Consider the following 57,011-nt stretch of genomic DNA (forward strand, 5'->3'; position numbering starts at 1 on the left):
CACATGGAAAAATACATTGCGCGGTTCAAGGCCCAGGCCACCAAGGCCCGCCAGGCACAAAGCCGGATCAAGGCGCTGGAGCGGATGGAAGAACTGTCTGCGGCGCACGTCGACTCCCCGTTCGACTTCGTGTTCCGCGAGTCGGCCAAGATCTCCAGCCCCCTGCTGGATCTGTCCGACGCACGCCTGGGCTACGGCGACAAGACCATCCTGGAGAAGGTCAAGTTGCAGCTGGCGCCGGGTGCGCGGATCGGTTTGCTCGGCCCGAACGGTGCGGGCAAGTCGACCCTGATCAAAAACCTTGCTGGTGAACTGGAGCCCCTGAGTGGCCGCCTGGTGCGGGGCGAGAACCTGGTGGTGGGGTACTTCGCCCAGCATCAACTGGACTCCCTGGACAGCAAGGCAAGCCCCTTGCTGCACCTGCAACGCCTGGCTCCGACCGAGCGTGAACAGACGCTGCGCGATTTCCTCGGCGGTTTCGACTTCCGCGGGGCGCGCATCGACGAACCGGTACTGAATTTCTCCGGTGGCGAGAAAGCCCGACTGGCCCTGGCACTGATTGCCTGGGAGCGACCGAACCTGTTGCTGCTCGATGAGCCGACCAACCACCTGGACCTGGAAATGCGCCTGGCACTGACCATGGCCCTGCAGGAGTTCAGCGGGGCAGTGGTGGTGGTTTCCCACGATCGACACCTGCTCAAGAGCACCACCGACGACTTCCTGCTGGTCGCCGATGGCCGGATCGAAACCTTCGATGGCGATCTGGATGACTACGCACGCTGGCTGGTCGATTACCGCCAGCGCAACGCGCCGGTCAGCACCACCCCGGTCAACGTCGACAAGACCGACAAGAAGGCCCAGCGCCAGGCCGCTGCGGCACTGCGACAGCAACTTGCGCCGCACAAGCGTGAGGCCGACAAGCTCGAGCGCGACCTGGGGACCCTGCATGAGCAATTGGCCAAGGTCGAAGCGGCCTTGGGCGACAGTGCCATCTACGACGCGGCGCGCAAGGACGAACTGCGCGATCTGCTGGCCCGGCAGGCCAGTCTGAAGTCCCGTGAGGCCGATCTTGAAGAAGCCTGGATGGCTGCCCTCGAGCTGTTGGAAAACATGCAGGCGGAGCTGGAGGCGCTGTCCTGATGGAGGCGCTCAAACAGCTGTTGCCGGTGGAGTGGATCGCGCCGTTCTGGCTGGGGTTGCAGATTCTGCTGATCCTGGTGGCGGCCTTTGTGGTGCAGCGGCTGGTAGCGCGTTGCCTGAGCCGCCTGAGCAAGCGTTATCCGCTGCCACCGGAATTGCTCGTGCCCGTACGCGGCGGTCTGCGCTGGCTGATCATGGGCAGTGCCTTGATTGTCGTGCTGGAGCGCCTCGGTGTTTCGGCCACGGTCCTCTGGACGGCCTTGTCAGGTTTTGTCGCGGTCGCCGCCGTGGCGTTCTTCGCCATGTGGAGCGTGCTCTCGAACCTGCTGTGCGCGGTACTGATCTTTACCGTGGGGCCGTTTCGCATCGGCGATGTAGTCGAGTTGGTGGATACGACCGACAAGCCCGGGGTCAAGGGCCGGGTGGTGGCCATCAACCTGCTCTTCACGACCCTGATCGAATTGCCCGAGGCCGGCGGCGCGCTGGTCCAGGTGCCCAATAGCCAGTTCTTCCAGAAGTCGGTACGACGCTGGAGAGGCAGCGATGTGTTGCCGCTGGTTTCCGAAGCGACGCACAAGCCTGGCTGATCCAGCATCCGCCATTGCATTGGTCTGAAAAAAAGCATGGTGATTTTTTCGCTGGCACACTAGGTTAGTGCTCTATGTCGAGTTTGGCCGAGGTGTGCAATGACGCTGGAAACGTGGCTGGCATTTTTTGCCGCTTGTTGGGTAATCAGTCTTTCCCCGGGGGCCGGCGCCATCGCGTCGATGTCCTGTGGTCTGCAGTACGGCTTCTGGCGCGGCTACTGGAACGCTCTTGGCCTGCAACTGGGCCTGGTGATGCAGATCGCGATCATCGCCGCCGGTGTCGGCGCGATCCTCGCAGCATCGGCGACTGCTTTCCAGGTGATCAAATGGTTCGGCGTGTTCTATCTGGTCTACCTGGCCATCAAGCAATGGCGCGCACTGCCCAGCGACATGAGCGACGAGTCGGCCGTGCGGCCAATCGGCAAGCCGTTGAGCCTGGTCTTCCGTGGTTTCCTGGTGAACGTCAGCAACCCCAAGGCGCTGGTGTTCATGCTCGCCGTGTTGCCGCAGTTCATTAACCCGCAGGCGCCGCTGCTGGCCCAATACCTGACCATCGGCGCGACCATGATCACGGTCGATCTGCTGGTCATGGCCGGTTATACCGGCCTGGCGGCGCGGGTGCTGCGGCTGTTGCGTACGCCAAAGCAACAGCAGCGAATGAACCGTACCTTTGCCGGGTTGTTCATCGGCGCGGCGACACTGCTGGCGACGATTCGGCGAACGCCGGTCTGAAAACGGGGCGGCTGTGCCGCCCATCGCTGGCAAGCCAGCTCCTACAGAAGCCTGTGGGGAACCATGTAGGAGCTGGCTTGCCAGCGATGAGGCCTGCCAGCCACCACAGAATTTTCCCGTTTTCAGCGCAAGATCTTCGGTGCTTCATCCGGTGGCAAGTTGTTTCTTGGCGCCGGATGGTCCCCCTGGAAATCTGACGCATCGCCGAGTTGCTCATCGAGCTGGCGCGCCACATCGATCCCGATTTCCCTGGAAACCTCACGGACCACGCGCGGGCGATTGAGCCTGACGCGAAGATCCTGCCCATTCACCAGCTTGGTGTCCTGGACTTCGCCCATGGCCGTAAAAGCCGAGGTGATCTCGAAGGTGCGGGTGTCGATCAGGCTGAAATCGGCAACCAGCGTCAGCCCGAGCACGGCCGAATGGGTGTCGGTGTGATCCAGGGCGGTGAGGTCCTGCTGGAAGTCGATGTCCGAGACGGTGCCGAACAGCACATAGTCGGCGCCTTCGAAGCTGCCATTGCGAATGCGCTCGATGACGTCGTAGACGTCTTCCTGTGACTTGGCCGTGTAGGGAGCACCCTGTACCAGCCGGAACATCCCGGACTTGAGGATCTCGCCCTTGATGTCACCGGTGAACTTGCGCAGCTCGCCTTGCTCGATGTAGCTGTCGCGGCTCTCCAGTTCGGCATAGCTCGATGAGCCGCTGGCCTGAAAGCCGCTGGCCTGGAAGTTGTTCTGGGCTGAAACGATGTGGATGTAACGCTCCACACGTTCCTGAAACGCGAGGTCCGTGACCGCGATTTTTGGAGCCGCCTGCGCACCGAATGCGCAGGCCAGGCCCAAGATTCCAATCCATGCACGCATTGCTTAGCGCTCCGTGGTCTTGCGGATCTCTTTTTCGTCCATCCACTCGGCCAGGCCGCTTTCCACGTCAATCAGTTGCAGGCTGAACTTGTAGAACACGTCCTTGTAATCGCTGCTGCGCTTGACGATCGAACTGATCGAACCTTCCAGGCGATATTTGGCCGCGATCATGTTGCCGGTCTTGTTCACCGTCGATTTCTTGTACAGGCCGCTCTGGTTCTGCAGTTTCAGCTGGTCAACCTGGCTCTGCATGTCGGTGTTGTCGCTGGCGAAACGGGCGGTACCGGATTTCATCAGCTGGGTTTTGATCGAGGTGGTGATCTCGCGTGTGTCGATGTACTCGCTGGTCTTGTTCTTCACGTCATAGACCTGCACTACCGGGCGACCTTGCAGGGTGCCGGACTGGGCCAGGGAGCGGGTCATGCTTTCGGCGATCATTTGCAGGTCGGTGGAGCCGAATTCGTTAGTAATCAACTCGACGGCCTTGCTGTCGCCGTAGTTGATGTTCTTGCCACCGAGCACGGGGGAGGTTGAAGCGCAGCCGCTGGCCAGGGCGGCGATGAGGGCCAGGAGGGAAAAGCGTGCAATCAACATGTTTGGGTTCTCTCGAGTGTGTCAATTGGGGCGAGACAGAGTGGCGATTACCGGGACTGGACTTCCAGGCGGAAGTCGGTCGCTTGGGGAACCGGGGCAATGGCTGGCAATACACTGGATTGCTCACCGTACAGGGTCAGCGTTTTCCAGCTTTCTTCGTCGGCCACCGGGAAGCCGTCGTTACCCAGCCAGGCAAAGCGATAGAACATCGACTGGTTCCTGCTGCTGTCGTTGTTCAAGGCCACCTTGACGGTGAGAAAACCATTCTCCCGAGCGACCCGAATCTGGCTGACTTCGATGTTCTTCAGTTTGCCCATGACCACCACTTTGCTTGCGGCGCTGTCCGGGGCTGGAGGGGTCGCGCAGCCGGCGAGCAGGGCCAGCGCCATGGCGCCGAGGATCTTGAAGCGCATAGGTATTCCTTAAGGTTGAGTGAGGCTGGCCACGGCCTGGGGGGTAGCGCTTGGCGGTACCTGAACCGCAGGGCCGCCGGCGAAGACCTGGTTACCGATCACGCGCAGGGCTACGACCTGATAGGGGCGGTCGATCCTGATCTTGACCTGGGTGCCACCCAGGTTTGAGGGCAGGCTCAACTGGTGCTCACCCTGCTTGATGCGCAGACGGACCACCTGGGTATCGTCCGGCAAGGTGCGCCAGGTACGGGTATCGGCCCCTTCGGTAATTGCTGAAGCCAGGCCGACGGCAAGGCCGGCCAGGGGATTGACGTCGTTGATCTGCTTTTGTGCGACACCCCGGGTGATCGCCCGCACGCTGGTGCGCAGGATGATGCCTGGCATGTCATCGCGCAGGGCGCGGCGAGACATGGCAGTGGTGCTGTTGAGCGCGGTCAGGTCCAGTGCCTTGCCGTCCAGGTGGATCTGGGCGAAGCGTGGGGTCGAGGTGTCTTCCTTGATGACCGGGAACGACAGCGGGGTGATAACCATGTTGCCGCTGATCAGCAGGGGCAGGGGAATGCGGATTGAGTCGCGGGCCGGTGCCAGGCCACTTTGCACCACGATCAGTACAACGCTGTCAGTGCTTTTGTCGGCAGGCTTGTCCAGGTCCAGCAATGCCTGCTCCAGCAGCGGTGTGTTGGGGCGCAGTTCGGCGGCCTTGCGATAGCCCGGCGCGGCCAGGCCTTTTTCGCCAAGGGCTTCGTACACGTAGCCTGAGAGGTAGTGGCTGAACGCGCTCTGATAGCTGTTTTTCAGGCCGACCACTTCCGGTGCATCGAGGCTTTCGACCGGGTAGCCCTTGAGGTCCTTGTACGCGGTCTGGACGCCTTGCTTCTGGGCTTCCTCTTCTCGCTTGAGGTATTCCTTGTCACGCAGTTCAGCGATGGTCGCTTCGCGTTCGTGGGTCTTCTTGATCTCGGTGCGGGCGCCGTCGAAATCGTTGAGCGCCAACATGTTCAGGGCCATCTGCGTGGTCAGCATGACTTTTTCGTAGTCATAGCCTTCATAGCGCCGCACCTTGTCGTTGACCAGGAAGCTGCCGAACTGCCGGATGTACTTTTCGGTGTCGAGCTTGACTGATTCCTCCCATTTGAAAACGACGGTGTCTGCCGCTCTCCAGGCACTCTGGCTACCGGCCAGGTCGCCCTTGGAGCGCAGCAGTTCGCCCTTTTCGAAGTAGTAGAGCAGGTCCTTGTCTGCACTACGGTTGTTCTTTTCCAGCAGCACCAAGGCGGCATCGACATTGCCGCTGGCCAACTGCTGGTTGGTTTCCTTCAATTCGGAATCGTAGCTGCGAAACGCTGCGCAGCCGGTCAACTGAACGATCGCGCAGATCGCCAGGACTGTAAGAGCACGGGATGCCATGGGAAATCTTCTTCATTGAACATGTCAGCCGATCGAGCGGGGCGGCCGGAGAACCCCTAGGCATCAGTAACCCTGACTGGTCTGCCAATTCCTTATGAACAGAAATGCTCCAATACCCTTTCGCGATATAAAGGGCGCGGCATTATAGATGGGTTGATGGCAAATTAGTGGCTTTTTGATTCTATTTGATGGTGGCGCTCGAGTGACTGTAAGATCCGGTTCACCCAGTGGGTAGATCACACGGCTTTGCACGGCAGGCCCAGGTGACGGCACTGCTGGCCATATCGATTCTCTACGGGCGAACTGAGGCGGAATTTGAAGCAAAGCGGGCAAGCAGGGATACTGGTTGCCCGTTTTTGTTTTTGGCTTTTGTTTTAGGGGAAGTGCCCACATGCGTGTCTGGATCGATGCCGATGCCTGTCCCAAGGCGGCCAAGGATCAGGTCGTCAAGTTCGCCTTGAAACGCCAGCTCGAAGTGATAATGGTGGCGGGGCAAAGCCAGATCAAGCCGGCATTTGCCTGCGTCAAACTGATCGTGGTGCCCAGCGGCCCGGATGCGGCAGACGATTATCTGGTTGAAAACGCCGTGCCGGGCGAGCTGGTGATCTGCAGCGACGTGCCATTGGCCGACCGCCTGGTGAAGAAGGGGGTGGCTGCACTCGACCCGCGGGGCCGCGAGTTCGATCAGCGCAACATGGGCGAACGCCTGGCCGTACGCAACCTGTTTACCGACTTGCGCGAACAAGGCCAGGTTGGAGGAGGGCAGGCGCCCTATGGCGACCGCGAGAAGCAGGCGTTCGCCAATTCGCTGGACCGGATACTGACGCGCCTGGCGCGTGAATTCCCGGCCTAGTTATTCCTGGGTCAGTTCGAGCACACGGTCGACCAGCTTGTTGATCCCGGCAGCCGCCTCACCAATGGACTTGGCCGTCATGTAGGCCGGGGTAGTGACCAGCTTGCGTTGGGTGTCTTCGACAATGTCGTGAACATCGCATTCTTCATGAGTGCCACCCATCTTGACGATGGCTGCACTGGTCGCGGGGTCGTTGCCGATGGTGCAGACCACGCCGGGGCCGTAGATCTTCGCTGCCAACGCCGGCGAAATGCAGATCAGGCCGACCGGCTTGCCGGCTTCGGCGAAGGCTTCGGCCAGTGCCAGCACATCCGGCTGGACGGTGCAGTGCGTACCTTCGATGGCGAAGTTGGAGAGGTTCTTGGCCGAACCGAAGCCCCCGGGCACGATCAAGGCGTCGAAGTCTTCGGCGTTGGCTTCGCGAATGTCCTTGATATTGCCACGTGCAATGCGTGCCGACTCGACCAGCACATTGCGTGTTTCGGGCATCTCTGCGCCGGTGGTGTGGTCGATCACGTGCAACTGGGCAATGTTGGGCGCAAAGCACTGGACCTGCGCTCCACGCTGGTCAAGGCGCAACAAGGTAATCACGCTTTCATGGATTTCCGCGCCGTCATAGACACCACAGCCCGAAAGAATCACTGCAACTTTTTTGGTCATGCCTGCTACTCCTGTGTCATGGCGTTAATGTCCGCTAATTTGGCATTTGCTGCCATAGGGTTTCAATGCGTTCGGGCCTAATCTTGTGAGGTCCGCACCAATATGGTTGCACCATGAATTTCATCCTGCTTGCCGTGCCGTTTTTCTTTGTGTTGATTGCGCTGGAGCTGCTTGCCGATCGTTGGCGGGGGATGCGCACCTACCGATTTGCCGACGCGATCAACCGCCTCAGTGCCGGGGTGCTCTCCACTACCAGTGGCTTGTTGACCAAGGGTGTCGGGCTGGTGACTTACGCCACCTGCTGTACCAATTCTGGGTGCATACCCGGCACATTCCCAAGCTGGGCTGGTTCGAATGGTTGTTCATCACGCCGTCCAATCATCGCGTCCACCATGCGCAGAACCCTCTCTACACTGATCACAATTACGGCGGGGTGTTCATTGTCTGGGATCGATTGTTCGGCACGTTTCAGGAAGAGGACGACCGTGAACCGGTCATTTTCGGCGTGACCACGCCGTTGGCGAGCTGGAATCCTTTATGGGCGAATGTGCAATTCTACGCTCAGCTGTGGGCCGATGCGCGGCGCACCGCGCGGCTGTGGGACAAGTTGCGGATCTGGTTCATGCCGACCGGCTGGCGTCCGGCGGATGTGGCGCAGCGGTACCCGACGCCCAGGCATGACTTGAGTCAGTTTCGCAAATTCGAAGTGCCGCTGGGTTGGCCTCAGCAAGTCTATGTGGCCTTGCAGTTCACCCTGTATGTCGCCGTGGGCAGTTATCTGATGGCCGAGGTGGAGCGCTTGCCAATGGCGGCGATGCTGGTGGGCTGGGCCTGGATGGCATTGGGTTTGTTCGTTCTCGGCGCGACGCTCGAGAACCGCCCATGGTCGCTGAAACTCGAGGTGACGCGATTGGCACTGAACATCCCGCTGATGGCGGTTGCCGGCATGGTCGGGTTGTGGCCGGTCACGGCGCTGGTCTGGGCGTGCGTGCTCGGTTACAGCCTGCTCAGCGCAATCGGTTTGTACTGCAGTCGCAGTCCGCTGACCCGGCTAGCCGACCTCTGAATCGTGGTGGTCGGCCTTGTGGGCATTTCGCGTATGACGAGCGATACGGGCGGCCTTGATCCGGCGCCATAGCCACAGGCAGCCACCCACCAGCAGCAGCCCGCCGAGCACCCAGAGCTCGTATTTCTTGACGTTGCCCAGTATGCCTTCAAGGAGCGCGCCGAAGTGATAGGCAGCGGCGCCCAGCGCTGAGGCCCAGATGGCAGCGCCAATACCGTTGAGCAGCAAGTAGCGCCTCGGCGGGTAGCCCGAAAGGCCGATGGCCACCGGCATGACTGTGCGCAAACCATAGACGAAACGAAAACTCAGCACCCAGATATCCGGATGCCGGCGTATATGCTCCAGCGCCCGGTCACCCATCATCTGCCAGCGCGGTTTGCGTGCCAGCAATTTGCGCCCGTGCTTGCGCCCCATGAAATACCACAGCTGATCGCCGGCATAGCTGCCGAAGAACGCGACGACAACCACCAGGTTGATGTCCATGTATCCGCGGAACGCAAGGAAGCCGGCAAGAACCAGGATGGTTTCGCCTTCGAAAAACGTACCAAGAAAAAGGGCTAAGTAGCCGAAATCCTGCAGGAATTGTTGGAGCATTTTCTGGATGCTGGCGAAATGAACGCGCAGCCTAACCCTTCGGGCGCTTTCGGGAAAGTGTCCAAATGTGTCTCGACGTGAACATTTCCTGCACAGACAATGGTGCGGCCACAAGTCGCAGGGTTGTTCACAGCGGTCATTCAACCGTCATAATGGCCGCTTATAACTGTCGCGCTCGCCCGCCCGCGCGGGCTCAGGAGTCTGCCGTGAGCTTCACCCCCGCTAACCGTTTGTTTCCTGCCACCCGCCTTCGTCGCAATCGTCGTGATGATTTTTCTCGTCGTCTGGTTCGTGAAAATGTACTGACGGTCGACGACCTGATCTTGCCGGTTTTTGTTCTGGACGGTGAAAATCGCCGCGAAACCATTGCTTCGATGCCAGGTGTCGAGCGCTTGAGCATCGACCTGTTGCTGCAGGAAGCCGAACAATGGGTAGCGTTGGGTATCCCGGCACTGGCGCTGTTTCCGGTTACCCCGCCTGAGAAGAAGTCGCTCGATGGCAGCGAAGCCTGGAACCCTGAGGGGATTGCCCAGCGTGCGACCCGCGCCCTGCGTGATCGCTTCCCGGAGCTGGGCGTGATCACCGATGTGGCCCTCGACCCGTTCACTACCCACGGCCAGGACGGCATTCTTGACGAAGACGGCTACGTCGAGAATGACATTACCGTCGATGCATTGGTGCGTCAGGCACTGTCCCATGCCGATGCCGGTGCCCAGGTGGTTGCCCCTTCGGACATGATGGACGGGCGGATTCAGGCCATCCGCGAAGCCCTTGAGCTGGCTGGCCACGTCAACGTGCGGATCATGGCCTATTCGGCCAAGTACGCCAGTGCCTACTACGGCCCGTTCCGTGATGCGGTCGGCTCGGCCCTGAACCTGGGCAAGGCGAACAAGGCGTCCTATCAAATGGACCCGGCCAACAGCAACGAAGCCCTTCATGAAGTGGCAGCCGACCTGTCCGAAGGCGCCGATATGGTCATGGTCAAGCCAGGCATGCCATATCTGGATATTCTTTGTCGGGTCAAGGATGAATTCAAGGTCCCGACTTTTGTCTATCAGGTCAGTGGTGAATACGCCATGCACATGGCCGCCATCCAGAATGGCTGGTTGAGTGAAGGCGTGATCCTCGAATCGCTCACCGCTTTTAAACGGGCGGGCGCCGACGGCATTCTCACTTATTTTGCCGTCCGCGCCGCTCAACTGATGAGAGGGCAGTAACGCCCTTCAGGAACGCTAGATGAATAACGAAGCACTTACCGAAGTAGCCTTGAAGGAAGCAGAGCCCGTGCTTGAGCAAGTGGTGGAAATGCTGCCGGTGATGGAGCTTGTCCTGCCCTTGCCCCCTGTGCCGGTCGTGGAAGCCCAGGTTATGGCACCTGCGGTAACCATTCCGAGCCTGGATGACAGCAGTCTGTATATCCATCGCGAGCTTTCGCAGCTGCAGTTCAATATCCGCGTGCTGGAGCAGGCGCTGGATGAGTCCTACCCGTTGCTGGAGCGGCTGAAGTTTTTGCTGATCTTCTCCAGCAACCTGGATGAATTCTTCGAAATTCGTGTAGCGGGCCTGAAGAAGCAGATTACGTTCGCCCGTGAGCAGGCCGGCGCTGACGGCCTGCAGCCGCATCAGGCGCTGGCGCGCATCAGCGAACTGGTGCACGGCCATGTCGATCGCCAATACGCGATCCTCAACGACATTTTGTTGCCGGAACTGGAGAAGCATCAGGTCCGCTTCATTCGCCGGCGCAACTGGACGTCCAAGCTCAAGATCTGGGTCCGTCGTTATTTCCGTGACGAAATCGCGCCAATCATCACGCCCATCGGCCTCGACCCGACGCACCCCTTCCCGCTGCTGGTGAACAAGAGCCTGAACTTCATCGTCGAGCTGGAAGGGATCGACGCCTTCGGCCGCGATTCGGGCCTGGCGATCATCCCTGCTCCGCGCTTGTTGCCGCGAGTCATCAAGGTACCGGAAGATGTCTGTGGTGCAGGCGATAACTATGTATTTTTGTCGTCGATGATCCACGCGCATGCCGATGACCTGTTCCAGGGCATGAAGGTCAAGGGCTGCTATCAGTTCCGCTTGACCCGTAACGCAGACCTTGCGGTGGACACCGAGGACGTTGAAGACCTGGCGCGGGCACTGCGCGGCGAGCTTTTCTCGCGCCGCTATGGCGATGCCGTGCGCCTGGAAGTCGCCGACACCTGTCCCAAGCATTTGTCCGATTACCTGCTCAAGCAGTTCAGCCTGAGCGAAACCGAGCTGTACCAGGTCAATGGTCCGGTCAACCTGACCCGGCTGTTCAGCATCACTGGCCTGGACAGTCATCCGGAGTTGCAATACACGCCGTTCACCCCGGCGATCCCCAAGCTGTTGCAGAACAGCGAGAATATTTTCAGCGTGATCAGCAAGCAGGACATCCTGCTACTGCACCCGTTCGAGTCCTTCACCCCGGTCGTCGACCTGCTGCGCCAAGCCGCCAAGGACCCGCATGTGTTGGCGGTACGCCAGACCCTTTACCGCAGTGGCGCCAACTCGGAAATCGTCGATGCGCTGGTCGATGCCGCGCGTAACGGCAAGGAAGTCACGGCGGTGATCGAGTTGCGCGCGCGATTCGATGAAGAGTCCAACCTGCAACTGGCCAGCCGCCTGCAGGCTGCCGGTGCGGTGGTGATCTACGGTGTGGTCGGGTTCAAGACCCACGCCAAGATGATGCTGATCCTGCGCCGCGAGGCCGGCGAGATCGTCCGCTATGCGCACCTGGGTACCGGTAACTACCATGCCGGCAACGCCCGCCTGTACACCGACTACAGCCTGCTGACCTCCGACGATGCCCTGTGCGAAGACGTCGGCAAGCTGTTCAGCCAGTTGATCGGCATGGGCAAGACCCTGCGCATGAAGAAACTCCTGCATGCGCCCTTCACCTTGAAGAAGGGCATGCTCGACATGATCGCGCGGGAAACCCAGTTCGCCCTCGAAGGCAAGCCGGCGCACATCATCGCCAAGTTCAACTCGCTGACCGATCCGAAGATCATCCGTGCGCTGTACAAGGCCAGCCAGTCCGGTGTGCGCATCGATCTGGTGGTGCGCGGCATGTGCTGCCTGCGCCCGGGGATTGCCGGGGTCTCGCACAACATCCAGGTGCGCTCGATCATCGGGCGCTTCCTGGAGCACACGCGGGTCTTCTATTTCCTCAACGGCGGCGAGGAGCAGATGTTCCTGTCCAGTGCCGACTGGATGGAGCGCAACCTCGACAAGCGTGTCGAGACCTGCTTCCCGGTCGAAGGGAAGAAGTTGATTCTGCGGGTGAAGAAGGAGTTGGAGGTTTACCTGAGCGACAACACCCACGCCTGGATCCTGCAGCCGGACGGCCGCTACATACGCAGCACGCCGACCGGCAACCAGAACCCGCGCAGTGCCCAGGCCACTCTGCTCGAGCGCCTGAGCCTCCCGGTCCTCAGCGTACGCTGAGGACGAAACCGACCCGGGTCAGCCACTCCGCTTCCAGCGCGAAGTCGGCCTGGGTCAGTTGGTTCTCCTCCAGCCAGCCGTCCGGAAACTCCACGTCGAGGCTATCGCCGTTGGCGTGCAGTTTTACCTGAGGCATCTGCTGGGTACCGCGAATGTGATGGAACAGGATCGCGAAGCGCAGCAACACGCACAGGCGGATCAGCTTGACGCCTTCATCGCCGAAATCGGCGAACCTGTCCTTGGGAATATTGCGACGGTGTCCGCGCACCAGCAGCGCGAGCATCAGCTGGTCCTCGCGTGAAAAACCGGCAAGATCCGAGTGCTCGATCAGGTAGGCGCCATGCTTATGGAATTGATAGTGGGCGATGTCCAGGCCCACTTCATGCACCTTCGCCGCCCAGCCGAGGAGTTCGCGCCAGATGCCATCATCCAGCTCCCAGTCTGTAGCGACCTGGTCGAAGGCGTGCAGGGCTTTGCGCTCCACCCGGTCCGCTTGGGCCACATCGACGTGATAACGCTCCATGAGCGAGTTCAGGGTGCGTTCGCGCACGTCTTCGTGGTGATGGCGGCCGAGCAGGTCATAAAGCACGCCCTCGCGCAGCGCGCCTTCACAGTGATCCATGCGCTGTAATTCCAGAGCATCGAATATGGCCTCCAGGATGGCCAGCCCGGCCGGGAAAATGGCCCGGCGGTCGGGCTTGATGCCCTCGAAATCGATTTTGTCGACGTCGCCCAGCTTGAACAGCTTGCGCTTGAGCCAGGCCAAACCGTCAGCGTTGACCTCGCCGCTGCCCTGGCCGCCAGCCTTGAGGGCCAGGCCAATGGCTCGAATGGTCCCGGAGGAGCCGATCGCTTCATCCCAGGTCAGCCGGTGCAGGGCATTTTCGATACTCATGATTTCCAGGCGCGCCGCCGTGTAAGCCTGGGCATAGCGGGCCGGAGTGATCTTGCCGTCGCGGAAGTAGCGTTGGGTATAGCTGACGCAGCCCATCTGCAGGCTTTCGCGCAGCAGCGGTTCGAAGCGCTGGCCAATAATGAATTCGGTACTGCCGCCGCCAATGTCGGCTACCAAGCGCTTGCCGGGGGTGTCGGCCAGGGTGTGGGAGACGCCCAGGTAGATCAGGCGAGCTTCCTCACGACCGGAGATGACTTCCACCGGGTGGCCAAGGATTTCCTCGGCACGGCTGATGAATTCGTTGCGGTTGCGCGCCTCGCGCAGGGCGTTGGTACCGACGATACGCACCGCGCCCAGGGGCAAGCCGTTGATCAACTGGGAGAAACGCTTGAGGCAATCGAGCCCGCGCTGCATGGACTCTTCGCTGAGCCTGCGCTCTTCATCGATGCCGGCGGCCAGTTGAACCTTTTCTCCGAGCCGCTCAAGAATGCGGATCTCGCTGTGGATGGCCTTCGCAAGGACCATGTGAAAACTGTTGGAGCCCAGGTCGATGGCAGCGATCAAGGAAAGATTCTTGGCTGAGTTTTGCGGCATGGTCAGAAGGTCTCGGTCGTTAACCGTAACATCGTGCCACGATCCACCCCTGACGCCAACGCGAAGCATTGCAAGTCATGATGTAGCGCAGGTTTGATGCTCCGGTCCAGGTGAGTGCGAACGGGAATCGCTTATTGCCGGATGCTCTCCGACAAAGCGTTCGATATGCAAATCCATGCACAACTATAGTTACACTCAATCATCCCCGGCTTCCTGTACGCAGTCAGGCCAGCTATGATGAGCGACGTTTTTTTGCTTACGACCACGGAGATTTTCCATGAGCAGCGAACTTATCAAGCACGTTACTGATGCTAGCTTCGAGCAAGATGTACTCAAGGCCGAGGGCGCTGTGCTGGTCGACTACTGGGCTGAATGGTGCGGCCCATGCAAGATGATTGCCCCTGTTCTGGACGAAATCGCCGAGACTTACAAGGGTAAACTGACCGTCGCCAAGCTGAACATCGACGAAAACCAGGAAACCCCGGCCAAGCACGGCGTGCGTGGTATCCCGACGCTGATGCTGTTCAAGAACGGCAACGTCGAGGCCACCAAGGTTGGTGCCTTGTCGAAGTCGCAGCTGGCGGCGTTCCTGGACGCCAACATCTGAGATTGAAAAATAGCCCCGCACCCAGCGGGGCTTTTCATTGGCGTATGACTAGACGCCAGAAATTGCAAGTGATACATTCGGCCTCGCACTGGTTTCTCCTGTGCCCCCTGCAAGCCGTCGCCGACGCACTCCTACTCGAATTAGTACGCGATCCTGTCGCCTTCTCTGCGGCGCGGCCTCATTAAGCCAAAAGCTTAATTTCTCCCTCCAAACATGATTACGTCATTCCCTTATGAACCTGACTGAACTCAAGCAAAAGCCGATTACCGATCTGCTCGAAATGGCCGAACAGATGGGCATAGAAAATATGGCCCGTTCGCGCAAGCAAGATGTGATTTTCTCCCTGTTGAAGAAGCATGCAAAAAGCGGCGAGGAAATCTCCGGTGATGGCGTGCTGGAGATTCTCCAGGACGGCTTCGGCTTCCTGCGTTCGGCTGACGCTTCCTACCTGGCCGGCCCGGACGACATCTATGTTTCCCCGAGCCAGATCCGTCGCTTCAACCTGCGTACCGGCGACACCATCGTCGGCAAGATTCGCCCGCCAAAAGAAGGCGAGCGGTATTTTGCCCTGTTGAAAGTCGACACGATCAACTTCGACCGTCCAGAAAACGCGAAGAACAAGATCCTGTTCGAAAACCTGACACCGCTGTTCCCGACCGTGCGCATGAAGATGGAAGCCGGCAACGGCTCCACCGAAGATCTCACCGGTCGTGTGATCGACCTGTGCGCTCCGATCGGTAAGGGTCAGCGCGGTCTGATCGTTGCTCCGCCGAAAGCGGGCAAGACCATCATGCTGCAGAACATCGCGTCGAACATCACGCGCAACAACCCTGAAGTTCATCTGATCGTGCTGCTGATCGACGAACGTCCGGAAGAAGTGACCGAAATGCAGCGCACCGTGCGCGGCGAAGTGGTCGCCTCCACCTTCGACGAGCCGCCAACCCGTCACGTACAGGTTGCCGAGATGGTGATCGAGAAGGCTAAGCGCCTGGTCGAGCACAAGAAGGATGTTGTTATCCTGCTTGACTCCATCACCCGTCTGGCTCGTGCCTACAACACTGTTATCCCGAGCTCCGGCAAGGTGCTGACCGGTGGTGTCGATGCTCACGCCCTGGAAAAACCGAAACGTTTCTTCGGCGCCGCGCGAAACATCGAAGAAGGCGGTTCGCTGACAATCATCGCCACCGCGCTGGTTGAAACCGGCTCGAAGATGGATGAAGTCATCTACGAAGAGTTCAAGGGCACCGGTAACATGGAGCTGCCCCTGGACCGCAAGATCGCTGAAAAGCGCGTCTTCCCGGCCATCAACATCAACCGTTCCGGTACGCGCCGTGAAGAGTTGCTGACTGCTGACGACGAACTGCAGCGCATGTGGATTCTGCGCAAGCTGCTGCACCCGATGGATGAAGTCGCTGCCATCGAGTTCCTGGTCGACAAGTTGAAGCAGACCAAGACCAACGATGAGTTCTTCCTGTCGATGAAACGCAAGTAAATCGAGGAAGGTCGCGAAAGCCGGGGAAACCCGGCTTTTTGCTATCTGAACATTCTCTATTCTGGCCAGGCGGGTTCGGCGCTACACTTTGCACCCCCCACCGGTACGGCCAACACGAGGCTCACGCATGCAGTATCGCGATTTGCGCGACTTTATCCGCGGCCTGGAAGAGCGCGGCGAACTCAAGCGCATCCAGATCCCGATATCCCCTGTTCTGGAAATGACCGAAGTCTGCGACCGCACCTTGCGCGCCAAAGGCCCGGCCCTGCTGTTCGAAAAGCCTGTGGGTCATGATATCCCGGTGCTCGGCAACCTGTTCGGCACTCCCGAGCGCGTGGCCCTGGGCATGGGTGCCGAAGCGGTCAGCGAGCTGCGTGAAATCGGCAAGCTGCTGGCCTTCCTGAAAGAGCCCGAGCCACCCAAGGGCCTCAAGGATGCCTGGTCGAAACTGCCGATCTTCAAGAAGATCATTTCCATGGCGCCGAAGGTCGTCAAGGATGCCCCGTGCCAGGAAGTCGTCATCGAGGGCGACGACGTCGACCTGGGCATGTTGCCGGTGCAGACCTGCTGGCCGGGCGATGTCGCGCCGCTGATCACCTGGGGCCTGACCGTCACCAAGGGCCCGAACAAGGACCGGCAGAACCTGGGCATCTACCGCCAGCAGGTCATCGGCCGCAACAAAGTCATCATGCGCTGGTTGAGCCACCGTGGCGGCGCGCTGGATTACCGTGAGTGGTGCGAGAAGCATCCCGGCCAGCCTTTCCCGGTGTCTGTGGCGCTCGGTGCGGACCCGGCGACCATTCTGGGCGCGGTGACACCCGTGCCGGACAGCCTTTCCGAATACGCCTTTGCCGGGCTGTTGCGCGGTAACCGCACCGAACTGGTCAAATGCCGGGGTAACGACCTGCAAGTGCCCTCCAGTGCTGAAATCGTGCTCGAAGGGGTGATTCACCCGGGCGAGATGGCCCCTGAAGGGCCTTATGGCGACCACACCGGCTATTACAACGAGGTCGACAGCTTCCCGGTCTTTACCGTCGAACGCATCACGCACCGGATCAAGCCGATCTACCACAGCACCTACACCGGGCGGCCACCGGACGAACCGGCGATTCTCGGTGTGGCGCTGAACGAAGTGTTCGTGCCTATCCTGCAAAAGCAGTTCCCGGAAATCACCGATTTCTACCTGCCGCCCGAAGGTTGCTCCTACCGCATGGCGGTAGTGACCATGAAAAAGCAGTATCCGGGGCACGCCAAGCGCGTCATGCTCGGTGTGTGGTCGTTTCTGCGACAGTTCATGTACACCAAGTTCGTTATCGTGACCGACGACGACATCAATGCACGGGACTGGAACGACGTTATCTGGGCGATCACCACGCGCATGGACCCCAAGCGCGATACGGTGATGATCGACAACACGCCGATCGACTACCTGGATTTCGCTTCGCCGATCTCGGGGCTGGGCTCGAAAATGGGCCTGGATGCGACGCACAAGTGGCCGGGTGAAACCACCCGTGAGTGGGGCCGGGTTATCGTCAAGGACGAGAACGTCACGCGCCGGATCGATGAACTCTGGAACCAGTTGGGAATAGATTGATGCGTGTAACCTTGCAGCCGTCCGGTGCTGTCCTGGAGATGTTGCCCGGCGAACGGATTCTGGAAGCGGCTCAGCGTCTGGGCTATGAGTGCCCGCAAAGTTGTCGCAATGGCAATTGCCATATCTGCGCTGCTTTGCTGGTCGATGGGCGAGTGCGCCAGGATGGTGAGGTTCGTGCGCAAGGCGAACTGTTCACGTGCATCGCCGAGCCGCTGGAGGACTGTACCGTGCTCTGGGATGGTGTGTTGGCCCTGGGCGAGCTCCCGGTGCGCAGCATGGCGTGCCAGCTGAGCGAGTGCGTCGAGCTGGGCGGGGATGTCTGGCGCGTGCGCCTGCGCGCGCCGGCAGGTAAACCCCCGCGCTATCACGCCGGGCAGTACCTTATGCTCGAGCGCGAAAATGGTGAGAAATCGGCATTCTCCCTGGCCTCGGCACCCCATGCGGGCCGCGAGCTGGAAATGCACGTGCTGGTGCGCGAAGCCAGTGCACAGAGCCTGATCGAACAACTGCAGCGCAATCGCATGGCCAGGGTGCAGCTGCCATTTGGCGATACGCACCTGGCCGAGTTGCCGGACGGCCCGCTGGTGTTGATCGCCGCAGGCACCGGTATGGCGCAGATGCACAGCTTGATCGAGCATTGCCGGGCCAAGGGCTTCAAGTACCCGGTGCATTTGTATTGGGGCGTACGACGCCCGGAAGACTTCTATCCGATCGAGCACTGGGAGCAGTGGCAGCAGCTGCCCAATCTTCATCTGCACAAGGTCGTCAGCGACCTGTGCGGCTGGGAAGGGCGCTGCGGGATGCTGCATGAAGCGGTCTGTGAGGACATCACGGATTTGTCCGCGGTGCATGTCTACGCCAGCGGCTCACCGGCAATGATTTACGCCACGCTCGACGCACTGGTCACGGCGGGCATGGATGCGCATCAAATGCGGGCGGATGTCTTCGCTTATGCACCACGCAATTAAGTTCGGGAACAAGGCGTACTGCAACAGTGCGCCGTTCTGGTTGGTGTTCCAATCAAGTGCTATGTAACCTGGATTTGATCTGTAGATTATAAGAGTGCACACAATCCGGTAACCCTCGCCAATAGTCGCAAAGGCTTGTTTTTTGAGGCTCACCTGCCGTACGGTAAGGGCGGAGAGTTTCTATTCGGTTAGAGTGCATTACTTCTGTAATTCACGGGGAATCCTGGCGACTGACATGTCGGCGATCGAAACTGCATATTTGAATGTGGCGTATCCACCGTCGCTCGACTTCGGGCCACAATTGACCCATGAGCAACTGCTTCACTCCGTTGAACGTACCATGCGCCTGCATAAAGGCGGGCCGGTCTGGTTGTTCGCCTATGGTTCGTTGATCTGGCGCCCGGAATGCTCGGCCGTTGAGCGCCGTCGCGCACGGGTGCATGGCTACCATCGCGGGCTTTATCTGTGGTCTCACGAGCATCGTGGCACTCCGGAGTGCCCCGGGCTGGTGTTTGGCCTGGACCGTGGTGGTTCCTGCAGTGGTTTCGCCTATCGCCTCCCGGACGAAACACTGGAAGATTCGTTGCTGGCGCTCTGGCAACGTGAAATGCCCTATCCCTCATATCGGCCACACTGGTTGAGTTGCCGTCTTGACGATGGCAGCAAGGTACAGGCGCTGGGGTTTGTGCTGGAACGGCATCTGCCCAGCTTTGCCGGCAACGTGCCTGATGAGCTATTGAGCCAAGTCCTGGCTAAGGCCAAAGGCCGCTCTGGCACCACTCGTGAGTATGTTGAACAGACGATTACCGCTCTGCGCAGCCACGCGATGCCGGATCTCAACCTTGAGGCACTGTTCAGGCGCTGTCATTCGGTTTCTGAATAGCTGCATGGACAGGCTTGGCCAGTCGTGTGGTTTAGTTGAATAGGATTTGGCTTGCAAGCCAATAGGAGGCTTCTGGCATAAGTTGTTCTCTTTGTCGAATTAACCTTTCTCTCCAAATTTCTGCTTCCCGATATTTGCGCGAATGAAACCGGGAGCTTATTGACTGGGGGAAGGGATGAAGCCATTTATACTTGCAGCTTGCTTGCTGCTGTTAGCGGGATGTGCTGAGCGACTGCCGTTGATTGAGCCGAAATACGTGGCGAGACCTCCCTACCCCGAAGAGCTCAGGTATGCGCGGATTTCGGGTCAGGTCAGAGTTAGCATGAAGGTTCGGTTCGATGGTTGGGTCGAACAAGTTGAAGTTCTTGAGAGCAGTCAGCCAGAATTTGCCGAAGCCGCTCGGACAGCCGGAGCTTTCTGGCAGTTCAAGCGTTGGTCTTTGACCTCGGGTAACCCGATTACAGTGGAGGTGATTGCGCCAATGATCTTCACTCTCGACTTTGAGGCCGTCTCGGCGGACGAGAAGATTGCCTTGGCCAGCAAAACCTGTGGTGATCTGGGCAAAGAAATTATCAATCATCGCAATGAGGATCCGACCCGCTCCTTGAGGCCGGTGCCAAGTTTTATCGCCACTCGAAAGCTGATTCGGGCGGGTGAATCAAATAGCGATGCATTTGACAACGCAGGCCTGTTGAGCCGAGTTGAACTTGGTGAGAGGTTCGAGTTGGCGCTACCTCTGCTGACCAAGCGCTGTATTGAGTCTCCTCAGTCGGCTTATGCGGACTTTCTTCCGGGAGATGTGCGTCGATTGTTGTACTAAGCAGTTTTGTGTTTGCGAAGTTATGCCATGCCGAGTCGTAATGTCGAAGCGCGGTTAAAGCGCTGCCAAAGGTCTGATAGCTACAAAGGCGCCAGATAGGACTCAGCCCACAGCTATATGGGAATCGTTCCCCTTAGCTTATTCGAAGTCGGACCTTAACATCTCTCGCTCACTCACTGGCACCGACCCAACATCAGCGGGGTGATCGCCGCAGATCGCGAGTATCGAGAATGAGACGATGTGTAGTCGCCTGTTTGACGCTGTTAACAGCCTCCGTTGTCGAGGCTGATTTTAAGATCGTACCCCTGCATATGCCGCTTCCCGATTATCCACGGGTTTTACGTCATCAGGCTCGTGATGGTGTTGTCAGGGCTGGGTTCACCATCCATAACGATGGCTCGGTGAGGGATGTCCAAATTGTTGTTGGTACGCATCCCGCTTTTAACTCTGAGGTTAGAGCCCGCATCGAAAGCTGGCGATTTACACCATGGCCATTGAGTGATGTAAATGTCGAGTCGGTGTCTTTCGATATGCCATTCGCCTTTCAATCCAGGCTCCGCAGGCCTGCGATGACGTCGAGTTCCAGTCGCCAGAAGTTGAGCTGCGGGGAGTTTTTAAAGAAACTGCAGTCGATACAACAGTCGGACTCACGCCCGTCGCTCGGGGAATGGGCGATGTATTTTCCTAAAACAGTTGAGGCGAACTATAAGTTTTTTCAGGGTGGTATTTCTTATAACGAACGGCAGCGAGTAATGGCGACTGATGAGGCGAAATTGCCTGCGCTTGTCGAGAGTTGTCAGAAAAGCCCAGCGTCTGACTATGTCGATTTTTTGAAATCATAGACCCGACAGCCAGTCGTCTCGGCAGGAGAACGTAGCAAAAAACCTGTATTTTCGGTCGATTTCGTATTGCTGAGGCAGTCCGAGCATTTCTGAACTGCGAAATTGCACGGACTTGAACACTCAATTGCATCGGACCTGAACACCCAGTTGCATTCGACTTGCACACCCAGTTGCATTCCCACTGAACAGCAGTTGCGCCACTTGCACACCAGGGGATTGGAAGCGGCCTGGGAGCCTATAGAAAGCGGGGCGGGAGCGTTTTTGTGAGTGATAAGCTAAAAGGAGTACCCTGACAGATGAGACCAATGGGTGGCTTACACTTATTCCAGCTCAGGGAGCCGTTTTTTCAAAACATGCCAATCGAATAAAGCAATCACACATGAAGTCGATAAAAAAACAACCACCCAACATTGTAAAAATATTTCTAGAAGACTCACGAACGGCACGTCGAAAGGTGATCCAGAGATACTTATAAGGGTCAGGAAGAGACTCGCATTATAAATTATGGAAAATAGCGTGGCCAATATTCCGGAACACAGAAAAGTAGTCTCCGCTTGCCCTCGATAATAAAGCCTCCTTGTCTTTTTACGATTACTGATGAGGGCCGCAGCCAGCGTACCGAGCACTGAGGCTAGGATAATATCAAACACATCGTATACCCCCACAAACATGATGGCAAACGTTTCCAGAATAACAAATATACTGATAAATTTTATGTCGTGGCGCATTGTTCATGTAACTCCTTTACTTTGACTAAATTAAATACAACCTCTGAGTCAACCAGCCTTCTGGATTCGAGATTTAGAAAGCGTACGTTGTGTTTACTGCCACGTCCTCACGACTCCGGTCGCCAATCCGGCCGCTCAGCATCGTAGCCCTGGGTTGGGTGCGCTGGCAGCGGATGCTCTTTCATCAGATTGGGAAAGCGAAGATCGGGGTCGGCTTCTAGTTGCTTGTACATACCACGATAAAGCTTGTGTTGAGCCTCATCAGGGGCGTACCACATGGCGTAACTCGGAGAACTCTCTTTGTCGAAGACCCCCTCCATTAACAAGGCAGCACCGTCATGCCCCTGCGAGACTGCAATCTGGTAGTAACGCAGGGCTACGGGGAAGTTATGGGCCACTATTTTGTAGTAGGCCGCCAACTCATAGTTAGCCTGGCCATAGCCTTGTTCGGCAGCGCAACGAGTGTATTGCAAACCCAGTTCATCTTGTTTCGCCACATAGATATACAGCTTGCCCAGTTCGGTCAGCGCCGGCGGGTTGCCCAGGCGTGCCGCCTTGTCGAGGAAGGTAAGTCCGTCAGTGGCCGGGTTTTTAACTCCCGCCCGGTTACCGATCATCGCGCCCATATTGTAGAAACCTTGCGGAATCCCCAAATCGATCATGCGCTGGTACAGGTCCAGGGTTTTCTGGGTGTCTTTTTCCACGCCGCCTGGCCAGCCGGTGCGGTACAGCGCGCCGAGGTTATGCATGGCCCTCCAGTGATCGCGCTCCACCGCTTTGCTGTACAACTCGACGATACGATCCCAGGGCCGCAAGGTGTCCGGCTTGGCCAGGCGGATGGCCTCGCGATACCAGGCATCGGCCTCCGCGTCGAGTGCTGGCAGGTGGTCTTTTTCATGGACGCAGATGAAGGCTTTGGGCTCGGCCATGGCGGGGCCTCCGAAGCTCAGAGATAGGACCAGCACACAGCACCCGAAGAGGCGCATCACCGTCAACGCAGGGCTGCTGGTCGCGGTCGACACCGTGGATATCACCCTCATAACTCCGGTCGCCAATCCGGTCGGTCGGCATCGTAGCCCTGGGTTGGGTGCGCGGGCAGCGGATGTTCTTTCATCAGATTGGGGAAACGAAGGTCAGGGTCGGCCTTGAGTTGATCGTAAAGTCTACTGTAAAGCTTGCGCTGCGCTTCGTCGGGGGCGTACCACATGGCCATATGGGGTGGAGTGTCTTTTTCGAATACCCCCTCAATTAACAAGGCTGCACCGCGATGCCCCTGCGAGACCGCAATCTGGTAGTAACGCAGGGCTACGGGGAAGTTATGGGCCACTATTTTGTAGTAGGCCGCCAACTCATAGTTAGCCTGGCCATAGCCTTGTTCGGCAGCGCAACGAGTGTATCGCAGGCCCAGTTCATCTTGTTTCGCCACATAGATATACAGCTTGCCCAGTTCGGTCAGCGCCGGCGGGTTGCCCAGGCGTGCCGCCTTGTCGAGAAAGGTCAGTCCATCGGTGGCGGGGTTATTAACCCCCGCGCGGTTACCGATCATCGCACCCATATTGTAGAAACCTTGGGGGATCCCCAGATCGATCATGCGCTGGTACAGGTCCAGGGTTTTCTGGGTGTCTTTTTCCACGCCGCCCGGCCAGCCGGTGCGGTACAGCGCGCCGAGGTTATGCATGGCCTTCCAGTGATCGCGCTCCACCGCTTTGCTGTACAACTCGACGATGCGATCCCAGGGCTGCAAGGTGTCCGGCTTCGCCAAACGCGCAGCCTCGCGGTACCAGGCATCGGCCTCCGCGTCGAGCGGTGGCAGGTGGTCTTTTTCATGGGAGCAGATGAAGGGTTTGGGCTCGGCCATGGCGGGGCCTCCGAAGCTTAGGGAAAGGATAAGTAGGCAACATCCGAAGAGGCGCATCAGTCCACCGTGAAGGCGGGGCTGTAGGGCGTGGTGACATCCCAGAAACGCAGCAGGTGTGAGCCCAATGGCTCTCCTGCATTTTGAGCTCGCCAGTTCTCGTCCATTTGTTCATTCCAGAATTCATAATTTTTTGCAGTGTCCTTCCGTAATTTCCCGGCATGCATCCCCCACAGTTTTTCCCGCAAGGGCTTGGCCAGGGTCGGATTGGGCTGAGCAATACCCAGTTCGCTGTCGCTGTGCATGCTGCGAATATTGATATTGGCGGAGCTGAGCAGCGTGTACACGTCGTCGACCAGCAGCAGCTTGGAATGCACGTAGATGTGCTTGTAATGGGCCTTGGCCGGAGGGGCACCCAGCGCGGCTTCGGCTTGCGGGGAAAGACGCTGTGGCGGTGGGCTGCCGGGCGCTGGATCGCTGGTAGCCAAGGTAGCGACCACCACCTTAAGACCTGGCAAGTCAGTCAGTTGATAGGGTTTTTCTTCCTCGCTGGTTTTACTCGCCAATTCCGGGATGTCTTTCGCGTCGAGGCCATCCATGCGTTTTTCCACTTCTGGGGTGACTCCCAGTTTTCGCAGTTCGGCGATTTTCGTTTCCAGACGCGCAACACGGTTGAGCTGACCGCGGCGCACAAAGGGATCGAGATGCAGGTCGTCGTTCAGCCGCTCAAGTTCTTCCTGATGTTCTCGCAGACTGTGCGCCAGGTCGCGCTGTACCTGGGGCATGAGCTGGTCCTGGCCCAACCCCTGGAGCATGGCGTAGGTCGTGGCCGATGCCGTCGACGAGTCTGGGGTATTGGTGACCACAAACAGATACAGGTCACCCGGAACTCCTCGGCTCTTACGGGCCTGACCAATCTTGGCCAGCCGCTTGGCAAAGTCGGGATAGCGGAAGTACTGGTTCTCCATGTAGACGTAGTCCGTGGCATTCCCGATCGCCTTGAGGTAGTGCTCCAGGATCGAGGTCTCGTCATCCTGAGGTTGGGTGCGGCAAATCTGCGCGACACTGTGTGCCCCGCACGTGGCCACCCGGGGCATCGGCAGTGCATTTCGTTCAGCCGCCAGAGAGGTAGGTGAGAACCAACGGTTGTACCAAACCTGTTCCAGGTCCCAGGCTTCGGCGAAGTTTTGGCTCAGGTCGGTGAGTACCGGCCCTTTAACGTGCATGGAGATGTCTTGCCAGGGGCCAAAGCCCGGATCGCGCCCGGCGGCGCGGTCATCGAACAGGTGAGCATCGGTATCCCAGTAGTTACGATGCATATTGTGGCCCATGACGAACGCGTTGGCGCTGACACTGCCGTAGTCGATCAGAACCATTTTCTGGTGATGGCTGGCAAACTGCGTCAGCAACAGCATTTGCCCCACGCTCAAATCGTCGATGCCTTCGGCTCGCAACAACTTGATGAGAATATCGATGCGTCCACGAACCAGGCGAACCTGATCACTATCCATCAGCTGTTGAGGCAACTGGGCGAAGTCGCGGGTCCGAAACTCGACGTTTTTCATTTGAGCGCTGCGCACCGACTTGAACCAGTCACGCGTGTAGATCTGTCCCCACGGGTCCTGCCGAGTGCCGCCGGAGCCGGATAAATGGTTGTAGCCTTGCGATTCATCCTGATTGAGGAAGCGTTCGATATCTGCGTTTTCCGCCTCCAACTGGACAATGCGAGCTTTCCTGCGGACGGCAAGATCGGGCGCATGATCCAGCATTTCCCCTTGCGGGGGACGTTGCTCCGAACGTAGCAATGCGCTCTTTAGAAAGTCGATTTCGTGCAGGTTATCCCTGCGCTGCTTGTCCAGCCGGAAGACCTCGTTATTGGCTGCCGTCCCGCCACCGATACCGGACCCCATGGCGCCGCCGCCAGAGCCACCAATGCCGGCACCGGGAGTGGTGTTTTCCTTCAGGGCGGCCAGCAAATTGCGCCAGACCAGCACCCTGACCTTTACCCCTTTGCCGCCCTTGGCGGCGAGCAGTTCACCAATGCGCAACCCGTCCGGTCGTTTGAAGCGCATCGCTGGGTCGAACCCCCAGGTGATGATGTCGACGCTCTGCTGGGCATTTTCGATCGCCTCATGGACCGCGCTAAACGCCGCTTGTCCATTCACCAGAGGTTCGATCGTCACCCCTGCGCGTGGCGGGAAATAACCCCCATTCGCAAACCAATCCAGGGTCAGATGAACAGTCCCTGACTGCCTGGAATCAACCGTGAGTGACTGTGGGCTGTAGAGGTCTTTCATGCGGATGTTTCCTCCTTATCTGCACTCGGCTGCCAAGCATCTGTCAGGTAAGCCTGCGCTGACGCCTTGGGCTGGTACTGTTCTCTTGATGCCTCATAGGTGCGAAAGCCCTGTTGAGCCAGGCGTTGATCCTGGCTCATCGTGAGTGGGCTATCGTCCAGCGTCATTTTGAAGTGATGCCCGTTGAGCAGTTCGACCGAATAGGACAGGGCACCGGGGACGGCTTCAAAAGCAACACGCCCGTTCGGCCCGGTCAGTCCTTGTTGAATCATCACGTCGTCTGCCAGGAGCCGGTAGGGTTCATTGTCATAGCCTGGTAGTCCGGGGAGAGGGCTGACCATCACGCTCAGCTGGTGGCTGGCGGGCGGCCCGGCTGGCGAACCGTTACCTTCAAGCCGTTCATTCGACGCTCCTGAGAGCAAGGGATTGGCTGCGATCAAGCCCCCGATGGCGGCAGGTAACAACGGATTGGCGGCAACCCCGGTCATGGGGGCGCCGCCCAATTGGATTTCCGTGCTGCTGAAGATGCCCGCGGCGCTGATGACGATATGGTGCCCGCCGGCCTTGAGCGTAATGCTGGCACCGGCATCGAGGATCAGATCGGTACCCGCCTGCAAATGGATCTGCTCACTGGCCTGGGCGACGAATTCCTGCCCCACCGTGAAGTGCAGGCTTTCGTCCACCGTCAGGCTGTCGCGGCCTTCGACCAGCGTGCCGCTGTTGCCCTTGACCGTGACCTGGCGCTCGTTACCGACGGTGAGGCGATAGTCGCGTTTGATCTGTTGCTCCAGATCGCGCTCGGCCTGGATAAAGATTTTCTCCTGGCCGGCACGGTCTTCGATCGACAGTTCGTTGAAGGCGCTGGTACCGGGGGTATGCGGGGTGCTGCGACTGCGAAACACGCTGCGGGTTTTGTGTTCCGGCAGTGGATAAGGCACCGGCTGTTCCACATGGTGCAGGCAGCCGGTGACCAGCGGCCGATCGGGATCGCCTTCCTGGAAGGTGACCAACACTTCCGTGCCGCCCCGCGGAATAGTGACCGCTCCGTAACGTTGACCGGCCCAACCGGAAGCCACCCGCAACCAGCAACTGCTCTGGTCGGTGTTTTTATCCGCGCGGTCCCAGTGGAACTGAACCTTGATCCGGCCATGCTCGTCGCAATGGATTTCCTGCCCCGCCGGACCGGTGACCTTGGCGGTCTGACTGCCGTGGATGGTTTGCTTGACGTGTTCTAGCGGGGGACGATAGGGCGTCTTGGCGGGGATCGCGGTGAAGGTGTTGCGATACCCCTGCTCGAAGCCATCGGCGGACTTGGGCTGGCTGCCAATCAGCTCTTCCAGGGCCTGGGGTTGTTTCCCTTCGTGCTTGATACACACCAACAGCCAACGGTCGTTCCAGTCCGCACGTGAGTGCTCGCTAAGTTCAAAGCGATGCCCGCTGCGCAGAGTCGGTTGATTACTCTGCCCCTCGGCCAGTTGGTAATCGCTGCGATGGCGCTCAAGACTACGATCCGCCAGAAAGTTTCCGCGCTTGGCGTTGTCGAAACCGCCGGGATACCGGTAATCCTCCAGGTCGGGATAGACCGTCGTCTTCTGGCCGTAGTCCAGTTTTGATCCGTATCCGAGGGTGACGTGGGGCTTTTCAAAGCTGTAATCGCGACGGGCCACTTCCGTGGTGCGCACGGCCAGGCGCACGGTAAAGTCCTGGATGGCCGGCCCATCGGCGACCATGCCCCGGCCATCGACATACGGTGTCGGCCGATCCAGTGCACGAAACACCGCATTGTCATCGCCGAAGATCAGCGTATGACCGTCTCGGCTGTGACGAAAATGAAAATGCAGCCCTTCCTCTTCGCAGAGGCGCTGAACAAAGTGCAGATCCGACTCGCCGTATTGCACGCAGTACTCACGTGCCGGATACAGGCCGAGGTTCAGCTCGAAGTAGGCATGCGCGCCCGTGACGATGTTGTGGCCATCCAGCACCTGGCTGATGATGTCCGGCACCGTCTTGTTCTGAAAAATGCGCTGGTTGTGGCTGTGGGCCAGGTAGGTCAGATGCGGCACCAATACCAGGGTGTAACGACTGAGTCGGCCCACGGGCGCACGTTGGCCAATCGAGTAGATCTGCCCGTGAATCCCTTCGGCCGGTAGCCAGGTGGATTCTGGGGTAAAACTCAGAAACGCCAGTTGGTGCAACAGCGATTGCAGATCCAGATCAGGCTGCTCGCTGACCAGCTCGACGGTGATCGCATATGGCTCATTGAGCGTCTCTTGGCCTGAGAAGGCGAGCACCTTGAAGTCATGCTGACGGCCAAAGATGGTCAGCTCAAATTGTGATTGATTAGTAGAGGCAAACATCCGCTATTCCTTTTTCGGAAAGTCACCGACCGGGGATTTCTCGGCCAGCGAGGAGTATCAAATAGCATTAAAGCTAGTGAAGGCACGGACATACTTGTTGTCTGAGTTGAAAGTTCTACAGGTCGGCCAAGTTTGACCACATAAGCGAGCGATCATTGTTCAATGTTTTCGATAGTGAACCGTACTCGCGCGAGCGATAATGAAAGTTCGGCATCAGAATACAAGGTGCAATGCTATCGTGAAAAGCCAAAGAAACGCACGAAATTGTTTCAACAGCTAACAAGCAAACCACCTCGAGCAATTATTTGCTCGAGACTAGGCGGAAAGCTGCTCGAGCCATTGCCCGACATGGCTTATGCCCTGCAGAAAAGTTCTTATCAGTATATCTGGTGCGTCGAGCCCGACACTTGGCGCAAAGCGAGCCAGTCATGAGGTGTCTAGGTTGCGAGCGCTTTGGTAGTCGGGATTATAAGTTTCAGAAAATTCCTACATACAAAATCATGCGCATGCGATCTAGTGGAAGATTTTTATAACACTCTGTTTTTATTATTTCCTGAATGCTTTGTTATCTACCATTTGATCATCACGATATTGCAGCTTTTAGGGTGTTATCGTCACACCAGCTAATGCAGCGCATATTGTCAGGCTTTGTTCCGAAAGCGTTGAGCGTCGATGTAATTCTAGTCGGTGGCCAGGCAGTACGGACATATGCCAGGCGCACATTGATGGTGACTGGTTGAGCTGCGTGATGGTATTGCCGCGCTATCACCATTGGCATCATGCCCGGCACAAGGAGCAAATCGACAAGAACTACGCGATCCACTTGCCCACGGATGGACGTGCTATGCGGTACGCTCAAGTTTCCGACGAAGGAGTCGCCGAGCTACTACCGGGTGTTTGGCATGCTGCTGCCAGATGGCATCCTTTACCCGTACCTCTTGAACAGTAAGCCGAAAATCGCTCACAAAGCCTACTGAGCCTGGCTTACAGGATGAGTTCGGTCGGTGGGAAGGCCTCACCATTCATGATCTGCTCCCAGCCCCACTCGCGTAGTCGTGCTGCGCGCCGGTAATTCTTGAGGATATCCTCTGGGATATCCAGTTCATCGTTGAGGTCGAACTGTGGGGCCATGGCGAACTGCACATCCATCCCGAAATCGCCTTTCAACAACCGCCGCATGATCTTGACCCGTTGCAGCCAGCTCAAGTTGCGCTTGTGGCCTTGGTCGGTCTGGTAGATCAGCAGATTGAGACGTGCGGACGCGTGCATAAAATCGTTTTCCGTCATCCACATCTTGAAATGCCGCTCAAGCCCAAGCGGCAGAATGTCTCGGATGAAAAAACCTAACAAAAATGCCCAGGCCATGCCTTGCCAGTCTTAACGCACCTGCACGACCACCTTGCCCACGGTCTTGCGTTGCCCCAGAGCATCAATCGCCTCGCCAGCGCGCTCCAGTGGATACATCTGCGACACCAACGGCTTCAATTTCCCTTCGCCATACCAGCCGAACAGTTCCTTGAAGTTCGCCGCATTGTCGGCCGGCTGGCGCTGGGCGAACGAGCCCCAGAACACCCCGATCACCGCCGCGCCCTTGAGCAGTGCCAGGTTTACCGGCAGTTCGGGAATGCGCCCGCTGGCGAAGCCGACCACCAGCAGGCGGCCGTTCCAGGCGATGGAGCGGATGGCCTGGTCGAACAGGTCGCCACCGACCGGATCGTAGATCACGTCCACGCCGTTGCCGTCGGTGAGGCGTTTGATTTCGTCCTTGAGGTTGGTCTCGCTATAGTTGATCAGCTCGTCGGCGCCGGCGGCCTTGGCCACGGCGAGTTTCTCGGCGCTGCTGGCGGCGGCGATCACTCGGGCGCCCATGGCCTTGCCGATTTCCACGGCGGCCAGGCCCACACCACCGGAGGCACCGAGTACCAGCAGGGTTTCGCCCGGTTGCAGCTGGCCGCGCTGTTTCAGCGCATGCATGGAGGTGCCATAGGTCATGCTGAAGCCTGCGGCGGTGGTGAAGTCCATGTTCGGCGGAATCGGCAGGACGTTGTAGCCCGGCACGGCGATCTGCTCGGCGAAGCTGCCCCAGCCGGTCAATGCCATGACCCGGTCGCCAACCTTCAAGTGAGTGACCTTGTCTCCCACTGCACTGACCACGCCGGCGGCTTCACCACCTGGCGAGAAGGGGAAGGGTGGCTTGAATTGATACTTGCCTTCGATGATCAGGGTGTCCGGGAAGTTGACCCCGGCAGCATGCACATCCAGCAAAATCTCGTTCTTCGTGGCTTGCGGGCTGGCGACTTCTTCCAGCGCCAGTGTTTCGGCTGGACCAAACGCTTTGCACAACACTGCTTTCATCGGGCTATTCCTTTGAAGGTGATGGCCGATAAGTGTAGGTGGGCGAGTCTGCGGGTCAACGAGCATGTCCGGGCCTGATGGCCTGACATAAGCAGTGGCACCGCGTTTGGCTTGGGTCACGGAGCACGGGCTGGTCATGCCAGCGCCAAATGTATGAGGAGCGAATTGTGAAAGCGTGGATCTTGATGTTGCTGGCCTTGTCACTGCCAGTGGTGGCCATGGCCGAGGAAGCCGGGGAGGGCGCGCCGAAAGTGTCCTATGTCACCCTTAACCCGCCGCTGGTGGGTAATTACGCGCTCGATGGCAACACCAGGCTAAGGGTCTACAAGGCCGATGTGGCATTGCGGGTGACCGGCGACGAGGCGGTGAAAACCGTCAAATACCACGAGCCGCTGATCCGCAATCAGTTGGTTGCACTGTTTGCCCAGCAGACTGTCGAGAGCATGAACAATGTCGAAGCCAAGGAAAAACTGCGTCAGGAGGCCTTGAAGCAGACCCAGCAGGTGCTCAGCGACGAAGAGGGCAAGCCGGTCGTCGAGGACCTGCTGTTCAACAACCTGATCGTGCAGTGATCAGCGCAAGGCCAGAACCGCTGCCCACTGTTCGGCGCTGACCGGCATCACGGAAAGCCGGCTGCCTTTTTGCACTAGTGCCAGTTCTGCCAGAGCCGTCTGTTGTTTCAGGTAGCCGAGGCCAAGCACTTTGCCGAAGGTCTCGACGTGGGCCACGTTCACTGCGCTCCAGGGATTTTTTTCGGCGCTGGCCTTGGCATCGAAATAGACGCTTTCAGGGTCCAGTGCCGTCGGGTCCGGATAGGCTTGGCCCGTGATCCTGGCGATACCGGCGATGCCGGGCTCGGGGCAACTGGAGTGATAGAAGAAAAACTCATCGCCAGGCGCCATCGAACGAATGAAATTGCGTGCCTGATAGTTGCGCACGCCATCCCAGCGGGCCTCTCCAAGGCGGGCAAGGTCCTTGATCGAGAGTTCATCGGGCTCGGATTTCATCAGCCAATACGCCATTGAAATGGGTCCTTTTTTGGGCATGAAACAAACGGTTTCATGATTTGAATGGAAACCGACAGCCGGTTGGCGTCAACGTTTGCGTGTCGCTTCGTGTTGTCGGAGAATGCGCGCATTTTAAGCTTGACGCTGCTGCACGGCCTATCAGAAAACCGTTGCTGACATCGTGCTTTGTTTGCCTGAAGGGGGGCAATCGATGAATCGCAAACCAGATCTACTTTGGATTTTGGTGGTTTTGTTCGGTTTGGGTGTGGTCACCACCGGCTACGCACAAAGCTTGTGGGAGCGTAAGGTCGACGCCCCGATCGAGATGACGGCGCCACAGCAGCAACGCTGAGTTTTAGCGGCGATGTCACTCAGTTCAGTGACGTCGCCGCAGCAAGATACCAGCCCTTGTCCGATACCGTGCCCTGCAGGGGAACGTCCCAGCTGGCTTGCGCCAGCCGTTCGACTTTTTGGCATTCATGCGCCAGGCCCAGCAGGACCGGTTTTTTCCAGGCCTTGCGACGGCCTTGATACGCCAGGCTGCGATCATAGAACCCGCCGCCCATGCCAAGGCGCCCACCGACTTCATCGAAACCCACTAACGGCAGCAGGATCAGGTCCAGTGCCCAGATTTGTCGTTGCCGGGCAGCGCATATCTGCGGTTCGGGTATGCGAAAGCGATTGGGCCGCAGTTTTTCGCCATGGTCGACGCGCTGGAAGGACATCTTGGATTTTGGCCAGGCGCTGAGCACCGGCAGATAGGTGGTCTTGCCGCGCCGCTGGGCTTCACGCATGAGCATGCGTGGGTCGATTTCACTGTCGTTGGGCAGGTACAACGCAATGTGGCGGGCTTTGCGGAACAGGGGATGCTGCGCCAGCTGCCGGTAGATACCGCGAGAGGCCTGGCGTTGTTCGGCAGGAGTGAGGGCGCGACGGGCGTCGCGCAGCAGGCGACGCAATTGCGGACGAGTGAGCGGCACGGTCTGGGTCATGGCGCGGTCAATCCTTGGGCGAGCACCGTGCAATGGGCGGACTCGCAGCAACCCACGCCTGGAAGGCGCGGGGGCAAAGAAACTGGGCTCCCCGACGAACCGCTGTCGGTGTAGCCCTTGAACCCGAAAGTTCAAGGTGGAGATTGCAGGAGGCGTTAAGGCTTTCCGTCAAGCGGACATGCACACCGGCCCCAACGTGCAACCCCCGTGGTTGTGCGTATCGGCTCAGGGACATGACCGACTGGCAAGCACTCCAGGGAGCGGCGCAAGTATACCCGAAACTTAATTGGATTTTGTATCCGGATCTGGCGACAGCGCCAAATCGACGCGTTCGAGCAGGTCGCGAACCTGTTCACGGGTCGAGCCACTGGCCTGGACATCGGGTTGAACCTGTTTGTGCAACAGGTCGTGAGTGATGTTCAAGGCCGCCATCACCGCGATGCGGTCGGCACCGACGACTTTGCCGCTACTGCGTATTTCGCGCATCTTGCCGTCGAGGTAGCGGGCGGCACTCACCAGGTTACTGCGTTCTTCCGGTGGGCAGATGATCGAATATTCTTTATCGAGGATCTGTACGGTGACGCTATTGCTTGAACTCATGAGTCTTGCTCCAGGGCCTTGAGGCGCGAAATCATCGATTCGACCTTACGCCGGGCGATTTCGTTTTTTTCTATGAGGTGTGAGCGCTCCTCGCGCCAGGACTTTTCCTGAGCTATTAGGAGTCCGTTTTGCCGTTTTAGTTGCTCGACTCTATCAATCAACAGTTCGAGTCGGCCCATCAGCGCTTGCAGCTCGGTCTCTTGCATTGGTTCCACTCGTTTCGATCTGACTGGTGGTTGCTGGCCCGATCCTGCGCTGGCCCTTCAAGACTCGGGATTTCGGCATTCACAACATGTCGAATTGGCCGCGTCGATAGTCTTGGCGCGCCTGCCGGTGCTAGGATACAAGGTCTTCATAATAGTCATTGCGCCGCTTGGCGCCTAGTTGCCCATGCCCATTCAGAACTCGCCGTATACCGCTTTTGCCGCTCTGCTCGCCAGCAGCGGTCACCCTGTCTCCCCTGCCGAGCTGCACGGGCTGTTGCTCGGCCGCAGTTGCGCCGGCGCTGGCTTCGATGTCGACGACTGGCTGGTAGACGCCGCAGAATTGCTCGAAAGTGAGCCACAAGACAACGTTCGCAGTGCCTTGATCGGCCTGCAGGAAATGGTCAAGGGCGAGCTTTCCGGTGACGACATGACTGTTGTCCTGCTGTTGCCATCCGATGATGCACCACTCACCGAGCGTGCTGCTGCGCTGGGTCAATGGTGCCAGGGCTTCCTCACCGGCTTTGGCCTGAACGTCCGCGACAGCAGCACCCTGAGCACTGAAGCAAACGAAGTGCTGCAGGACCTCGCCGCCATTTCCCAGGTGCAGGATGCCCTCGAAGAGTCCGATGACGGCGAAAGCGACTATATGGAAGTCATGGAATACCTGCGCGTGGCACCGCTGCTGCTCTTCACCGAGCAGGCCAAGCGTGCAGAGCCTGCAGAACCGAAACCTTCCCTGCATTGATGCGCTAACGGACTCCTTCTGCTCATGACCCACATCCCGAAGTCGGAATACGCCCGTCGACGCAAGGCACTGATGGCGCAGATGGAGCCCAACAGCATTGCCATCCTGCCCGCCGCCGCGGTGTTCATTCGCAACCGCGACGTCGAGCATGTCTATCGCCAGGACAGTGACTTCCAGTATTTGAGCGGTTTTCCCGAACCTGAAGCGGTGATTGCACTGATTCCAGGCCGCGAGCATGGCGAATACGTGCTGTTCTGCCGCGAACGCAATCCCGAGCGCGAACTGTGGGATGGCCACCGGGCCGGCCAGGAAGGGGCCATCCGCGATTTTGGCGCCGATGATGCGTTCCCGATCACCGATATCGACGACATCCTGCCCGGCCTGATCGAAGGCCGCGACCGGGTCTACTCGGCGATGGGCAGCAATGCCGAATTCGACCGGCATCTGATGGACTGGATCAACGTGATCCGCTCCAAGGCGCGCCTGGGCGCCCAGCCGCCGAAGGAGTTCGTTGCGCTGGATCATCTGCTGCATGACATGCGGCTGTATAAATCGGCGGCCGAAGTGAAGGTGATGCGCGAGGCGGCAGCGATCTCGTCGCGTGCGCACGTGCGCGCCATGCAGGCGAGCCGGGCCGGGTTGCACGAGTTCAGCCTCGAAGCCGAACTCGATTACGAATTCCGCAAGGGTGGGGCGAAGATGCCGGCCTACGGTTCGATCGTTGCGGCGGGTCGCAATGCCTGCATTCTCCACTATCAGTCAAACGACGCGCTGCTCAAGGACGGTGACGTGGTGTTGATCGACGCCGGTTGCGAAATCGATTGCTACGCCAGCGACATCACCCGCACCTTCCCGGTCAGCGGCACGTTTTCGCCCGAGCAAAAGGCGATCTACGAACTGGTACTCAAGGCCCAGGAGGCAGCGTTCGAGGCCATCGGCCCAGGCAAGCACTGGAACCAGGCCCACGAGGCGACCGTGCAGGTCATCACCGAGGGGCTGGTAAACCTGGGGCTGCTGCAGGGCGATGTGCAGGAGCTGATTGCCAGTGAAGCCTATCGGGCGTTCTACATGCACCGTGCCGGGCACTGGCTGGGCATGGACGTGCACGATGTGGGCGACTACAAGGTCGGTGGTCAATGGCGCGTGCTCGAACCGGGCATGGCCCTGACCGTTGAGCCGGGTATCTACATCGCCCCGGACAACCAGAACGTAGCAAAAAAATGGCGTGGCATAGGCATACGCATCGAGGATGACGTGGTGGTGACCAAACAGGGCTGCGAGATTCTGACCAATGGTGTACCGAAAACGGTCGCTGAAATCGAAGCCTTGATGGCTGCAGCGCGAACTCAAGCGGCATGAACCGGGTCAACCTGGCAATTATCGGTGGCGGTCTGGTCGGTGCGAGCCTGGCCCTTGCCCTGCAGGACGGAGCCAGGAAGCGTGGCTGGAAGATCACCCTGATCGAACCGTTCGCCCCTGGCGACAGTTACCAACCCAGCTACGATGCCCGCTCTTCAGCGTTGGCGTACGGCACCCGGCAAATCTACGAGCGCCTGGGGTTGTGGCAGCAGATCAGCCGCCGCGCCGAACCGATCCGACAGATACAGGTCTCCGACCGCGGGCGCTTTGGTGCGACGCGACTGACGGCGATGGAAGAGGGCGTTCCGGCGCTCGGCTATGTGGTGGAGAATGCCTGGCTCGGCCAATGCCTCTGGCAAGGGCTTGATCATGATGTTGTCAGCTGGCATTGCCCGGCCGAAGTGACGCAGATGCAGGTGCTGGAAAACGGCTACCGTCTGTCGCTGAACGACGAAACTGTCCTGGATTGCGATTTGGCCGTCCTGGCCGATGGTGGTCGTTCCGGCCTGCGCGAACAATTGGGGATTCACGTCAAGCAGCGGCCCTACAATCAGAGCGCGCTGATCGCCAACGTCACCCCGAGCGAAGCACACTGCGGCCAGGCCTTCGAACGCTTCACCGAAGATGGGCCGATGGCCCTGCTGCCGCTGCCGGAGAATCGCTGCGCGCTGATCTGGACCCGCATCGGGATGGACGCCAAGCGCCTGGCCGAGATTGATGAGCGCAGCTTCCTCGGTGAGTTGCAGGGCGTATTCGGCTATCGACTGGGCGCGTTGCGCCAGGTCGGTGCGCGGCATGTGTACCCGTTGGCGCTGGTGGAGGCGCAGGAACAGGTTCGACCAAACCTGGTAGTCCTGGGCAACGCTGCTCACAGCCTGCATCCGATTGCCGGCCAGGGCTTCAACCTGTCTCTGCGTGACGTGCAATCGTTGGCGGATGCGTTGCTGGCCGGGCCTTCGACGCCCGGCGATTTCGCCACGCTGCAGGCCTACCGCGAGCGCCAGCGCCTGGACCAGGACTTGACCGTCGGCTTCTCAGACCAGGTCACCCGGCTTTTCGGCACGTCCCGGCCACTGCTCGCCACCGGACGCAACCTGGGCTTGCTCGGCCTCGATCTGCTGCCGCCGGCCAAGCGCTGGTTCGCCCGTCAGGCCATGGGCCTGGGCACACGTCAAGACCAAAAGGGTTAACCGTGGCCGCCAGCATCAACTACAAAACTCTTTACGCGCGGCTCAAGCCGCCAGCGAGGCAGGCTTAAAGCATGGATATGCGCGCAGATCTGTTGATTGTCGGTGCCGGTATGGTCGGCAGCACCCTGGCGTTGGCGCTGCAACACAGCGGCCTGGAGATTCTTGTGCTCGACGGCAGCCCGTTGAGCGTCAAGTCCTTCGATCCACAGGCGCCATTCGAGCCACGGGTCAGCGCCTTGTCCGCGGCCAGCCAGCGTATTCTCGAGCGGCTGGGTGCCTGGGAAGGCATGCGTGAGCGTCGCGTCAGCCCTTATGCCGACATGCGCGTGTGGGATGGCAGCGGCACGGGGCAGATTCATTTCTCGGCTGCCAGCGTACATGCCGAAGTACTCGGGCATATCGTCGAGAATCGGGTAGTCCAGGACGGCTTGCTTGATCGCCTGCACGACAGCGAGATCGGCTTGTTGGCCAATGCCCGGCTGGAGCTGATGCGCCGTTCCGGCGACGAGTGGCTGCTGACCCTGGCCGATGGTCGCTCCCTGCGCGCCCCCCTGGTCATCGCCGCCGATGGCGCCAACTCGGCAGTGCGCCGCCTGACAGGCTGTGAAACGCGAGAATGGGATTATCTGCATCACGCCATCGTCACCAGCGTGCGTTGCGCCGAGCCACATCGGCGCACGGCCTGGCAACGCTTCACCGACGACGGCCCATTGGCCTTTCTGCCTTTGCTGCGAGATGACCAGGAAAATTGGTGCTCGATCGTCTGGTCGACGACCCCGAGCGAAGCCGAGCGCCTGATGGCACTGGGCAGCGAAGCCTTCTGTCATGAGCTGGAAAGGGCGTTCGAAGGGCGGCTGGGGACGGTGTTCGAGGCCGACCCGCGCGTTTGCGTGCCGCTGCGCCAGCGGCACGTCAAACGCTATGTGGCCGAAGGCCTGGCCTTGATCGGTGACGCCGCACACACCATTCATCCGCTGGCCGGACAGGGCGTCAACCTGGGGTTTCTCGACGCTGCCGTGCTGGCCGAGGAGCTGCAGCATGCGCTCGAGCGTGGAGAGCGCCTGGCCGATGTGCGGGTGCTGAGCCGTTACGAGCGTCGACGCATGCCGCACAACCTGGCACTGATGGCAGCCATGGAAGGCTTCGAGCGACTGTTCCAGGCTGATCCGTTGCCGCTGCGCTGGCTGCGCAACAGCGGTCTGAAATGGGTCGAGCAACTGCCCGAAGCCAAGGCTGTGTTCATACGTCAGGCGCTCGGGTTGAGCGGTGATCTACCGGAATTGGCCAAGGCCTGACGCGTTACGCAATATCTGGATACTCCTCGCTGCCGAGTTCAGTTGAGATGCTAAATTTGAAACACTATCATTTAGCCTTTCATTCGACTTCGAGGACCATCCTATGTTCGCACGCAAGCATCTTCTGGCCGCGTTGGCACTCACGGTGTTTGGCGCTGGTGCCCAGGCCGCGGACGAGGTGGTGGTCTATTCCTCGCGCATCGACGAGCTGATCAAGCCGGTATTCGACGCCTACACTGCCAAGACGGGCGTGAAGGTCAAGTTCATCACCGACAAGGAAGCGCCCTTGATGCAGCGCATCAAGGCCGAGGGCGAGAACGCCACGGCCGACCTGCTGCTCACCGTCGATGCCGGCAACCTGTGGCAGGCCGAACAGATGGGCATCCTGCAACCGATCAAGTCCCCGGTGATCGATGCCAATATCCCGCCGCAATACCGTGCTTCGTCTGGTGACTGGACCGGCCTGAGCCTGCGCGCCCGGACCATCGCCTACTCCACCGAGCGAGTCAAACCCGAAGAGTTGAGCACCTACGAAGCCCTCGCCGACAAACAATGGGAAGGTCGCCTCTGCCTGCGTACGGCGAAAAAGGTCTACAACCAGTCGCTGACCGCAACAATGATCGAAACCCACGGCGCGCAAAAGACCGAGGAAATCCTCAAGGGCTGGGTCAATAACCTGTCCACCGATGTGTTCTCCGACGATGTCGCGGTACTGGAAGCGATCAACGCCGGGCAATGCGATGTGGGTATCGTCAACACCTACTACTACGGTCGCCTGCACAAGCAGAAACCAAACCTGCCGGTAAAACTGTTCTGGCCGAACCAGGCTGACCGTGGCGTACACGTCAATCTCTCGGGCATCGGTCTGACCAAATACGCCCCCCATCCTGAAGCTGCCAAGGCATTGGTGGAGTGGATGACCGGCCCCGAGGCGCAGAAGCAATTCGCCGAGATCAACCAGGAATTCCCCGCTAATCCGAAGGTTGCACCTTCCGCTGAAGTGGCGGGTTGGGGCACCTTCAAGGCCGATACCCTGCCAGTGGAAGTGGCCGGCAAACGCCAGGCCGAAGCGATTCGCTTGATGGACCGGGCTGGCTGGAACTGAGTCACTGGGTATACTGCGCCTCGGATTTTTCTTAGGCTTTTCGCTGGCAAGCCAGCTCCCACAAAGGTACACGGCACCTGTGGGAGCTGGCTTGCCAGCGATGCTATGTGCCCCCCACCATCAGAGAACCCCAATTGGCCCATCCCGCCCAACGTCGCTGGTACCCGCTGGTCTTCATCATCGCCACGGTGATACTGCTTCCAATAAGCGTGCTGGTGCTGTCCTGGCAGTCGGTGGACCAACAAATCTGGGCGCACCTGTGGGACACCCAGATGATGCGGCTGCTGGGTAACACGCTGACGTTGATCCTCGGCGTGGGTATCGGCGTCACCGTGCTGGGTGTCAGCCTGGCCTGGCTCACCAGTCTTTGTGAGTTTCCAGGGCGGCGCTGGCTCGACTGGGCCCTGATGTTGCCCTTCGCGATTCCGGCCTATGTACTGGCGTTCGTCTTCGTCGGCCTGCTGGATTTTTCCGGGCCGGTCCAGACGCTGCTGCGCGAGTGGTTCGGGTCCATGCACTTGCCACGCGTGCGCTCCACCGGCGGGGTGATCACGGTATTGGTGCTGGTGTTCTATCCCTACGTGTATCTGCTCGCACGCACGGCGTTCCTGGCCCAGGGCAAGGGTCTGATGGAGGCCGCGCGAGTGCTTGGCCAGTCGCCCTGGCAGGCGTTCTGGCGGGTTGCCCTGCCGATGGCTCGCCCGGCCATTGGCGCAGGGGTGGCGCTGGCGTTGATGGAGACCCTGGCCGACTTCGGTGCGGTGGCAGTGTTCAACTTCGACACCTTCACCACGGCGATCTACAAGACCTGGTACGGATTCTTCAGCCTCTCCAGCGCAACCCAGTTGGCCAGCCTGTTGCTGCTGGCGGTCATGCTGGTGCTGTATGGCGAGCGGCGCGCCCGCGGCGCCGTGCGCTCGACCAATGAACGGCCGCGCGGCAAGGCGCTGTATCACTTGCGCGGCCTCAAGGCCGTGGCGGCCAGTGGCTGGTGCGGACTGGTCTTTACCTGCGCCTTTGTTATTCCGGTACTGCAATTGGTGGTGTGGTTCTGGCAACGGGGTCGCTTTGACCTGGATGAGCGTTATGCCGGGCTGATTCTCCACACGTTGTATTTGGGCGCCATGGCCGCGTTGATCACCGTCAGCGTCGCGCTGTTGCTGGCATTCGCCCGCCGCCTGGCGCCGACTCAAGCCATCGCGGCCGGGGTTGGCCTGGCCAACCTGGGCTATGCCTTGCCCGGCTCGGTGTTGGCGGTTTCGATCATGCTTGCCTTCAGTTACCTCGACCGCGAGCTGGTGATTCCGCTGTCCAGCTGGCTCGGCGGGGCGGGCAAGCCCTTGCTGCTCGGCAGCCTGGCGGCCTTGCTGATGGCATACCTGGTGCGCTTCATTGCAGTGGCCTACGGTCCGCTGGAAAACAGCCTGGCGCGGGTCAGGCCTTCACTGCCGGAGGCAGCCCGCAGCCTGGGGATTAGCGGCCCGAGTCTGTTTTTCAAAGTGTATCTACCGTTGTTGGTGCCGGGTGCATTGAGCGCAGCCTTGCTGGTGTTCGTCGATGTACTCAAGGAAATGCCTGCAACATTGCTGATGCGCCCCTTTGGTTGGGACACTCTGGCGGTTCGGGTCTTTGAAATGACCAGCGAGGGCGAGTGGTCGCGGGCCTCGCTCCCGGCCCTGACACTGGTGCTGGTAGGGTTGTTGCCGGTCATCGGTTTGATTCGGCGTTCGGCCCGGCACGCGCGTCAAAATCACTGACACCGCAGCGCATAGGTGCCAGTCCTCCACCTTACGGCTACAATGCGCGGCATTCGATGCGGTCGGTTCTTGCAATCGGCTCGCTGGGATGCTTGCAAGCCTTTATTTCAGAGGCCTGCGGCTCAGGTTGCAGCTACCGCATCTTCGCCACGCCCGGAAGGAGAAACCCATGGGACAGCGTACGCCTCTTTATGACCTGCACCTCGCGCTCGGCGCGAAGATGGTCGACTTTGGCGGTTGGGACATGCCCTTGCATTACGGCTCGCAAGTCGAGGAACACCATCAGGTGCGACGCGATTGCGGGGTCTTCGATGTATCGCACATGACGGTAATCGACGTCACCGGCAGTCAGGCCAAGGCCTGGCTCAGGCATTTGCTGGCCAATGATGTCGACCGCCTGCAGGCTCCGGGAAAGGCTTTGTACAGTGCCATGCTCAACGAGCAGGGGGGTGTGGTCGACGACATGATCGTCTACCTGACCGAAGAAGGTTACCGCCTGGTCGTCAATGCCTCGACCCGCGACAAGGACCTGGCCTGGATGACGGCGCAACTGGCAGACTATGATGTGCAGTTGCAGGAGCGTCCCGAACTGGCGATGCTCGCCGTGCAAGGCCCCGAAGCCCGGCACAAGGTTGCCGAACTGGTGAGCCAGTCGCGTGCCAGCCTGATTCACCAGCTCAAGCCTTTCGAAGGCCTGACCGATGGTGACTGGTTTATCGCGCGCACCGGCTATACCGGTGAAGACGGCCTGGAAATCATCCTGCCTTCGGAGCAGGCGCCGGCTTTTTTCAATGATCTGGTCGGTGCGGGCATTGCGCCGAGCGGCCTGGGGGCTCGCGATACCTTGCGCCTGGAAGCGGGCATGAACCTGTATGGCCAGGATATCGACGAGCAACATTCACCCCTGGTCTCTAACATGGCCTGGAGCCTGGCTCTGAAGCCTGCCGATCGCGACTTCATCGGCCGCTCCGCTCTGAAGGCCGAGCAAGCCGCCGGAGTGAAGCACAAACTGGTCGGCCTGGTGCTGGAGGAGCGGGGTGTATTGCGCGCTCACCAGGTCGTTCGCATCGCCGAAGTTGGCGAAGGAGAGATCACTAGTGGTAGTTTCTCTCCTACGCTGAGCAAGTCGATCGCACTGGCGCGGCTGCCGATGGCCACCGCCGACCGGGCCGAAGTAGAAATACGCGGCAAGTGGTACCCGGTTCGCGTGGTCAGGCCAACGTTCGTTCGTCATGGCAAAATCCTGATCTGAATTATTCTGGCGGGCTTACCGCTGACCCTGTGAGGACAAAAATATGAGCGATATCCCTGCCGAGCTGCGTTTTGCCGAAAGCCATGAATGGGCCCGAATGGAAGCCGATGGCACCGTGACCGTCGGTATTTCCGATCACGCACAGGAAGCCCTGGGCGATGTGGTGTTCGTCGAATTGACAGAAGTAGGCAATGTCTTTGGTGCTGGCGATCAGGCTGGCGTGGTCGAGTCGGTCAAGGCCGCTTCCGATATCTACTCCCCGATTGCCGGTGAAGTGGTTGCAGTCAATGAAGAGTTGAGCGGCACCCCGGAACTGCTGAACTCCGACCCGTACGGCGCCTGGATCTTCAAATTGAAGCCAGCCAATACCGCCGATCTGGACAAACTGCTCGACGCTGGCGGCTACAAAAACGCTATCGGCGAATAGTTTTCACGCACAAACGGCAATCCCTTTCTAGACTCAATAAGCCTCGACCCGTCGAGGCTTGGTCTTACAAGAGAGAGCCGTCATGTCCCAGTTGCCGTCCCTGAGTCAACTGCAAGACCCGAATGCCTTCCTGCGCCGCCATCTTGGTCCCGATGCCAATGAACAGCAGGCCATGCTTGAAACCCTCGGCCTGAACAGTCGGGTCGAGTTGATCGAGCAAACGGTGCCCCCGGGAATTCTCCTGAACCGGGCGTTGTACCTGCCGCCGGCCCTGGACGAATACGCGGCACTGGCCAAGCTCAAGGGCTATGCCGACCAGAACCAGATCTGGACCAGCCTGATCGGCATGGGCTACCACGGCACCCTCACGCCGACGGTCATTCTGCGCAACGTGCTGGAAAATCCCGGCTGGTACACCGCCTATACACCCTATCAGCCGGAAATCGCCCAGGGTCGTCTGGAAGCGCTGCTCAACTTCCAGCAGCTGACCATCGACCTGACCGGGCTTGAGCTGGCCAACGCTTCATTGTTGGACGAAGCCACGGCGGCCGCCGAAGCCATGGCCCTGGCCAAACGCGTGGCCAAGTCGAAAAGCAATCTGTTCTTCGTCGATGAAAACTGCCACCCGCAGACAATTTCGGTGGTACAGACCCGGGCTGAAGGATTTGGCTTCGAGTTGGTCATCGACGCTGTGGCCAACTTGAACAAGCATCAGGTGTTCGGTGCCTTGCTGCAGTACCCCGATACCCATGGCGAAATCCATGACCTGCGGCCCCTGATCGAAAAACTGCACAGCCAGCAAGCGTTGGCCTGTGTGTCGGCGGACCTGCTCAGCCTGCTGCTGCTGACCCCGCCCGGCGAGCTGGGCGCTGACGTCGTGTTCGGTACTTCCCAGCGTTTCGGCGTACCGATGGGCTACGGGGGCCCCCATGCGGCCTACTTTGCCTGTCGCGATGAATTCAAACGAGCGATTCCAGGACGAATCATCGGCGTTTCCAAGGATGCTCGCGGTAACGTCGCACTGCGCATGGCCCTGCAAACCCGTGAACAACACATCCGTCGCGAGAAGGCCAACTCGAACATCTGCACCGCTCAGGTGCTGCTGGCCAATATCGCCAGCTGCTATGCGGTGTACCACGGCCCCGAAGGGCTGAAGTGGATTGCCCAGCGCGTCCATCGCCTGACCTGCATCCTGGCCGCCGGCCTGCAAAGCAAAGGGCTGGTGCGGCTCAACCGGCACTTCTTCGACACCCTCACTGTGGAAGTCGGCGGTAGCCAGACGGCGATCATCGAAAGCGCACAGGATGCGCAGATCAACCTGCGCATCCTCGGGCGCGGGCAATTGGGCGTCAGCCTGGACGAGACCTGTACCGAAGAGACGGTGGCGCGCTTGTTCGATGTGTTCCTGGGGGCCGATCACGGCCTGAAGGTGTCCGAACTGGATGCCCAGGATCTGGCTGCGGGCATTCCCGACGGGCTGTTGCGAACCTCTTCTTACCTGACTCATCCGGTATTCAACCTGCATCACAGCGAAACCGAGATGCTGCGCTATCTCAAGCAACTGGAAAACAAGGACCTGGCACTCAACCAGTCGATGATCCCGCTGGGCTCCTGCACCATGAAACTCAATGCCAGCAGCGAGATGATTCCGATTACCTGGCCTGGCTTCGCCCAACTGCACCCCTTCGCGCCGACAGATCAGGCCCAGGGCTACAAGGCAATGATCGACGAGCTGCAGGACTGGTTCTGCGCAATCACCGGTTTCGACGCCATCTGCATGCAGCCCAATTCCGGCGCCCAGGGTGAGTACGCGGGTCTGCTGGCAATTCGCAAATACCACGAGAGCCGTCAGCAGGGGCAACGAAATCTCTGCCTGATCCCGGCCTCTGCCCATGGCACCAACCCGGCGTCGGCCCAGATGGCCGGCATGCAGGTGGTTATCGTCGAGTGCGACGAGGCGGGCAACGTGAACCTTGAAGATCTCAAGGCCAAAGCCGAGGCAGCAGGAGACAAGTTGTCATGCCTGATGGCGACATACCCCTCGACCCATGGGGTCTATGAGGAGGGGATCAGGGAGATCTGCGAAGTGATCCATGCCCATGGCGGCCAGGTGTACATGGATGGCGCCAACCTCAACGCCCAGGTTGGCCTGACCCGGCCGGCGGACATAGGTGCCGACGTTTCGCACATGAACCTGCACAAAACCTTCTGCATTCCCCATGGAGGAGGCGGCCCGGGAATGGGCCCGATTGGTATAAAGGCCCACCTGGTGCCGTTCGTTGCCAATCACCCGGTCATCTCGCTGGAAGGGCCGGACCCGAAAAACGGGGCCGTCAGTGCCGCCCCCTGGGGCAGTGCGAGCATTCTGCCGATCAGCTGGATGTACATCGCCATGATGGGGCCAGAGCTGGCCGATGCCAGCGAGGTGGCGATCCTGTCCGCGAACTACGTCGCGCAACAACTGAGTGGGGCGTTCCCGGTACTGTATCGAGGGCGCAACGACCGCGTGGCGCATGAATGCATACTCGACCTGCGGCCACTCAAGGCGCAGACCGGGATCAGCGAGGAGGATGTTGCCAAGCGCCTGATGGATTATGGCTTCCATGCACCCACCATGTCGTTCCCGGTGCCGGGAACCCTGATGGTCGAGCCGACCGAAAGCGAGTCCAAGGCCGAGCTGGATCGGTTTATCGAGGCCATGCTGAGCATTCGGGCCGAGATCGCGCAGGTTCAGAACGGCACCTGGTCGGCGGAAGACAACCCGCTGAAACGCGCGCCGCACACCCTGGCCGATATTACGGGCATCTGGGAACGGCCTTACAGCATCACCCAGGCGGTCACCCCCAGTGCTCATACGCGGATGCACAAGTATTGGCCGGCGGTGAACCGGGTCGACAATGTGTATGGGGATCGCAATCTGTTCTGCGCTTGCGTGCCGTTGGATGCGTATCGGTGAGTCAGTGAGGGCCTCATCGCGGGCGGCGTTCCGCTTGCCAGCGATGAGGCCCGATCAGGCAATAAAGATTTAGGGTTGTATCAATTACCCGCTACAGCACTCTTGGCCAGAATCGCATTGGCCAACTCCATGTCGCTGGCCTGCAACCCCGGGTTATCGGCCCGGACTTTCTGAATGGCCGATTCCAGGTACGGCCCGCGAATGCTGCCTTCGCTGGCAACGTAGCTGCTCGCATCGTCCTGCGCTGCGACAATCAACTTGTCATCCTTGGAGGTCAGGTAGGTAGAAGCAGAGGTGGCGCCGGAGGAGAGGATGGTTTGCAAGAAATCGTCATCGGCCATGGCAGAGCCGACAGGCAAGGAAAGCAGCGCTAGGGTTGCGGCAGCCAGTTTGAAACGCATAGTGAGGAACTCCGACTTTTTTGGGTTATCTGCGGGGGTTGGATTCAGAAACCCCACAGGGAGTTCCGTAGGCTTCAATCGACGGGTTGCACCAATAGAACAGCGCCTTCCTGTTCAGTCACGATTACCCGTGCACCCACGGGAAGATCGGCGCCCTTGACGATCCAGAAACCGTCTCCGACCTTGATTTTTCCACGCCCACCGACAATCGCTTCCTGAACCACGAATGTGCGGCCAATCAGCTCCTGCCTGCGCATGTTCAAGCCCGGTTGGTCACTTGGGCTGGCGACACCGTGCTGACGGCGCCACCAGAACACCGCGGTGAACACCGAGAGCAAACCGAACAGCAGAAAATGCAAGGTCCATGGCAGGCTCGGAATAACGAAAGTGATCACCCCGACCCCCGCTGCGGCGACACCGACCCACAGCAGATAGCCGCCGGCGCCAAACACTTCGAGGATCAACAGCAGGGTGCCGAGTGCCAGCCAGTCCCAGAAGGACAGATGTTGCAGGTATTGCCACATGAGCCTTCCTCAAACCTTTTTGGTATCGAACGTGGCCTTGACGATCTCGCCGCGCATGGGGGGCGGACCATCGTTACTTCATTTCATTTCGTGGCGTGACACGCAGCACTTCTTCGATTGTAGTCAGGCCGGCGGCGACTTTCTGTGCCCCGGAGAGCCTCAGGCTGCGCATGCCTTCCTTGAGCGCCTGGCGCTTGAGCGCAAGCAGGTCGGTGTCGGCGTTGATCAGCGCCTTGAGGCTGTCGGACAGCTGCAGAATTTCATATACGCCGGCCCGGCCCCTATAGCCGGTATCGCGACACTCCAGGCAACCCACTGCCCGCTGCGCGGCGTCGGGCAAGGCGGCTTGCCAGGGTCGGGTCAGCTCTTGCCAATCGTCTTCGGCCAATACCTGCGGCGCCTTGCAGTGCGGGCACAAGGTACGCACCAGGCGTTGGGCCATGACCCCAAGCACGGTCGCTTTGATCAGATAGTGCGGTACGCCGAGTTCGAGCAAGCGGCTGATGGCGCTGGGCGCATCGTTTGTGTGCAGGGTCGAGAGCACCAGATGCCCGGTCAAGGCGGCCTGGATCGCCATTTCGGCCGTCTCCAGGTCGCGGATTTCGCCGATCATGATGATGTCCGGGTCCTGGCGCATCAGCGCGCGCACGCCGCTGGCGAACGTCAGGTCGATATTGTGCTGGACCTGCATCTGGTTGAATGCCGGCTCGATCATTTCGATCGGGTCTTCGATGGTGCAGAGGTTGACCTGCGGCGTCGCCAGTTTTTTCAGGGTGGTATAGAGCGTGGTGGTCTTCCCCGAACCCGTGGGGCCGGTGACCAGGATAATGCCGTTGGGCTGACGGGTCATGTCCTGCCAGCGGCGCAGATCGTCGGCAGAAAAACCCAGCAGGTCGAAGTCCTGGAGCAGCACCTGCGGGTCGAAAATCCGCATGACCATTTTTTCGCCAAAGGCTGTGGGCAGCGTCGACAGGCGCAATTCGACTTCACCGCCATCGGGCGTCCTGGTCTTGACCCGACCGTCCTGGGGTTTGCGTTTTTCCGCGACGTTCATGCGGCCCAGGCTTTTCAGGCGACTGACGATAGCCATGGTCACCTGCGGCGGGAATTGGTAGACATTGTGCAGCACGCCGTCGATGCGAAAGCGCACCGTGCCTTGCTCGCGACGGGGTTCGATGTGGATATCGCTGGCACGTTGCTGGAAGGCGTACTGGAACAGCCAGTCGACGATATTGACGATATGCGCGTCATTGGCATCGGGCTCCTGGTCGCTGGCGCCCAGCGTAAGCAACTGTTCGAAGTTGCCCATGCTGTTCATTTTTTGATCGGTGTTGCTGGCGCCGCTGACCGATTTGGCCAGCCGGAAGAACTCGACGGTGAAGCGCTGGATCTCTGCCGGGTTGGCGACGACACGTTTGATCGGCAGTTTCAGCACATGCGCCAGATCCGCCTCCCAGCTGCTGACATAGGGCTGGGCACTCGCGACCGTCACCGCCTCGCGGCCGATTGCCACGGCGAGGATCCGGTGGCGCTGGGCGAAGGCATAGGACATCAGCGGGGTGACTGCCGCCACATCGATGCTCAGCGGATCGATGCGCAAATAGGGTTGGCCGGCCTGCTGGGCCAGCCAGAGGGTCAGGTTTTCCAGGTCCAGGGGTTTGCCGGGCCGGCTGAGATCATCGAGTTGCTGGCTGGCGATGAACTCCAATGGGTGCAGTTGACTGTTGTGTAGATGCTGGCGACTGGCTAGCGCCTGCTCGGCAGCGTCCTGGCTGATGAAACCCTGGGCAACCAGTTCGCGCATCAGATCATTGAGATCCAGCCAGCGGTCCTGGGTAGTGGATACGACGGCCATGCGGGCTCCTTCGAACAACGGTCACGGCGAGCGGACCGGGCAGGGTGTGCCCGGCCCGAAAGAGCAAGAGTAGACCCGAGGTAGTCGAATGAGTTGCCGCAGGCCGCGGCAAAAGTTACAGCGCATTGCCCGAACGCTTCAGCCAACCGCCTGTAGGGCTTCGTGCTGAGCATGCTCGAGCGTCACGTCGCAGACGCTGATCAGGTTGCGCATTTTTTGCGCAATGACTTCGGCCCGGTGCCAACTCAGGCCGTCCAGTTCGACGTCGATCAATAATTGATCATCCTGTTGCAGAACATTGAGCTTGCGCGGGACCAGGTACTGCATTGCAAACAGGTTGAGCACGCAGCAGAGGCTGCTCGCTTCTGCTTCTGCCACCAGGCGGTAGCGGATGAGGCTGCATGGATTGCCATGAGCCCAGACATCGGCGCGCAGAGGCGTGGCGGGGTTGTTCGGCCAATCAAGGGCAGTCATGGGGAATCTCCAGTTCAATGGAGAAAATATTTGCATGTCTGTTCCGGTATTTCTTATCTATGATTGATCGATATAGCCGATTTTTGAATTGTTCAATTTGTTATTAGTGAGATTTCAGGAATTATTATGCACGCTGAACTGGACGTTTATGACCGACGCATTCTGGCACTGCTGCAGGAAGACGCTTCGCTCTCCAGTGCGCAGATCGCCGAGCAGGTGGGGTTGTCGCAGTCGCCTTGCTGGCGACGCATTCAACGTCTGAAAGAGGAGGGTGTGATTCGCGGCCAGGTCACCTTGCTCGACCGCAAGAAGATCGGCCTGAACACGCAGATTTTCGCCGAGGTGAAACTCAACGCTCACGGCCGCTCCAACTTCACCGAATTCACCGAAGCGATTCGCGGTTTTCCTGAAGTGCTGGAGTGCTATGTGCTGATGGGGGCGGTGGATTTTCTGTTGCGCATCGTCACCCCGGACATCGAAGCCTACGAACGATTTTTCTTCGAGAAGCTGTCAATGGTGCCGGGGATCCAGGAGGTCAACTCGATAGTGGCCTTGTCCGAGATCAAGTCCACCACGAGTTTGCCGGTGCAGGGTTAAGCCGTCACTTGCGCAGCAAATGTTTCCAGCCACGGCTCTGGAATACGGTCATGGCCTGCTGGACACGATCTTGCAGCACGGTTTCGCCCAGTGGCAGGTTGGCCAGGTGCTGAAGCTTGTTCATTTCCCCGTAGAGACGGTCCAGGTCCGGCGATTCCAGCACATTGCGGGCCAGGTGCAGCCAGGCCTGGATGCGCTCGATGCGCGGCAGTTGCTCGGCGAGGTCTTCCGGTTGCTGCTGGTAGCGTGGCAGTTGCAGCGCGGCAGCTTCTTCGGCGAGGAAGTGGCCCAGCCAGTTGCTCAGTTGCGCGGCGCCCTGACGATTGCCACGGGTGTTGCGCCCCACCGTCCACGAACGGGCCAGCAGCCAGCGTGAGGTGTTCAGGGAGAACTGGCCCCAGCGGGTATCGAGCAGTTCTTCGGCGAATTGCTCGGGAGCTGCCTTGCGCACATCTTCGTCGTCGTGACCGGCCAGGACCAGTGGGCGCCAGTCTTCGAGCAGGGCGTCGAGGCTCGCGCGCAGATCGTGAGTGGTAGTGCGCGGAGCGGCCTGACCGAGGCTGCCAACCAGGCCGCGAAGTTCGATCAAGCGCTCGACCCAATCTTCCAGCAAGCGCCAGTGGCCATTGAAACGATACTGCTCGGCCAGCCGCTGGCTGCTTGCCAGCAGGTGCCAGGCCAAGGCGGCAAAGGCATCGTCGAGCGGCATTTGCGCGGTGATTTCCGGCGCTGGCAGGCTCAGTGAGTAACTGCCGGCGTCGAACAGGCGATAGCCGCGCTCGGCCTTGCTGATATCGCAAGGCATCAGCGGCAGGGTTTCGGCCAACTCGGCAGCCAGTTCCAGCAGGGCGCCTGGCTCGCCTTCGCGCAATTCCAGTTCCAGCTCGCAGATTTCTTCGGACTGTTTGCCGACCAGGACCTTGCCCAGGTCCAGCGCCGCTTCAATGACTACTTTGGCCTTGCCACGGCCCCAGGCGATTTCAGCGTACTCACGAACGAAGTCTGTGGTGAACATGGGCTTGATGGTTTTCTTGTCCAGCTCGGCCAGTTCCGTCGGCCAGCATTCGCCATCGAGCTTTTTCAGGTCGAGCTTGGCCTTGGGCAGATGCCATTCGTGTTCGGTGCGCTCGGACAGGCCAGCGACACTCTGGCCACGGGTCTTGAGGGTCTGGATGATGACCTCGCCGTCGCGACGCAGGCGCAGGGCTACCTTGGCCGCCGCCAGATCGCGCTCGGGGGTGTCGAAATACTGATTGAACAGCTCACGGCGTTCCCAGCCACTTTTGTTGCGCTTCTTCAGCAGCGGGTGTTCGCGCAGGGCAGCCAGTGTTTCGCGGCTGACGCGCAGTTTGATTTCGGTTTCTTTCTGCATGGCTGGAGAATCCAAGCTCTGATGACGGGGAGCGTCTGAGAGGTATGACTATTAGGTCGTGCAGTGTACAGGACTCGCGCCCTGGCGGTTTATTCTCGGTGCCCGATGGCTCTATGATGGGTTTCGTCCCAGGAGAATGCGCATGCCGTTGCCGTCAATGAAAGACCAGTTCGCTGCCTTGATCGCGGCGCCATCGGTCAGTTGCACCCAACCCGCTCTGGATCAGTCCAACCGCGAGGTGATCGATCTCTTGGCGACCTGGCTGGGGGACCTGGGCTTTGCCTGCGATATCCAGCAAGTGTCGCCGGGCAAATTCAACTTGCTCGCCAGTTTCGGCACCGGCCCCGGTGGTCTGGTGCTGGCCGGGCACAGCGACACGGTGCCCTACGATGCAGGCCTGTGGCAAACCGACCCGCTCAAGCTGACTGAAGTCGATGGCCGCTGGGTGGGCCTGGGCAGTTGCGACATGAAAGGCTTCTTCGCCCTGGTCATCGAGGCGGTGCAACCTTTGCTGGCGCAGCCGTTCAAGCAACCACTGCTGATTCTTGCCACGTGCGATGAAGAAAGCTCCATGGCCGGGGCCCGCGCCTTGGCCGAAGCGGGGCGGCCGCTCGGGCGGGCCGCCGTGATCGGCGAGCCCACGGGCTTGAAACCGATCCGGCTGCACAAGGGCGTGATGATGGAGCGCATCGATATTCTCGGCCGCAGCGGCCACTCCTCCGACCCGAGCCTGGGCCACAGTGCGCTGGAGGCCATGCACGGTGCCATTGGTCAGTTGATGGAGTTGCGCAGTCAGTGGCAACAGCAGTACCGCAATCCGCAGTTCAGCGTGCCCCAGCCGACCCTGAACTTCGGTTGTATTCACGGGGGCGACAACCCCAACCGGATCTGCGGCCAATGTTCGCTGGAGTTCGACCTGCGCCCTTTGCCGGGCATGGACCCGCAGGTGCTGCGCGCGGCGATCCGGCAAAAGCTCGAACCCCTGGCCGAGCTGCATCAGGTACGGATCGACTACGCACCGCTATTCGCCGAAGTTCCGCCCTTCGAGCAGGCCGCAGACGCCGAGCTGGTGCGGGTCGCCGAACGTCTGACCGGTCATCGTGCCGAAGCGGTGGCGTTTGGCACCGAAGCGCCTTATCTTCAGCGTCTGGGGTGTGAAACCCTGGTGTTGGGCCCGGGAGATATCGCATGTGCCCACCAACCGGGCGAATACCTGGAAATGTCACGCCTGGAGCCTACCGTGCGTCTATTGCGTGAGTTGATCGAATATTATTGTCTGAGCCCGGTAATTGCCCGCTGAGCCTGACCGTCCACTACAAGGAGAACCCGCGTGACGCCAAGCCTGTTCCGACGATAACCCCTTCGAGCGCTGTGTGTTTTCACGTTTTGTCCATTTTTTACAGGCTCCCAGGTTATGCCCGAATACGTCAATTGGCTCCGTCACGCTTCGCCCTACATCAATGCCCATCGCGATTGCACCTTCGTCGTCATGCTGCCTGGTGATGGGGTCGAGCATCCCAACTTCGGCAATATCGTCCACGACCTGGTGCTGTTGCACAGCCTGGGCGTACGTTTGGTGCTGGTCCACGGTTCACGCCCACAGATCGAAAGCCGCCTGGTGGCCCGTGGCCTGACGCCGCACTACCACCGCGGCCTGCGCATCACCGACGCGGCGACCCTGGAATGCGTGATCGACGCGGTCGGTCACCTGCGTATCGCCATCGAAGCACGCCTGTCCATGGACATGGCCTCTTCACCGATGCAGGGTTCACGCCTGCGCGTGGCGGCCGGTAATCTGGTCACCGCGCGGCCTATCGGCGTGGTCGAGGGCATCGATTATCACCACACCGGCGAAGTGCGCCGGGTCGATCGCAAAGGGATCAATCGCCTGCTCGACGAGCGCTCCATCGTGCTGTTGTCGCCGTTGGGCTATTCGCCGACCGGGGAAATCTTCAACATCGCTTGCGAAGACGTCGCCACCCGCGCCGCCATCGAGCTGGGGGCCGACAAGTTGCTGTTGTTCGGCGCCGACCCCGGGCTGCTGGATGAAAATGGCAAGCTGGTGCGCGAGTTGCGTCCGCAACAAGTGCCCATGCACATGCAGCGACTGGGCAGCGACTACCAGGCCGAACTGTTGGATGCGGCGGCCGAGGCCTGTCGCGGTGGCGTAGCACGCAGCCATATCGTCAGCTACGCCGAAGACGGAGCGTTGCTCACGGAACTGTTCACCCGTGATGGTGGTGGTACGTTGGTGGCCCAGGAGCAGTTCGAAAAAGTCCGGGAGGCGGGGATCGAAGATGTCGGTGGCCTGCTGGACTTGATCAGCCCGCTGGAAGAGCAAGGCATTCTGGTGCGGCGCTCGCGTGAGGTGCTCGAGCGCGAGATCGAACAGTTCAGCGTGGTCGAGCGTGAAGGGATGATCATTGCTTGTGCGGCGTTGTACCCGATTGCCGATTCGGACGCCGGTGAGTTGGCCTGCCTGGCTGTCAACCCGGAGTATCGTCATGGTGGCCGTGGCGACGAGTTGCTCGAACGCATCGAGACTCGGGCCCGGGAGATGGGCTTGAAAACCCTGTTCGTGCTGACCACCCGGACTGCTCACTGGTTCCGTGAGCGGGGTTTTACGCCCAGTGGCGTGGAGCGCCTGCCGGCGGCGCGGGCTTCGCTGTACAACTATCAGCGTAATTCGAAGATCTTCGAGAAATCGCTCTGACGTCAGGGCCTCATCGCTGGCAAGCCAGCTCCCACAAGGGTACGCGCACTCCTGTGGGAGCGGGCTTGCCCGCGATGGGCCCTAAAGCCTAGTTACTGATCGCCAAAATACTCGCCTGATACGACCCGACGAACACGTCGAAATCACCCACCTCGTTCTGCTCCAGCTCAGCCTGCCGAGCCAGGGAAGTGCGCGCCAACTCCTCGAACTTCGCCTGTTCTTCAACGCTCAATGCCTCACTGCGGAAGTACTCGGCGTGTGCCTCGCTCTGACGCATGGAGAATTGGCTGAAGCTTTCCTTGCGCTCGGCCATGCTCGCCAGCACTTGCGCCGATGGCGTCAGTGACGGGTCGCTGACTTTTGCCTGCTGGGCTGCCAGCGCCTTGGCGTGTTCTTCGCCGCCGTGGCTTTGATCAAGCAGCTGTGCCAAGGGGGCGATCTTCTCCAGCAGTTCGCTGGCCCATTGCTTGAGCTCGACCGGGTGGCCGTGGCGCTGCAGTTGCAGGCCTGGACGGCGACCTTCCTTCACCACACTGAGGAAGTTCGAGGTGCAGTTGCCACACTCCAGGCTTCGCAGCAGCGGGCTTTCTTCCAGCGCACAGAACAGCAGGAAGGCGTCGAGAAAGCGCGCTTCGGTCAGGTCGATACCCAGCGGCAGGAAGGGGTTGATATCCAGGCAACGGACTTCCACGTACTGAATGCCCCGGGACATCAAAGCCTGGATCGGACGCTCGCCGGTGTAAGTCACGCGTTTGGGGCGAATATTGGAGTAGTACTCGTTTTCGATCTGCAGGATGTTGGTATTGAGCTGAATCCACTCGCCATCCTTGTGCGTGCCGATTTCGACATAAGGCGGATAGGGCGTGGCCACGGCCTGACGCAGGCTGTCGATGTAGCTGGTCAGGTCGTTGTAGCAGGGGGTCAGGCCTGCCTGGGCATTGCTCTGGTAGCCCAGGTCGCTCATGCGCAGGCTGGTGGCATACGGCAGGTACAGCGTATCGGCGTCCAGTTGCTCCAGCTGGTGCGCACGGCCGCGCAAAAAGCCCGCGTCCAGTGTCGGCGAGGCGCCGAACAGGTACATCAACAGCCAGCTGTAGCGGCGGAAGTTGCGGATCAGGGCAATGTAGGCGGCGGACTGGTAATCGCGGTCGCTGCCGTCAATCCCTTCGATTTCCTTGAGCAGCGGCCAAAGCCTTTCCGGCAGGGAAAAGTTGTAATGGATGCCGGCGATGCACTGCATGGTGCGCCCGTAACGCAGGGCCAGGCCCTTGCGGTAGACGTACTTGAGCTTGCCGATATTCGACGTACCGTAATAGGCAATCGGAATGTCTTCCTCGGCCGGCAACGGACACGGCATCGAAGGGCTCCAGAGATACTCGTTGCCAAGCTTGCTGTAGGCAAATCGATGGATCTTGTCGAGACTTTGCAGCGTCTGTGCAGGATCTGGCAGGGCCGGAGTGATGAACTCCAGCAGCGACTCCGAATAGTCGGTGGTGATCTGTTCGTGGGTCAGTGCCGCGCCCAGGGCTTCGGGATGCGGGGTTTGCGCCAACCGGGCCTCGCCGGTAACGCGCAGGCATTCCCGCTCAATGCCATGCAGGCACTGCTCGAGCAGAGAGAGGTTGTCACGCTCGCCGAGCAGGGCAAGGCGGCGGTTGAGAAGTTCGCTCAAGATGGATTCCTTCACGCGTCAGTCGCCCCAATATGGGGGTAGATTTGACGGTCTACAAGGGTGAAGAAAATAACCGGCGTTGTCGCCTGGTTTCAGTTGTTGCAGCCGGCGCAGTTCATGAGGTGTTCCGGCATCGCAGGGGCAATGCCGAAATTACCGCAGATCGGTTTTTACAGCTATAGAGCCGCGAAGGTTGCCTGGGCTTTTGCGATCAGTTTGTCGCCCTGAAGTACTTCGGCGTCGACAACCAGCGTGCGCCGCCCGTTATGCAGGACCTTGGCGATGCACAGCACCTCACCTTCGCTGACGGCCTTCAGGTAATTGATCTTGCACTCGAGCGTCACGCTCTGCTGGTCGAAGCCATGGGCGCTGGAACAGGCCAGCCCCATGGCCGTGTCCACCAGGCTGAACATGGCCCCGCCATGCAGCTTGCCGGCCCGATTGCGCAACTGCGGAGCAAGCGTCAGGGTGACTTCGGCAACGCCCTTGTCCAGGCGTTGCAGGCGGCAGCCCAATAGCTCGCTGAAGGCGCTGGGGACAAACGCCGGCGGGATCTCCATCAGCGCTTCTTCAACTGCTTGGCGTTGGCGAACAGCGAGGCCATGGCGTTATTGGCCGGGGCGGGCGTCTCCTTGGCGCGGGCCGGGGCGTTTTGCTGACGTGGCGCCGCGCCAGGACGTGCGCCACGGGCACCATCGACTTTCTCGCCCGGGGTGTCGCTCATGCGCATCGACAGGCCCACGCGCTTGCGCGGTATGTCGATTTCCATGACCTTGACCTTGACCACGTCGCCAGCCTTGACCGCCTCGCGCGGGTCCTTGATGAACTTTTCCGACAGCGCGGAGATGTGTACCAGGCCGTCCTGATGGACGCCGATATCGACGAAGGCGCCGAAATTGGTCACGTTGGTGACCACGCCTTCCAGGATCATCCCCAGTTGCAGGTCCTTCAAGTCCTCTACGCCTTCCTGGAACTCGGCAGTCTTGAATTCCGGACGCGGGTCACGCCCCGGTTTGTCCAACTCCTGCAGAATGTCGGTGACGGTCGGCAGGCCGAAGGTTTCGTCGGTGTACTTCTTCGGGTCCAGGCGCTTGAGGAAGCCGCTGTCGCCGATCAGGGAGCGGATATCGCGATCGGTTTCGGCAGCGATGCGCTGCACCAGCGGGTAGGCCTCAGGGTGCACGGCCGAGGCGTCCAGCGGGTTGTCACCGTTCATCACGCGCAAGAAGCCTGCGGCTTGCTCGAAGGTCTTCTCGCCCAGTCGGCTGACTTTCTTCAAGGCTGCACGGGTCTTGAACGCGCCGTTGGCATCACGGTGAGCAACGATATTCTGGGCCAGGGTGGTGTTGAGCCCCGAGATGCGGGCCAGCAACGCCACCGAGGCAGTGTTCACGTCGACGCCGACGGCGTTCACGCAGTCCTCGACCACCGCATCCAGGCCGCGTGCCAGTTTCAGCTGGGAAACATCGTGCTGGTACTGGCCGACACCAATGGACTTGGGATCGATTTTTACCAATTCCGCCAGCGGGTCCTGCAACCGACGAGCGATGGAGACTGCGCCGCGGATCGACACATCCAGGTCCGGGAATTCCTTGGCCGCCAGCTCCGACGCCGAATACACCGATGCACCAGCTTCAGAGACCATGACCTTGGTCATTTTCAACGCTGGATATTTTTTGATCAGTTCGGCTGCCAGCTTGTCGGTTTCGCGGCTGGCGGTGCCGTTGCCGATGGCGATCAGGTCAACCGAGTGCTTGGCACACAGTGCTGCCAGCACGGCAATGGTCTGGTCCCACTGGTTTTTCGGTACGTGCGGGTAGACGGTGGCGGTGTCGAGCAGCTTGC

At 59.7% G+C, this 57,011-nt stretch carries 53 protein-coding genes, 1 other RNA gene and 1 pseudogene (2 of these 55 running past the window's edge); 28 read left to right on the forward strand and 27 right to left on the reverse strand.

The genetic code is table 11. The features are described 5' to 3' along the window. The 3 genes from NVV94_RS00850 to NVV94_RS00860 all read left to right on the forward strand — a co-directional run. On the forward strand, positions 1-1,140 hold the 3' portion of the coding sequence (locus tag NVV94_RS00850) for an ATP-binding cassette domain-containing protein (protein ID WP_258445389.1). 771 nt of this gene lie to the left of the window's left edge; the window shows 1,140 of its 1,911 coding nt (coding positions 772-1,911); the start codon falls outside the window, past its left edge; the stop codon is at positions 1,138-1,140. Continuing rightward, positions 1,140-1,727, forward strand: a complete 588-nt coding sequence (locus NVV94_RS00855; protein ID WP_258445390.1) for a mechanosensitive ion channel family protein — start codon at positions 1,140-1,142, stop codon at positions 1,725-1,727. Before NVV94_RS00850 ends, NVV94_RS00855 begins: the two co-directional genes overlap by 1 nt. Positions 1,728-1,826: 99 nt before the next feature. Beyond that, positions 1,827-2,459, forward strand: a complete 633-nt coding sequence (locus NVV94_RS00860; protein ID WP_258445391.1) for a LysE family transporter — start codon at positions 1,827-1,829, stop codon at positions 2,457-2,459. A gap of 122 nt (positions 2,460-2,581) precedes the next feature. Here NVV94_RS00860 and NVV94_RS00865 read toward each other — a convergent pair whose 3' ends face one another. From NVV94_RS00865 to NVV94_RS00880, 4 genes are read right to left on the reverse strand one after another with little or no spacing between them, the layout of a single operon-like run. Further along, positions 2,582-3,325: a penicillin-binding protein activator LpoB gene (locus NVV94_RS00865; protein ID WP_258445392.1), complete on the reverse strand. Its 744-nt coding sequence runs from the start codon at positions 3,323-3,325 to the stop codon at positions 2,582-2,584. A gap of 3 nt (positions 3,326-3,328) precedes the next feature. After that, on the reverse strand, positions 3,329-3,916 hold the full coding sequence (gene lpoB, locus NVV94_RS00870) for a penicillin-binding protein activator LpoB (RefSeq protein ID WP_258447588.1): 588 nt from the start codon (positions 3,914-3,916) through the stop codon (positions 3,329-3,331). 50 nt (positions 3,917-3,966) lie between these two features. Beyond that, positions 3,967-4,332 (reverse strand): YcfL family protein, encoded by a 366-nt coding sequence (locus NVV94_RS00875; protein ID WP_258445393.1) that lies wholly within the window; start codon positions 4,330-4,332, stop codon positions 3,967-3,969. 9 nt (positions 4,333-4,341) lie between these two features. Then, complete coding sequence (locus tag NVV94_RS00880) at positions 4,342-5,739, reverse strand: COG3014 family protein (protein WP_258445394.1); 1,398 nt, start codon at positions 5,737-5,739, stop codon at positions 4,342-4,344. A gap of 391 nt (positions 5,740-6,130) precedes the next feature. Here NVV94_RS00880 and NVV94_RS00885 point away from each other — a divergent pair, with 391 nt between their 5' ends. Continuing rightward, positions 6,131-6,592: a YaiI/YqxD family protein gene (locus NVV94_RS00885; RefSeq protein WP_258445395.1), complete on the forward strand. Its 462-nt coding sequence runs from the start codon at positions 6,131-6,133 to the stop codon at positions 6,590-6,592. Here NVV94_RS00885 and elbB read toward each other — a convergent pair whose 3' ends face one another. After that, positions 6,593-7,252, reverse strand: a complete 660-nt coding sequence (gene elbB, locus NVV94_RS00890; protein WP_258445396.1) for an isoprenoid biosynthesis glyoxalase ElbB — start codon at positions 7,250-7,252, stop codon at positions 6,593-6,595. Between the two features lie 113 nt (positions 7,253-7,365). Here elbB and NVV94_RS00895 point away from each other — a divergent pair. Continuing rightward, positions 7,366-8,318 (forward strand): annotated as a pseudogene (locus NVV94_RS00895) (sterol desaturase family protein). On the opposite strand, the gene NVV94_RS00900 reads toward NVV94_RS00895, so the two are convergent. Further along, a complete protein-coding gene (locus NVV94_RS00900; RefSeq protein WP_258445397.1) occupies positions 8,304-8,912 on the reverse strand; it encodes a DedA family protein in 609 nt (202 codons plus the stop codon). The pseudogene NVV94_RS00895 and the gene NVV94_RS00900 sit on opposite strands and share 15 nt — an antisense overlap. A 206-nt stretch (positions 8,913-9,118) precedes the next feature. On the opposite strand from NVV94_RS00900, the gene hemB reads away from it, so the two are divergent. Further along, positions 9,119-10,129 carry a porphobilinogen synthase gene (hemB, locus tag NVV94_RS00905; RefSeq protein ID WP_258445398.1) on the forward strand — a complete coding sequence of 337 codons (1,011 nt, stop codon included), beginning with the start codon at positions 9,119-9,121 and terminating at the stop codon, positions 10,127-10,129. A gap of 19 nt (positions 10,130-10,148) precedes the next feature. Beyond that, positions 10,149-12,380 carry a polyphosphate kinase 1 gene (ppk1, locus tag NVV94_RS00910; RefSeq protein ID WP_258445399.1) on the forward strand — a complete coding sequence of 744 codons (2,232 nt, stop codon included), beginning with the start codon at positions 10,149-10,151 and terminating at the stop codon, positions 12,378-12,380. Here ppk1 and ppx read toward each other — a convergent pair. Next, positions 12,367-13,869 carry an exopolyphosphatase gene (ppx, locus tag NVV94_RS00915; RefSeq protein WP_258445400.1) on the reverse strand — a complete coding sequence of 501 codons (1,503 nt, stop codon included), beginning with the start codon at positions 13,867-13,869 and terminating at the stop codon, positions 12,367-12,369. The genes ppk1 and ppx overlap by 14 nt on opposite strands. 277 nt (positions 13,870-14,146) lie before the next feature. Here ppx and trxA point away from each other — a divergent pair, with 277 nt between their 5' ends. From trxA to NVV94_RS00950, 7 genes are all read left to right on the forward strand, one after another. Next, positions 14,147-14,476, forward strand: coding sequence for a thioredoxin TrxA (trxA, locus tag NVV94_RS00920; RefSeq protein ID WP_258445401.1), 330 nt, complete (start codon positions 14,147-14,149; stop codon positions 14,474-14,476). A 232-nt stretch (positions 14,477-14,708) separates the two neighbouring features. Further along, positions 14,709-15,968: a transcription termination factor Rho gene (gene rho, locus NVV94_RS00925; RefSeq protein ID WP_027979976.1), complete on the forward strand. Its 1,260-nt coding sequence runs from the start codon at positions 14,709-14,711 to the stop codon at positions 15,966-15,968. Between the two features lie 127 nt (positions 15,969-16,095). After that, positions 16,096-17,562 carry a 4-hydroxy-3-polyprenylbenzoate decarboxylase gene (gene ubiD / locus NVV94_RS00930; RefSeq protein ID WP_258445402.1) on the forward strand — a complete coding sequence of 489 codons (1,467 nt, stop codon included), beginning with the start codon at positions 16,096-16,098 and terminating at the stop codon, positions 17,560-17,562. Next, a complete protein-coding gene (locus tag NVV94_RS00935) occupies positions 17,562-18,530 on the forward strand; it encodes a CDP-6-deoxy-delta-3,4-glucoseen reductase (RefSeq protein WP_258445403.1) in 969 nt (322 codons plus the stop codon). The genes ubiD and NVV94_RS00935 overlap by 1 nt, the downstream gene beginning before the upstream one ends. Before the next feature lie 235 nt (positions 18,531-18,765). After that, a complete protein-coding gene (locus tag NVV94_RS00940; protein ID WP_258445404.1) occupies positions 18,766-19,413 on the forward strand; it encodes a gamma-glutamylcyclotransferase in 648 nt (215 codons plus the stop codon). Positions 19,414-19,735: 322 nt separating this feature from the next. Then, a complete protein-coding gene (locus NVV94_RS00945) occupies positions 19,736-20,233 on the forward strand; it encodes a hypothetical protein (protein ID WP_258445405.1) in 498 nt (165 codons plus the stop codon). A 254-nt stretch (positions 20,234-20,487) separates the two neighbouring features. After that, positions 20,488-21,075 carry an energy transducer TonB gene (locus NVV94_RS00950; protein ID WP_258445406.1) on the forward strand — a complete coding sequence of 196 codons (588 nt, stop codon included), beginning with the start codon at positions 20,488-20,490 and terminating at the stop codon, positions 21,073-21,075. A 320-nt stretch (positions 21,076-21,395) separates the two neighbouring features. Here the strand turns inward: NVV94_RS00950 and NVV94_RS00955 are convergent, their stop codons facing one another. From NVV94_RS00955 to NVV94_RS00985, 7 genes are all read right to left on the reverse strand, one after another. Then, the gene (locus tag NVV94_RS00955) at positions 21,396-21,803 is read right to left on the reverse strand and encodes a hypothetical protein (protein WP_258445407.1); all 408 of its coding nucleotides are present in this window, start codon (positions 21,801-21,803) and stop codon (positions 21,396-21,398) included. 107 nt (positions 21,804-21,910) lie between these two features. Then, positions 21,911-22,789: a tetratricopeptide repeat protein gene (locus NVV94_RS00960; RefSeq protein WP_258447589.1), complete on the reverse strand. Its 879-nt coding sequence runs from the start codon at positions 22,787-22,789 to the stop codon at positions 21,911-21,913. 50 nt (positions 22,790-22,839) lie between these two features. After that, positions 22,840-23,718, reverse strand: a complete 879-nt coding sequence (locus NVV94_RS00965; protein WP_408733443.1) for a tetratricopeptide repeat protein — start codon at positions 23,716-23,718, stop codon at positions 22,840-22,842. Next, entirely contained in the window at positions 23,718-25,955 is a 2,238-nt protein-coding gene (locus NVV94_RS00970; RefSeq protein ID WP_258445409.1) for a hypothetical protein, read from the reverse strand. The genes NVV94_RS00965 and NVV94_RS00970 overlap by 1 nt, the downstream gene beginning before the upstream one ends. Beyond that, complete coding sequence (locus NVV94_RS00975; RefSeq protein ID WP_258445410.1) at positions 25,952-28,312, reverse strand: type VI secretion system tip protein VgrG; 2,361 nt, start codon at positions 28,310-28,312, stop codon at positions 25,952-25,954. The genes NVV94_RS00970 and NVV94_RS00975 overlap by 4 nt, the downstream gene beginning before the upstream one ends. A gap of 984 nt (positions 28,313-29,296) precedes the next feature. After that, positions 29,297-29,581 (reverse strand): hypothetical protein, encoded by a 285-nt coding sequence (locus NVV94_RS00980; RefSeq protein ID WP_258445411.1) that lies wholly within the window; start codon positions 29,579-29,581, stop codon positions 29,297-29,299. Positions 29,582-29,689: 108 nt separating this feature from the next. Beyond that, positions 29,690-30,667, reverse strand: coding sequence for an NADPH:quinone oxidoreductase family protein (locus NVV94_RS00985; protein ID WP_258445412.1), 978 nt, complete (start codon positions 30,665-30,667; stop codon positions 29,690-29,692). A 167-nt stretch (positions 30,668-30,834) separates the two neighbouring features. On the opposite strand from NVV94_RS00985, the gene NVV94_RS00990 reads away from it, so the two are divergent. Beyond that, positions 30,835-31,239: a flagellar basal body-associated protein FliL gene (locus NVV94_RS00990; RefSeq protein ID WP_258445413.1), complete on the forward strand. Its 405-nt coding sequence runs from the start codon at positions 30,835-30,837 to the stop codon at positions 31,237-31,239. On the opposite strand, the gene NVV94_RS00995 is transcribed toward NVV94_RS00990, so the two are convergent. After that, positions 31,240-31,689 (reverse strand): EVE domain-containing protein, encoded by a 450-nt coding sequence (locus NVV94_RS00995; protein ID WP_258445414.1) that lies wholly within the window; start codon positions 31,687-31,689, stop codon positions 31,240-31,242. Positions 31,690-31,885: 196 nt separating this feature from the next. Between NVV94_RS00995 and NVV94_RS01000 the strand changes: the two genes are divergently transcribed. Beyond that, positions 31,886-32,026 (forward strand): hypothetical protein, encoded by a 141-nt coding sequence (locus NVV94_RS01000; protein ID WP_258445415.1) that lies wholly within the window; start codon positions 31,886-31,888, stop codon positions 32,024-32,026. Positions 32,027-32,045: 19 nt separating this feature from the next. Here the strand turns inward: NVV94_RS01000 and NVV94_RS01005 are convergent, their stop codons facing one another. From NVV94_RS01005 to NVV94_RS01020, 4 genes are all read right to left on the reverse strand, one after another. Then, positions 32,046-32,666, reverse strand: coding sequence for a 5-formyltetrahydrofolate cyclo-ligase (locus NVV94_RS01005; RefSeq protein WP_258445416.1), 621 nt, complete (start codon positions 32,664-32,666; stop codon positions 32,046-32,048). 84 nt (positions 32,667-32,750) lie between these two features. Continuing rightward, positions 32,751-32,929, reverse strand: a non-coding RNA gene (gene ssrS, locus NVV94_RS01010) — 6S RNA. A 19-nt stretch (positions 32,930-32,948) separates the two neighbouring features. Next, entirely contained in the window at positions 32,949-33,266 is a 318-nt protein-coding gene (locus NVV94_RS01015; RefSeq protein WP_258445417.1) for a cell division protein ZapA, read from the reverse strand. Next, positions 33,263-33,472, reverse strand: coding sequence for a TIGR02449 family protein (locus tag NVV94_RS01020; RefSeq protein WP_258445418.1), 210 nt, complete (start codon positions 33,470-33,472; stop codon positions 33,263-33,265). The genes NVV94_RS01015 and NVV94_RS01020 overlap by 4 nt, the downstream gene beginning before the upstream one ends. Before the next feature lie 184 nt (positions 33,473-33,656). Between NVV94_RS01020 and NVV94_RS01025 the strand changes: the two genes are divergently transcribed. The 9 genes from NVV94_RS01025 to gcvP all read left to right on the forward strand — a co-directional run bounded on the left by NVV94_RS01025 (position 33,657) and on the right by gcvP (position 45,558). Beyond that, positions 33,657-34,217, forward strand: a complete 561-nt coding sequence (locus tag NVV94_RS01025) for a YecA family protein (protein WP_258445419.1) — start codon at positions 33,657-33,659, stop codon at positions 34,215-34,217. A gap of 24 nt (positions 34,218-34,241) precedes the next feature. After that, a complete protein-coding gene (gene pepP / locus NVV94_RS01030) occupies positions 34,242-35,576 on the forward strand; it encodes a Xaa-Pro aminopeptidase (protein WP_258445420.1) in 1,335 nt (444 codons plus the stop codon). After that, the gene (gene ubiH / locus NVV94_RS01035; RefSeq protein ID WP_258445421.1) at positions 35,573-36,766 is read left to right on the forward strand and encodes a 2-octaprenyl-6-methoxyphenyl hydroxylase; all 1,194 of its coding nucleotides are present in this window, start codon (positions 35,573-35,575) and stop codon (positions 36,764-36,766) included. Before pepP ends, ubiH begins: the two co-directional genes overlap by 4 nt. A 77-nt stretch (positions 36,767-36,843) precedes the next feature. After that, complete coding sequence (locus tag NVV94_RS01040) at positions 36,844-38,061, forward strand: 2-octaprenyl-3-methyl-6-methoxy-1,4-benzoquinol hydroxylase (RefSeq protein ID WP_258447590.1); 1,218 nt, start codon at positions 36,844-36,846, stop codon at positions 38,059-38,061. Positions 38,062-38,164: 103 nt separating this feature from the next. After that, on the forward strand, positions 38,165-39,166 hold the full coding sequence (locus tag NVV94_RS01045; RefSeq protein WP_258445422.1) for an extracellular solute-binding protein: 1,002 nt from the start codon (positions 38,165-38,167) through the stop codon (positions 39,164-39,166). Between the two features lie 134 nt (positions 39,167-39,300). Beyond that, a complete protein-coding gene (locus NVV94_RS01050; protein WP_258445423.1) occupies positions 39,301-40,923 on the forward strand; it encodes an iron ABC transporter permease in 1,623 nt (540 codons plus the stop codon). A gap of 169 nt (positions 40,924-41,092) precedes the next feature. Next, positions 41,093-42,175: a glycine cleavage system aminomethyltransferase GcvT gene (gene gcvT / locus NVV94_RS01055; protein ID WP_258445424.1), complete on the forward strand. Its 1,083-nt coding sequence runs from the start codon at positions 41,093-41,095 to the stop codon at positions 42,173-42,175. Between the two features lie 43 nt (positions 42,176-42,218). Then, positions 42,219-42,602 carry a glycine cleavage system protein GcvH gene (gene gcvH, locus NVV94_RS01060; RefSeq protein WP_258445425.1) on the forward strand — a complete coding sequence of 128 codons (384 nt, stop codon included), beginning with the start codon at positions 42,219-42,221 and terminating at the stop codon, positions 42,600-42,602. A gap of 82 nt (positions 42,603-42,684) precedes the next feature. After that, positions 42,685-45,558, forward strand: coding sequence for an aminomethyl-transferring glycine dehydrogenase (gcvP, locus tag NVV94_RS01065; protein ID WP_258445426.1), 2,874 nt, complete (start codon positions 42,685-42,687; stop codon positions 45,556-45,558). A gap of 80 nt (positions 45,559-45,638) precedes the next feature. Here the strand turns inward: gcvP and NVV94_RS01070 are convergent, their stop codons facing one another. The 4 genes from NVV94_RS01070 to NVV94_RS01085 all read right to left on the reverse strand — a co-directional run bounded on the left by NVV94_RS01070 (position 45,639) and on the right by NVV94_RS01085 (position 48,812). Further along, positions 45,639-45,959, reverse strand: coding sequence for a DUF2388 domain-containing protein (locus NVV94_RS01070; protein WP_258445427.1), 321 nt, complete (start codon positions 45,957-45,959; stop codon positions 45,639-45,641). 74 nt (positions 45,960-46,033) lie between these two features. Then, positions 46,034-46,483: an NfeD family protein gene (locus NVV94_RS01075; RefSeq protein WP_258445428.1), complete on the reverse strand. Its 450-nt coding sequence runs from the start codon at positions 46,481-46,483 to the stop codon at positions 46,034-46,036. 73 nt (positions 46,484-46,556) lie between these two features. Further along, positions 46,557-48,338, reverse strand: a complete 1,782-nt coding sequence (locus NVV94_RS01080; RefSeq protein WP_258445429.1) for a GspE/PulE family protein — start codon at positions 48,336-48,338, stop codon at positions 46,557-46,559. A gap of 138 nt (positions 48,339-48,476) precedes the next feature. Then, positions 48,477-48,812, reverse strand: a complete 336-nt coding sequence (locus NVV94_RS01085) for a hypothetical protein (RefSeq protein ID WP_258445430.1) — start codon at positions 48,810-48,812, stop codon at positions 48,477-48,479. Between the two features lie 126 nt (positions 48,813-48,938). Here NVV94_RS01085 and NVV94_RS01090 point away from each other — a divergent pair, with 126 nt between their 5' ends. Beyond that, positions 48,939-49,409, forward strand: a complete 471-nt coding sequence (locus NVV94_RS01090) for an Lrp/AsnC family transcriptional regulator (protein ID WP_258445431.1) — start codon at positions 48,939-48,941, stop codon at positions 49,407-49,409. A gap of 4 nt (positions 49,410-49,413) precedes the next feature. Here the strand turns inward: NVV94_RS01090 and NVV94_RS01095 are convergent, their stop codons facing one another. Further along, a complete protein-coding gene (locus tag NVV94_RS01095; RefSeq protein ID WP_258445432.1) occupies positions 49,414-50,781 on the reverse strand; it encodes an inorganic triphosphatase in 1,368 nt (455 codons plus the stop codon). A 142-nt stretch (positions 50,782-50,923) separates the two neighbouring features. Between NVV94_RS01095 and argE the strand changes: the two genes are divergently transcribed. After that, positions 50,924-52,081, forward strand: a complete 1,158-nt coding sequence (argE, locus tag NVV94_RS01100) for an acetylornithine deacetylase (protein ID WP_258445433.1) — start codon at positions 50,924-50,926, stop codon at positions 52,079-52,081. 114 nt (positions 52,082-52,195) lie between these two features. After that, positions 52,196-53,494, forward strand: a complete 1,299-nt coding sequence (argA, locus tag NVV94_RS01105; protein ID WP_258445434.1) for an amino-acid N-acetyltransferase — start codon at positions 52,196-52,198, stop codon at positions 53,492-53,494. Positions 53,495-53,582: 88 nt separating this feature from the next. Here argA and gshA read toward each other — a convergent pair whose 3' ends face one another. The 3 genes from gshA to NVV94_RS01120 form a co-directional block, all read right to left on the reverse strand. Next, entirely contained in the window at positions 53,583-55,166 is a 1,584-nt protein-coding gene (gshA, locus tag NVV94_RS01110) for a glutamate--cysteine ligase (protein ID WP_258445435.1), read from the reverse strand. Positions 55,167-55,342: 176 nt separating this feature from the next. Beyond that, complete coding sequence (locus NVV94_RS01115) at positions 55,343-55,726, reverse strand: PaaI family thioesterase (protein ID WP_258445436.1); 384 nt, start codon at positions 55,724-55,726, stop codon at positions 55,343-55,345. After that, positions 55,726-57,011 carry the 3' portion of a Tex family protein gene (locus tag NVV94_RS01120; protein ID WP_258445437.1) on the reverse strand. Its footprint extends 1,033 nt past the window's final position, so only the last 1,286 of its 2,319 coding nucleotides appear in the window; the start codon falls outside the window, past its right edge — the gene reads right to left on this strand; the stop codon is at positions 55,726-55,728. The genes NVV94_RS01115 and NVV94_RS01120 overlap by 1 nt, the downstream gene beginning before the upstream one ends.

Source organism: Pseudomonas sp. LS1212, assembly GCF_024741815.1.
Taxonomy (GTDB): Bacteria; Pseudomonadota; Gammaproteobacteria; order Pseudomonadales; family Pseudomonadaceae; genus Aquipseudomonas.

Bases quoted from the DNA above. Each gene is read 5' to 3' on its own strand.
- NVV94_RS01005 (WP_258445416.1), bottom strand. From the start codon at position 32,666: ATGACCCAGACCGTGCCGCTCACTCGTCCGCAATTGCGTCGCCTGCTG.
- gcvH (WP_258445425.1), top strand. From the start codon at position 42,219: ATGAGCGATATCCCTGCCGAGCTGCGTTTTGCCGAAAGCCATGAATGG.
- elbB (WP_258445396.1), bottom strand. From the start codon at position 7,252: ATGACCAAAAAAGTTGCAGTGATTCTTTCGGGCTGTGGTGTCTATGAC.
- NVV94_RS00970 (WP_258445409.1), bottom strand. From the start codon at position 25,955: ATGAAAGACCTCTACAGCCCACAGTCACTCACGGTTGATTCCAGGCAG.
- NVV94_RS01045 (WP_258445422.1), top strand. From the start codon at position 38,165: ATGTTCGCACGCAAGCATCTTCTGGCCGCGTTGGCACTCACGGTGTTT.
- NVV94_RS01070 (WP_258445427.1), bottom strand. From the start codon at position 45,959: ATGCGTTTCAAACTGGCTGCCGCAACCCTAGCGCTGCTTTCCTTGCCT.
- ppx (WP_258445400.1), bottom strand. From the start codon at position 13,869: ATGCCGCAAAACTCAGCCAAGAATCTTTCCTTGATCGCTGCCATCGAC.
- NVV94_RS01080 (WP_258445429.1), bottom strand. From the start codon at position 48,338: ATGGCCGTCGTATCCACTACCCAGGACCGCTGGCTGGATCTCAATGAT.
- NVV94_RS00875 (WP_258445393.1), bottom strand. From the start codon at position 4,332: ATGCGCTTCAAGATCCTCGGCGCCATGGCGCTGGCCCTGCTCGCCGGC.
- NVV94_RS01000 (WP_258445415.1), top strand. From the start codon at position 31,886: ATGAATCGCAAACCAGATCTACTTTGGATTTTGGTGGTTTTGTTCGGT.
- NVV94_RS00880 (WP_258445394.1), bottom strand. From the start codon at position 5,739: ATGGCATCCCGTGCTCTTACAGTCCTGGCGATCTGCGCGATCGTTCAG.
- ppk1 (WP_258445399.1), top strand. From the start codon at position 10,149: ATGAATAACGAAGCACTTACCGAAGTAGCCTTGAAGGAAGCAGAGCCC.
- NVV94_RS00945 (WP_258445405.1), top strand. From the start codon at position 19,736: ATGAAGGTTCGGTTCGATGGTTGGGTCGAACAAGTTGAAGTTCTTGAG.
- pepP (WP_258445420.1), top strand. From the start codon at position 34,242: ATGACCCACATCCCGAAGTCGGAATACGCCCGTCGACGCAAGGCACTG.
- gcvP (WP_258445426.1), top strand. From the start codon at position 42,685: ATGTCCCAGTTGCCGTCCCTGAGTCAACTGCAAGACCCGAATGCCTTC.
- NVV94_RS01015 (WP_258445417.1), bottom strand. From the start codon at position 33,266: ATGAGTTCAAGCAATAGCGTCACCGTACAGATCCTCGATAAAGAATAT.
- NVV94_RS00955 (WP_258445407.1), bottom strand. From the start codon at position 21,803: ATGCGCCACGACATAAAATTTATCAGTATATTTGTTATTCTGGAAACG.
- NVV94_RS01085 (WP_258445430.1), bottom strand. From the start codon at position 48,812: ATGACTGCCCTTGATTGGCCGAACAACCCCGCCACGCCTCTGCGCGCC.
- NVV94_RS01025 (WP_258445419.1), top strand. From the start codon at position 33,657: ATGCCCATTCAGAACTCGCCGTATACCGCTTTTGCCGCTCTGCTCGCC.
- NVV94_RS01115 (WP_258445436.1), bottom strand. From the start codon at position 55,726: ATGGAGATCCCGCCGGCGTTTGTCCCCAGCGCCTTCAGCGAGCTATTG.
- NVV94_RS01020 (WP_258445418.1), bottom strand. From the start codon at position 33,472: ATGCAAGAGACCGAGCTGCAAGCGCTGATGGGCCGACTCGAACTGTTG.
- NVV94_RS01075 (WP_258445428.1), bottom strand. From the start codon at position 46,483: ATGTGGCAATACCTGCAACATCTGTCCTTCTGGGACTGGCTGGCACTC.
- argA (WP_258445434.1), top strand. From the start codon at position 52,196: ATGCCCGAATACGTCAATTGGCTCCGTCACGCTTCGCCCTACATCAAT.
- NVV94_RS00975 (WP_258445410.1), bottom strand. From the start codon at position 28,312: ATGTTTGCCTCTACTAATCAATCACAATTTGAGCTGACCATCTTTGGC.
- NVV94_RS01095 (WP_258445432.1), bottom strand. From the start codon at position 50,781: ATGCAGAAAGAAACCGAAATCAAACTGCGCGTCAGCCGCGAAACACTG.
- NVV94_RS00965 (WP_408733443.1), bottom strand. From the start codon at position 23,718: ATGCGCCTCTTCGGATGTTGCCTACTTATCCTTTCCCTAAGCTTCGGA.
- NVV94_RS00980 (WP_258445411.1), bottom strand. From the start codon at position 29,581: ATGCACGCGTCCGCACGTCTCAATCTGCTGATCTACCAGACCGACCAA.
- ubiH (WP_258445421.1), top strand. From the start codon at position 35,573: ATGAACCGGGTCAACCTGGCAATTATCGGTGGCGGTCTGGTCGGTGCG.
- NVV94_RS00940 (WP_258445404.1), top strand. From the start codon at position 18,766: ATGTCGGCGATCGAAACTGCATATTTGAATGTGGCGTATCCACCGTCG.
- NVV94_RS00860 (WP_258445391.1), top strand. From the start codon at position 1,827: ATGACGCTGGAAACGTGGCTGGCATTTTTTGCCGCTTGTTGGGTAATC.
- NVV94_RS00855 (WP_258445390.1), top strand. From the start codon at position 1,140: ATGGAGGCGCTCAAACAGCTGTTGCCGGTGGAGTGGATCGCGCCGTTC.
- NVV94_RS00960 (WP_258447589.1), bottom strand. From the start codon at position 22,789: ATGCGCCTCTTCGGGTGCTGTGTGCTGGTCCTATCTCTGAGCTTCGGA.
- NVV94_RS00900 (WP_258445397.1), bottom strand. From the start codon at position 8,912: ATGCTCCAACAATTCCTGCAGGATTTCGGCTACTTAGCCCTTTTTCTT.
- trxA (WP_258445401.1), top strand. From the start codon at position 14,147: ATGAGCAGCGAACTTATCAAGCACGTTACTGATGCTAGCTTCGAGCAA.
- NVV94_RS00885 (WP_258445395.1), top strand. From the start codon at position 6,131: ATGCGTGTCTGGATCGATGCCGATGCCTGTCCCAAGGCGGCCAAGGAT.
- NVV94_RS00995 (WP_258445414.1), bottom strand. From the start codon at position 31,689: ATGGCGTATTGGCTGATGAAATCCGAGCCCGATGAACTCTCGATCAAG.
- gcvT (WP_258445424.1), top strand. From the start codon at position 41,093: ATGGGACAGCGTACGCCTCTTTATGACCTGCACCTCGCGCTCGGCGCG.
- NVV94_RS00935 (WP_258445403.1), top strand. From the start codon at position 17,562: ATGCGTGTAACCTTGCAGCCGTCCGGTGCTGTCCTGGAGATGTTGCCC.
- NVV94_RS00985 (WP_258445412.1), bottom strand. From the start codon at position 30,667: ATGAAAGCAGTGTTGTGCAAAGCGTTTGGTCCAGCCGAAACACTGGCG.
- NVV94_RS01090 (WP_258445431.1), top strand. From the start codon at position 48,939: ATGCACGCTGAACTGGACGTTTATGACCGACGCATTCTGGCACTGCTG.
- argE (WP_258445433.1), top strand. From the start codon at position 50,924: ATGCCGTTGCCGTCAATGAAAGACCAGTTCGCTGCCTTGATCGCGGCG.
- ubiD (WP_258445402.1), top strand. From the start codon at position 16,096: ATGCAGTATCGCGATTTGCGCGACTTTATCCGCGGCCTGGAAGAGCGC.
- NVV94_RS01040 (WP_258447590.1), top strand. From the start codon at position 36,844: ATGCGCGCAGATCTGTTGATTGTCGGTGCCGGTATGGTCGGCAGCACC.
- rho (WP_027979976.1), top strand. From the start codon at position 14,709: ATGAACCTGACTGAACTCAAGCAAAAGCCGATTACCGATCTGCTCGAA.
- NVV94_RS00865 (WP_258445392.1), bottom strand. From the start codon at position 3,325: ATGCGTGCATGGATTGGAATCTTGGGCCTGGCCTGCGCATTCGGTGCG.